This is a genomic window from Streptomyces sp. NPDC050418 (assembly GCF_044458745.1).
Taxonomy (GTDB): Bacteria; Actinomycetota; Actinomycetes; order Streptomycetales; family Streptomycetaceae; genus Streptomyces.
Genome location: NZ_JBITIG010000010.1, coordinates 1 through 57,671, shown reverse-complemented (window position 1 = coordinate 57,671; position 57,671 = coordinate 1). Strand labels below are relative to the sequence as shown.

The 57,671-nt window shown below is 69.6% G+C and carries 43 protein-coding genes (1 of these 43 running past the window's edge); 25 read left to right on the top strand and 18 right to left on the bottom strand.

The features are described 5' to 3' along the window. From ACIBI4_RS24365 to ACIBI4_RS24355, 3 genes are all read right to left on the bottom strand, one after another. A protein-coding gene (locus ACIBI4_RS24365; RefSeq protein WP_399206132.1) for a VanW family protein crosses the window boundary here: on the bottom strand, positions 1 to 445 show its 5' end (the start). The gene continues 1,355 nt to the left of window position 1, outside the view; only the first 445 of its 1,800 coding nucleotides appear in the window; its start codon is at positions 443 to 445; its stop codon lies off the left edge, out of view. A gap of 143 nt (positions 446 to 588) precedes the next feature. Further along, a complete protein-coding gene (locus tag ACIBI4_RS24360) occupies positions 589 to 4,482 on the bottom strand; it encodes a GH92 family glycosyl hydrolase (RefSeq protein WP_399206131.1) in 3,894 nt (1,297 codons plus the stop codon). A gap of 127 nt (positions 4,483 to 4,609) precedes the next feature. After that, positions 4,610 to 5,482, bottom strand: coding sequence for a MurR/RpiR family transcriptional regulator (locus ACIBI4_RS24355; protein WP_399206130.1), 873 nt, complete (start codon positions 5,480 to 5,482; stop codon positions 4,610 to 4,612). Positions 5,483 to 5,562: 80 nt separating this feature from the next. Here ACIBI4_RS24355 and ACIBI4_RS24350 point away from each other — a divergent pair, with 80 nt between their 5' ends. The 6 genes from ACIBI4_RS24350 to rfbB all read left to right on the top strand — a co-directional run bounded on the left by ACIBI4_RS24350 (position 5,563) and on the right by rfbB (position 12,167). After that, complete coding sequence (locus ACIBI4_RS24350) at positions 5,563 to 6,549, top strand: N-acetylglucosamine kinase (protein WP_399206129.1); 987 nt, start codon at positions 5,563 to 5,565, stop codon at positions 6,547 to 6,549. 74 nt (positions 6,550 to 6,623) lie between these two features. Beyond that, entirely contained in the window at positions 6,624 to 7,406 is a 783-nt protein-coding gene (locus ACIBI4_RS24345) for a sugar isomerase domain-containing protein (protein ID WP_399206128.1), read from the top strand. 362 nt (positions 7,407 to 7,768) lie between these two features. Next, positions 7,769 to 9,172: an N-acetylglucosamine/diacetylchitobiose ABC transporter substrate-binding protein gene (gene ngcE, locus ACIBI4_RS24340; protein WP_399206127.1), complete on the top strand. Its 1,404-nt coding sequence runs from the start codon at positions 7,769 to 7,771 to the stop codon at positions 9,170 to 9,172. Positions 9,173 to 9,179: 7 nt separating this feature from the next. Beyond that, positions 9,180 to 10,232, top strand: a complete 1,053-nt coding sequence (locus ACIBI4_RS24335) for a carbohydrate ABC transporter permease (RefSeq protein ID WP_399206126.1) — start codon at positions 9,180 to 9,182, stop codon at positions 10,230 to 10,232. Further along, positions 10,229 to 11,119, top strand: a complete 891-nt coding sequence (locus ACIBI4_RS24330; protein WP_399206125.1) for a carbohydrate ABC transporter permease — start codon at positions 10,229 to 10,231, stop codon at positions 11,117 to 11,119. The genes ACIBI4_RS24335 and ACIBI4_RS24330 overlap by 4 nt, the downstream gene beginning before the upstream one ends. An 88-nt stretch (positions 11,120 to 11,207) precedes the next feature. After that, entirely contained in the window at positions 11,208 to 12,167 is a 960-nt protein-coding gene (rfbB, locus tag ACIBI4_RS24325) for a dTDP-glucose 4,6-dehydratase (protein WP_399206124.1), read from the top strand. A gap of 27 nt (positions 12,168 to 12,194) precedes the next feature. Here the strand turns inward: rfbB and ACIBI4_RS24320 are convergent, their stop codons facing one another. Further along, positions 12,195 to 12,983: an alpha/beta fold hydrolase gene (locus ACIBI4_RS24320; RefSeq protein WP_399206123.1), complete on the bottom strand. Its 789-nt coding sequence runs from the start codon at positions 12,981 to 12,983 to the stop codon at positions 12,195 to 12,197. A gap of 316 nt (positions 12,984 to 13,299) precedes the next feature. On the opposite strand from ACIBI4_RS24320, the gene ACIBI4_RS24315 reads away from it, so the two are divergent. The 7 genes from ACIBI4_RS24315 to ACIBI4_RS24285 all read left to right on the top strand — a co-directional run bounded on the left by ACIBI4_RS24315 (position 13,300) and on the right by ACIBI4_RS24285 (position 23,618). Beyond that, positions 13,300 to 14,529 carry an ROK family protein gene (locus ACIBI4_RS24315; RefSeq protein ID WP_399206122.1) on the top strand — a complete coding sequence of 410 codons (1,230 nt, stop codon included), beginning with the start codon at positions 13,300 to 13,302 and terminating at the stop codon, positions 14,527 to 14,529. A gap of 133 nt (positions 14,530 to 14,662) precedes the next feature. Beyond that, a complete protein-coding gene (locus ACIBI4_RS24310) occupies positions 14,663 to 15,778 on the top strand; it encodes a sugar ABC transporter substrate-binding protein (protein ID WP_399206381.1) in 1,116 nt (371 codons plus the stop codon). A gap of 206 nt (positions 15,779 to 15,984) precedes the next feature. Next, a complete protein-coding gene (locus ACIBI4_RS24305; protein WP_399206121.1) occupies positions 15,985 to 16,776 on the top strand; it encodes an ATP-binding cassette domain-containing protein in 792 nt (263 codons plus the stop codon). After that, positions 16,773 to 18,059: a sugar ABC transporter permease gene (locus ACIBI4_RS24300; RefSeq protein ID WP_399206120.1), complete on the top strand. Its 1,287-nt coding sequence runs from the start codon at positions 16,773 to 16,775 to the stop codon at positions 18,057 to 18,059. Before ACIBI4_RS24305 ends, ACIBI4_RS24300 begins: the two co-directional genes overlap by 4 nt. 307 nt (positions 18,060 to 18,366) lie before the next feature. Beyond that, on the top strand, positions 18,367 to 20,292 hold the full coding sequence (gene dxs / locus ACIBI4_RS24295; RefSeq protein ID WP_399206119.1) for a 1-deoxy-D-xylulose-5-phosphate synthase: 1,926 nt from the start codon (positions 18,367 to 18,369) through the stop codon (positions 20,290 to 20,292). Positions 20,293 to 20,521: 229 nt separating this feature from the next. Next, positions 20,522 to 22,006: an amino acid permease gene (locus tag ACIBI4_RS24290; protein WP_399206380.1), complete on the top strand. Its 1,485-nt coding sequence runs from the start codon at positions 20,522 to 20,524 to the stop codon at positions 22,004 to 22,006. Positions 22,007 to 22,118: 112 nt separating this feature from the next. Beyond that, positions 22,119 to 23,618, top strand: coding sequence for an ArnT family glycosyltransferase (locus tag ACIBI4_RS24285; protein WP_399206118.1), 1,500 nt, complete (start codon positions 22,119 to 22,121; stop codon positions 23,616 to 23,618). 2 nt (positions 23,619 to 23,620) lie between these two features. On the opposite strand, the gene ACIBI4_RS24280 is transcribed toward ACIBI4_RS24285, so the two are convergent. Beyond that, positions 23,621 to 24,007 (bottom strand): NTP pyrophosphohydrolase, encoded by a 387-nt coding sequence (locus tag ACIBI4_RS24280; RefSeq protein WP_399206117.1) that lies wholly within the window; start codon positions 24,005 to 24,007, stop codon positions 23,621 to 23,623. Positions 24,008 to 24,075: 68 nt separating this feature from the next. Continuing rightward, complete coding sequence (locus ACIBI4_RS24275; protein ID WP_399206116.1) at positions 24,076 to 25,170, bottom strand: LCP family protein; 1,095 nt, start codon at positions 25,168 to 25,170, stop codon at positions 24,076 to 24,078. Between the two features lie 374 nt (positions 25,171 to 25,544). On the opposite strand from ACIBI4_RS24275, the gene ACIBI4_RS24270 reads away from it, so the two are divergent. The 7 genes from ACIBI4_RS24270 to ACIBI4_RS24240 all read left to right on the top strand — a co-directional run bounded on the left by ACIBI4_RS24270 (position 25,545) and on the right by ACIBI4_RS24240 (position 37,094). Beyond that, the gene (locus ACIBI4_RS24270; protein WP_399206115.1) at positions 25,545 to 26,657 is read left to right on the top strand and encodes a hypothetical protein; all 1,113 of its coding nucleotides are present in this window, start codon (positions 25,545 to 25,547) and stop codon (positions 26,655 to 26,657) included. Positions 26,658 to 26,718: 61 nt separating this feature from the next. Then, positions 26,719 to 28,290, top strand: a complete 1,572-nt coding sequence (locus ACIBI4_RS24265; RefSeq protein ID WP_399206114.1) for a hypothetical protein — start codon at positions 26,719 to 26,721, stop codon at positions 28,288 to 28,290. A 227-nt stretch (positions 28,291 to 28,517) separates the two neighbouring features. Continuing rightward, complete coding sequence (locus tag ACIBI4_RS24260) at positions 28,518 to 29,732, top strand: CDP-alcohol phosphatidyltransferase family protein (protein ID WP_399206113.1); 1,215 nt, start codon at positions 28,518 to 28,520, stop codon at positions 29,730 to 29,732. Continuing rightward, positions 29,729 to 34,243 carry a glycosyltransferase gene (locus tag ACIBI4_RS24255; protein ID WP_399206112.1) on the top strand — a complete coding sequence of 1,505 codons (4,515 nt, stop codon included), beginning with the start codon at positions 29,729 to 29,731 and terminating at the stop codon, positions 34,241 to 34,243. Before ACIBI4_RS24260 ends, ACIBI4_RS24255 begins: the two co-directional genes overlap by 4 nt. Next, entirely contained in the window at positions 34,233 to 35,039 is an 807-nt protein-coding gene (locus ACIBI4_RS24250; protein WP_399206111.1) for a rhamnogalacturonan acetylesterase, read from the top strand. The genes ACIBI4_RS24255 and ACIBI4_RS24250 overlap by 11 nt, the downstream gene beginning before the upstream one ends. After that, on the top strand, positions 35,036 to 35,797 hold the full coding sequence (locus ACIBI4_RS24245; protein ID WP_399206110.1) for an Ig-like domain-containing protein: 762 nt from the start codon (positions 35,036 to 35,038) through the stop codon (positions 35,795 to 35,797). The genes ACIBI4_RS24250 and ACIBI4_RS24245 overlap by 4 nt, the downstream gene beginning before the upstream one ends. A gap of 178 nt (positions 35,798 to 35,975) precedes the next feature. After that, complete coding sequence (locus ACIBI4_RS24240; RefSeq protein ID WP_399206109.1) at positions 35,976 to 37,094, top strand: phosphodiester glycosidase family protein; 1,119 nt, start codon at positions 35,976 to 35,978, stop codon at positions 37,092 to 37,094. 67 nt (positions 37,095 to 37,161) lie between these two features. Here the strand turns inward: ACIBI4_RS24240 and ACIBI4_RS24235 are convergent, their stop codons facing one another. From ACIBI4_RS24235 to ACIBI4_RS24220, 4 genes are all read right to left on the bottom strand, one after another. After that, on the bottom strand, positions 37,162 to 39,243 hold the full coding sequence (locus tag ACIBI4_RS24235) for a LamG-like jellyroll fold domain-containing protein (protein WP_399206108.1): 2,082 nt from the start codon (positions 39,241 to 39,243) through the stop codon (positions 37,162 to 37,164). 178 nt (positions 39,244 to 39,421) lie between these two features. Further along, entirely contained in the window at positions 39,422 to 41,551 is a 2,130-nt protein-coding gene (locus ACIBI4_RS24230; RefSeq protein ID WP_399206107.1) for a 3-hydroxyacyl-CoA dehydrogenase NAD-binding domain-containing protein, read from the bottom strand. Then, positions 41,548 to 42,762: a thiolase family protein gene (locus ACIBI4_RS24225; protein ID WP_399206106.1), complete on the bottom strand. Its 1,215-nt coding sequence runs from the start codon at positions 42,760 to 42,762 to the stop codon at positions 41,548 to 41,550. The genes ACIBI4_RS24230 and ACIBI4_RS24225 overlap by 4 nt, the downstream gene beginning before the upstream one ends. A 143-nt stretch (positions 42,763 to 42,905) precedes the next feature. Then, positions 42,906 to 43,481 (bottom strand): TetR/AcrR family transcriptional regulator, encoded by a 576-nt coding sequence (locus tag ACIBI4_RS24220; RefSeq protein ID WP_399206105.1) that lies wholly within the window; start codon positions 43,479 to 43,481, stop codon positions 42,906 to 42,908. A gap of 96 nt (positions 43,482 to 43,577) precedes the next feature. Between ACIBI4_RS24220 and ACIBI4_RS24215 the strand changes: the two genes are divergently transcribed. Continuing rightward, on the top strand, positions 43,578 to 43,991 hold the full coding sequence (locus ACIBI4_RS24215) for an organic hydroperoxide resistance protein (RefSeq protein WP_399206104.1): 414 nt from the start codon (positions 43,578 to 43,580) through the stop codon (positions 43,989 to 43,991). Positions 43,992 to 44,048: 57 nt separating this feature from the next. Here the strand turns inward: ACIBI4_RS24215 and ACIBI4_RS24210 are convergent, their stop codons facing one another. From ACIBI4_RS24210 to ACIBI4_RS24200, 3 genes are all read right to left on the bottom strand, one after another. After that, the gene (locus ACIBI4_RS24210; RefSeq protein WP_399206103.1) at positions 44,049 to 45,347 is read right to left on the bottom strand and encodes a ribonuclease D; all 1,299 of its coding nucleotides are present in this window, start codon (positions 45,345 to 45,347) and stop codon (positions 44,049 to 44,051) included. 81 nt (positions 45,348 to 45,428) lie between these two features. Next, the gene (locus tag ACIBI4_RS24205; RefSeq protein WP_052575743.1) at positions 45,429 to 46,091 is read right to left on the bottom strand and encodes a response regulator transcription factor; all 663 of its coding nucleotides are present in this window, start codon (positions 46,089 to 46,091) and stop codon (positions 45,429 to 45,431) included. A gap of 261 nt (positions 46,092 to 46,352) precedes the next feature. Further along, the gene (locus tag ACIBI4_RS24200) at positions 46,353 to 47,012 is read right to left on the bottom strand and encodes a DUF3000 domain-containing protein (protein WP_399206102.1); all 660 of its coding nucleotides are present in this window, start codon (positions 47,010 to 47,012) and stop codon (positions 46,353 to 46,355) included. A gap of 91 nt (positions 47,013 to 47,103) precedes the next feature. Here ACIBI4_RS24200 and hemE point away from each other — a divergent pair, with 91 nt between their 5' ends. Both hemE and ACIBI4_RS24190 read left to right on the top strand, forming a co-directional pair. Next, on the top strand, positions 47,104 to 48,168 hold the full coding sequence (gene hemE / locus ACIBI4_RS24195) for a uroporphyrinogen decarboxylase (RefSeq protein WP_399206101.1): 1,065 nt from the start codon (positions 47,104 to 47,106) through the stop codon (positions 48,166 to 48,168). A 40-nt stretch (positions 48,169 to 48,208) separates the two neighbouring features. Beyond that, entirely contained in the window at positions 48,209 to 49,750 is a 1,542-nt protein-coding gene (locus ACIBI4_RS24190) for a hypothetical protein (protein ID WP_399206100.1), read from the top strand. Positions 49,751 to 49,816: 66 nt separating this feature from the next. On the opposite strand, the gene ACIBI4_RS24185 is transcribed toward ACIBI4_RS24190, so the two are convergent. The 5 genes from ACIBI4_RS24185 to ACIBI4_RS24165 form a co-directional block, all read right to left on the bottom strand. Continuing rightward, positions 49,817 to 51,190 (bottom strand): FAD-dependent oxidoreductase, encoded by a 1,374-nt coding sequence (locus ACIBI4_RS24185; protein ID WP_399206099.1) that lies wholly within the window; start codon positions 51,188 to 51,190, stop codon positions 49,817 to 49,819. A 29-nt stretch (positions 51,191 to 51,219) separates the two neighbouring features. Next, positions 51,220 to 51,975 carry an N-acetylmuramoyl-L-alanine amidase gene (locus ACIBI4_RS24180; RefSeq protein ID WP_399206098.1) on the bottom strand — a complete coding sequence of 252 codons (756 nt, stop codon included), beginning with the start codon at positions 51,973 to 51,975 and terminating at the stop codon, positions 51,220 to 51,222. A 28-nt stretch (positions 51,976 to 52,003) separates the two neighbouring features. Beyond that, on the bottom strand, positions 52,004 to 52,657 hold the full coding sequence (locus ACIBI4_RS24175; RefSeq protein WP_399206097.1) for a peptidoglycan DD-metalloendopeptidase family protein: 654 nt from the start codon (positions 52,655 to 52,657) through the stop codon (positions 52,004 to 52,006). A 34-nt stretch (positions 52,658 to 52,691) separates the two neighbouring features. Next, the gene (locus tag ACIBI4_RS24170; RefSeq protein ID WP_399206096.1) at positions 52,692 to 53,987 is read right to left on the bottom strand and encodes a hypothetical protein; all 1,296 of its coding nucleotides are present in this window, start codon (positions 53,985 to 53,987) and stop codon (positions 52,692 to 52,694) included. Between the two features lie 102 nt (positions 53,988 to 54,089). Then, positions 54,090 to 55,133: a DUF4349 domain-containing protein gene (locus tag ACIBI4_RS24165; RefSeq protein ID WP_399206095.1), complete on the bottom strand. Its 1,044-nt coding sequence runs from the start codon at positions 55,131 to 55,133 to the stop codon at positions 54,090 to 54,092. 211 nt (positions 55,134 to 55,344) lie between these two features. Between ACIBI4_RS24165 and hemG the strand changes: the two genes are divergently transcribed. Together hemG and hemQ are read left to right on the top strand one after the other, a co-directional pair. Continuing rightward, positions 55,345 to 56,799 carry a protoporphyrinogen oxidase gene (gene hemG / locus ACIBI4_RS24160; RefSeq protein WP_399206094.1) on the top strand — a complete coding sequence of 485 codons (1,455 nt, stop codon included), beginning with the start codon at positions 55,345 to 55,347 and terminating at the stop codon, positions 56,797 to 56,799. 4 nt (positions 56,800 to 56,803) lie between these two features. After that, a complete protein-coding gene (hemQ, locus tag ACIBI4_RS24155; protein WP_399206093.1) occupies positions 56,804 to 57,520 on the top strand; it encodes a hydrogen peroxide-dependent heme synthase in 717 nt (238 codons plus the stop codon). Positions 57,521 to 57,671 lie beyond the last annotated feature (151 nt).

The following is a 57,671-nucleotide window of genomic DNA, read 5'->3' as shown; positions in this document are numbered from 1 at the left end:
TGGCCTCGTCGACCCGGACCACGGGGTCGATCGTGCGCTCATCGCTCCCGAAGAGCCCCGCGATCACGCTCACCGGATTGCGGTCGGTCTCACCTGCCTGCGCGACGGTCGCCGCGGCGTCCACGGAGAGTCCCGCCTCGGCCGGATCCACCTTTGCGGTCTCGTCCCCGATCCGTACGGCCTGCGGCCCCGACCAGTCCTTCCCGCGCTCCCGCTCCAGGCGCTCCTGCGCCTCCGCGGCGCTGAGCCCGCCCAGATCGACCCCCTGCACGGTGGTCCCATCGGGTATCCCCGACCCCTCGGACGCCAGCCCGGCGAGGTACAGCCCGCCGAGGACCACGACCGCGCCGCCCGCGGCGTAGAGGGCGGGGCGGCGTATTCGACGGCGTCCCTCGGCGGGGGAAGGGCCGGGCTCGGGGGCCGGGGGGAGGTCCTGGTCCGACAAGGCGGGCTCCTTGGGGCCGTGAGCTCACGCTCAAGCTCGGAATCGGAATATTCACCCTATAAGCCGCAGATCATGTGCGCGCGCCCGGTCGCGGTCACGTTCTGTGACCTCGACCGGGCGCGCGGACCGGGTGCGGGGGATCCCTAGGAGATCAGCTCAACCTCCGCCACGGTCGCCTCGCCGCCCGCGAAGACCAGCCGGTACTTCGCGTACGACCCCGGATCGGCCACCGAGAAGACCCGCGTCTGCCGGTCCCACGCGAAGGATTCATCCGAGCGCTTGTCGAGGTCGGTCCACTTCGAGCCGTCCGAAGAGCCCTGCAGGACCCAGCCCTTCGGCGCCTTCGCCTTGTCGGCGGAGGTCAGGGTGTACTGGACGGCCTTCGCGCCCTTCGCCGGCACCGGAAGCTCGACCGAGGCCGAAGCCGCCGCCGTCTTCGAGGAGTTGTCGAAGAGCTCGCCCGGACCGGACAGGACGTCGTCGCGCGGCGCCGGCACCTTGTCGTCGCCGGTGATGGAGACCGGCGCCGCGTCACGGCCCGTGCCCCACTTCGACGGCTTCGGGCCCATCGCGAACTCCAGGACCCCGCCCTTCGAGAGCAGCGAGTGGGGGAGCGCGGTCGACGACCACTTCTTCCCGTTCACCCGCAGGCCCTGCACGTAGATGTTGCTCCTGCTGTTCTCCGGAGCCTTGATGACCAGCGTGCGCCCGTTGTCCATGCGCACGGTCATCTTCTCGAACAGCGGTGAGCCGACCGCGTACTCGCCGCTGCCCATCACCAGCGGATAGAAGCCCATCGCGGAGAAGAGGTACCAGGCCGACTGCTCGCCGTTGTCCTCGTCGCCGTGGTAGCCCTGGCCGATCTCGCTGCCCACGTAGAGCCGGGAGAGGACCTCGCGGACCTTCTCCTGGGTCTTCCAGGGCTGCGAGGCCGCGTTGTACATGTACGTGGCATGGTGGGCGACCTGGTTCGAGTGGCCGTACATGCCCATCCGGACGTCACGCGCCTCCGTCATCTCGTGGATGACACCGCCGTACGACCCCTTGAACTCGGGCGACGCCGTCTCCGGGGTGGTGAAGTACGTGTCCAGCTTGTCGCCGAGGCCCTTGCGGCCGCCGTACAGGTTCGCGAGACCGCGGGAGTCCTGCGGGGCCGTGAACGCGTAGCCCCAGCCGTTGGTCTCCGTGTAGTCGTAGCCCCAGATGCGCGGGTCGTACTGGCCCGACGGGACGCGCCAGTCGCCCTTGAGGTCGCGGCCCTGGAAGAAGCCCTTGCTGTCGGTGTCGCCACCGCCCGCGTCCTTGTCGAAGAGCTTCACGTAGTTCTGCGCGCGGTTGAGGAAGTACTCGGACTCCTCCTTGTAGCGCTTCTTCCCGGTCTCGCGGTAGAGCTTCTTGCCCATCTGCGCGATGCCGTAGTCGTTGAGGTAGCCCTCCAGGGACCAGGACAGGCCCTCGTGGGTCTCGGTCGAGGCGTAGCCGAGGAAGGGCGAGGTCTCCATGCCCTTGCGGCCGACGCCCGACGACGGCGGTACGACGGTCGCGTTCTTCAGCGCGGCGTCGTACGCGTCCTTCGCGTCGAAGTCGACGCCCTTGACATAGGCGTCCGCGAAGGCCACGTCCGAGGACGTACCGGTCATCAGGTCCGCGTAGCCCGGCGAGGACCAGCGGGAGATCCAGCCGCCGTCCTTGTACTGCTGGACGAAGCCGTCCACCAGCTCGCCCGCCTTGTCCGGCGTCAGGAAGGAGTACGCGGGCCAGGTCGTGCGGTACGTGTCCCAGAAGCCGTTGTTGACGTACACCTTGCCCTCGACGATCTTCGCGCCGGTCTGCGTCGGGGTGTCGGGTCCCTCCGCGGGCGAGAACGGGCTGGCGTACTTGTACTTCGAACCGACCTTCTCGAAGCCCGAGTTGGGGTACAGGTACAGCCGGTACAGCGACGAGTAGAGCGTCACCAGCTGATCGTGGGTCGCGCCCTCGACCGTCACCCGGCCGAGAATGTTGTCCCACTGCTTCTGGGCCGCGGACTTCACCGCGGAGAACGAACGGCCCGCCGGGATCTCCGCGTCCAGGTTCGCCTTCGCCTGGTCCACCGAGAGCAGCGAGGTCGCGATCCGCATCGTCACCGTGCGGTCCTTGCCCGCGTCGAAGCGGAGGTGGCCCTTCACCCCGGAGGCGGCGCCGCCGGTGACGGGCTTGTCGAAGGTCCCGTACACGAAGAGCCGGGTCGCGCCCGTGGACAGACCGCTCTTCACGTCCGAGTACCCGGTCACGACACCCTTGTCGGTGTCGAGCGTCAGACCCGCCTTGTCCGAGACGTTGTCGAAGACGAGCGAGGCGTTGTCGTCCGGGTACGTGAAGCGCATCAGCGCAGCGTGGTCCGTCGGCGTGATCTCGGACTTGATGCCGTTCGTCGACTTCACCGCGTAGTAGTGCGGGCGCGCGGTCTCGTCCTCGTGCTTGAAGGGCAGCGCCCGCTTGGCACGGTCGAGTTCGGGCGTCCCCGCGTCCTTGGACGGCAGCACCTGGAATGTCTGCCGCTCACCCATCCACGGGCTCGGCTCATGGCTCGCGCTGAACGCCTGGATCGCGGGCAGGTTGTCCGCGTTGTTGCCGCGCGCGTAGTCGTAGAGCCAGCTGAGCGACCCGGCGTTGGTCACCGGAGTCCAGAAGTTGAAGCCGTGCGGAACGGCCGTCGCGGGGAAGTTGTTGCCGCGCGAGAAGCCGCCGCTCGAATTCGTGCCGCGGGTCGTCGAGGCGTAGTCCGAGAGGTGCGAGTACGACCTCTCGGGTGCCCGGGGCGCCAGGGATATGTCGTCGAGCCAGCCGCGGAACTTCGCCGGGCCCTTGGGCGCGTCGTACGCGACGAGGATCCGGTCGACCGTCTTTCCGCGCGCGACCCGGCCGAGGTCGGCGTCCACCTGGTTCCACTGGTTCACATAGAGCCGCTTGGCCTCGGCCTGCCCCTGCGGCGTCAGCTTCCCGCCGTGTTTGTCGACCGCGCCCAGTTCACTGAGGTACGTGCCGTCGGTGAAGGCGAGATCGACGCTGACGGAGGTCGCCGGATACTTGAGATCCGGCTCCTTCTCCGACATCTGCGGGAATATGCGATAGGAGAGCGCTGTATTGCGTTCTATCGCCACATCGACATCGAAGACCTTGTTATACGAATACGCCCTGCCGTCCGGCTTATGCGTACCGGCATAACGCAGCGCCCGTTTCCCGGTGAAGCCCGCGCCGGACTTCGCGGTCGGCGAGCCGCTCGGACCGCGGTCGACGAGGCTCTGCATGTCCTCGTCGACGGGCTGCTGCGTATCACCGTTGGAGAACTGCACATCGGCGAGCTGCAGAATGCCGTCCGCGCCGTTGTTCGCGGTGATGTCGAGGCGGTAGTGCGCGTACGCCGTCCCGTTCTCGAAGGAGTACGTCTTCGTCTGGAAGCGCTCGGCGAAGGTCTCGCCGGTGCGGGTGTCGAGGGTCGTCCACTCCTTGCCGTCCGTGGAGCCCTGGAGCTTCCAGTCCTTGGGGTCGCGCTCGGCGGCGTCGTTGGCCGAAGTCAGCGCGTACGTCACGACCTTGACCGGAGCGTCCAGATCGAACTCGGCCCAGCCGGTGGGGGTGAACGTCAGCCACTTCGAGGACGGTTCGAGGTCGACGAGGTTCTCCTTGACCTCGCCGGACCCCGCGTTCTCCCCGTTCGCCCGCACCTCGGTCACGCGGTCGGTGACATTGCCGGGGATGCCGCTGCTGAAGGCGCCGTCGACCCCGGACGCCTTCTTCTTGCCGTCGGGACCCGTCTCCGGGGTGCTGCGCCAGTCGATCGCCGGCTGGTCGTCCTCGAACGAGGAGCTGAACTCCCGGTCCGCGGCGGGCGCCTGCGGCGGCGCCGCGACCGCAGCGCCCTGACCGGCGACGACCAGCGCGAGGGCACAGGCCGTGCCGAGCAGGGCCAGGGCGCGGGGTGAGCCGGGGACGGTGATGCGGGACGGTCTGCGGTGGTGGGTTTGCGGTGATCTGCGGCCGGATGCCCCGGGCATCAGCATCACTCCCTGACTCTGGACAACGTTGTCAACGTGCGGGACATCGTCCAGTAGGTCGCCAAGTACCCGGTGGTGTCAAGGGTGTTGCAGAGGTGGGCGGGGAGAAAGAGACGGGATTGCGCGCTTACCGCCGACGCGGCCGCGCCGCGTGCTCGTCACGGATGTGGGACGTCAGGGCGATCGACGCGGTCGCGCGCTCGTACGAGAGCTGCGCGACCCGCGCGTACAGGCAGTCGATGATCAGCAGGACCGAGTGCCGGGTGCCGAACGCGCCGTGCCGGAAACTCGTCTCGCCCGAGGCCGACGTGAGGTGGATGTCCGCGGACTGGGCCGCGGGGGAGCGCGGATCGGACGTGATGGCGATCGTGGTCGCCCCGCGCTCGGCGGCGAGCCGCAGGGGGCCGAGCAGTTCGCGGGTACGGCCGGAGTGCGAGAGGCCGATGGCCACGTCCGCGGGGGTGAGCAGGGAGGCCGAGGTCTCCGCGGCGTGCACCTCGCCCCAGTCCCTGGCCTGGCAGCCGATCCCGAAGAGCCGCGCCTCGGCCTCGCGGGCGAGGATGCCGGACTGGCCCACGCCGTAGACGTCGATCCGGCGGGCCTTCGCGAGGGCGTGCGCGGCCCGGTCGAGCGCGGCGCGGTCCAGACGCTCGACCGTGGCGCGCAGGGCCTGCATGTCCGCGTGGGCGATCACGTCGATGACCTGGTCGACGGAGTCGTCGGGGCCGATGTCGGGACCGAGCGGACGGCCCCGCTCGGGCCGGCCGCGGTCGAAGCTCCCCTGTTCCTTGGCCAGTTCGAGCAGCAGCGCCTGATACGAATCGAGGCCGAGCGCCTGGCAGAAGCGGGTGACCGTGGCCTGGGAGGTCCCCGTGCGCCGGCCGAGGTCCGCCGCCGAGGTGTGGGCCAGCGCCGCCGGGTCGGCGAGCACCTGCTCGGCGACCTTGCGCAACGAGGCGGTCAGGCGCGGCAGTTCGGACTGGATCAGGGTGGTGATCACGGTGGGCGACTCGATTCCGTACAGGACCGCGACGGCGGGAGACTCTTGCCAGGGCCCAAATCTAGCAACCACAATGAACTGTGCTGAGTGAATCCATCAACCACGACCTGGCGGCTTCCCCCGACCGGTACGTGCTGCTCGGCCTCGACGTCGGAGGCACCCGGACCCGCGCCTACTGCGCGGATGCGACGGGCCGCCTGATCGGCACGGGCGAGGGCGGGCCCGGGAACCCGCTGTCGGTGAAGCCGGACGATCTCGTACGGCACCTGAGCGCGGCCATGACCGCCGCGGTACCGGCCGGTCTGCGGGGCAAAGTGGCCGCGGTGGCCGGCGGCTTCGCGGGCGGCGGCCCGGGACGCGGGCGCGTCGCGGCGGCCTCGTGCGTGGCGCGCGCCCTGGCGGAACTGGGCTCCGCGGGCGCCGAGATCGAGGTGTACGGCGACGCCGAGGTCGCCTTCGCCTCCGGCGCGGGCGCACCCGCGGACGGGCTCGTGCTCATCGCGGGCACCGGGGCGACCGCGGCGCGGATCGGCGGACGGCGCAGCGTCGATGTCGTGGACGGGCACGGCTGGCTGCTCGGCGACGAGGGAAGCGGCTTCTGGCTCGGGCGCGAAGCCGTGCGCGCCGCCTTGTGGGCGGTGGACGGGCGCGGCCCGGGCGGGCTGCTCGTGGACCGCGTCCTGGAGCGGATCGCCCCTGGCGGAGTGGGGTTCGACGCCTCGCCCGCCGAACGGCACCGGCTGCGCGACGTGATCGCGAACTGGGCGTACGCGCGGCCGCCGGCCGCCCTGGGGGCGCTGAGTCCGCTGGTGACCGAGGCGGCGGGCGACGGCGATCCGGCGGCTCTCGCGCTCCTCGACCACGCGGCCGACGAACTGGCCGACAAGCTCACCGCGTTGGATGCGCGGCCCGGTGAACTGCTCGTCGCGACCGGGGGATTGATCGGTCCCGGTGGGCCGCTGGCCGCCCGGCTCGCCGTGCGCGTGGAGTCGATGGGCCTTCGTATGGAGGCCGTTCGGGACGGCGGTGCGGGAGCGGTGGCGTTGGCGGGACTCTTGACGCACTGAGCAGGGCTGGTTCATCGTTTCAGTGATTTCAATGAACTCTGGTTCAGTCAACCGAACGATGAGAGTGGGAAACCGTGGCCGTCACCGACCATCAGGACGCCGGGCGGATCAGCGCGCGCCTCTTCGCGGACGAGGCGAGTGCCTCCCTCGACGCGGCGATCGACGCCAACCAGAACGCGGTGCGCGCGGCGGCCCGGCTCTTCGCGGACTGCGTGGCGGCCGACGGAGTCATCCACGCCTTCGGCACCGGCCACTCGCAGGCCACCGCCCTGGAGATCTCCGGGCGCGCGGGCGGCCTCGTCCCCACCAACCGCATCGGCCTCGCCCAGCTCGTGCTGCTCGGCGGCGAGGACCGCGCGGTCCTGGACGACCCGCTGCTCGAACGCCGGCCCGGGCTCGCCGCCAGGCTCTATGAGTTGAACACACCCCGCCCGCAGGACCTCTTCGTGATCATCTCCAACTCGGGGGTCAACAACTCCATCGTGGACCTGGCCCAGTTGGTGACCGAGAAGGGGCACCCCTTGGTCGCGATCACGTCGATGGCGCACACGAACTCGGTCCCTGCGCTGCACCCCAGCGGCAAGCGTCTCGCCGATCTGGCGGACGCGGTCCTCGACAACTGCGCCCCCTCCGGCGACGCGATCCTTCCCCTCCCGGGCGGTGGCGGACTGTGCGGCGTCTCCACGCTCACGTCCTCGACCCTGGCCCAGATGGTGGTCGCGGAAGCCGTCGCTCTCCTTCTTGCCGAAGGGCACGACGTCCCCGTCTACATCTCCGCGAACCTCCCGGGCGGCTTCGAACGCAACGCGAAGCTTGAGGCGCTTTATGAGGGGCGACTGCACCGGGGCGGGTTCTGACCCGCCGTTGAACGGTACGCGCTGGTGGGGCGTGGGGAACGACTCCGGAATGCTTCATTCCGCGGCTGGGCGCTCACTGCGCTCGATGTCAGTGAGGTCTCAACTCAGGAAAGACTGACATCCAATCTGCATTCGATCTTGCCCACTTGAAGGGAAGTGGACTATACCTGTCGGCGTCCGAGCATCCTGCGGAAGCGGGTGCGAGGCGGGGGGAGCGAAGGGCTGAAAAGTCCCAGCGTCAACAGTTCACCCCCCTCAATAAATGCAGCAGCACTTACAGCTTCAGCTGTTCGCGTACGCAGGTGGATTCCGCTGTTCCGGCTGAAACCACGAAGACCGAATCGATCAGTGAGGATGCAGAGATGACGACTCGTAAGGGGTCTCTTGACAGGCGCATGTTCCTGCGCGGCGCGATCGCGGCAGCGGCCACGGCGTCCATGGCGACGGCGTGCGGCTCTCCCTCCTCGGGCAACGACGAGAAGAAGCCGACGGGCAAGGCCTCGGCCAAGAACCCGTTCGGTGTCGCCAAGAACTCCAAGGTCGAGGCGGCCATCTTCGACGGCGGTTACGGTGTCGACTACGTCGAGTTCGCCAACACCGTCATCGGCAGCCAGATCGCCGGTGTCAAGGTCGACGTGAAGCCCGTCGTCGACATCGCCCCGCAGCTCCAGCCCCGCTTCGTCGGCGGCAACCCGCCGGACCTCATCGACAACTCCGGTGAGGACCAGATCGGCTTCCTGGGCATTCTCGACCAGCTCGAGGAGCTCGACGACGTCTTCGAGGCGAACACCTACGAGGGCAAGAAGATCGCCGACATCGTCTACCCCGGCGTCAAGGACCCCGGCACGTTCAAGGACAAGTTCGTCGCGCTCAACTACGTGATGACGGTCTACGCGGTCTGGTACTCCAAGACCCTGTTCGAGGCGAACGGCTGGACCCCGCCGAAGACGTGGGACGAGGCGTACGAGCTCGGCAAGAAGGCCAAGGAGAAGGGCAAGTACCTCTTCGTCCACGGCAAGGAGGCCGCGACCTACTACCGCACGCTCCTGATCGACTCGGCGATCAAGGAGGGCGGCGACGAGGTCCGGATCGCGCTGGGCAACCTGGAGAAGGACTGCTGGTCGCACCCGGCCGTCAAGGGCGTCGTCGACGTCATGGAGAAGATGGTCAAGGAGAAGATGTTCGTCCCCGGCGGCTCCGGAACCCAGTTCCAGAAGGCGCAGGCGATCTGGAGCAACGACCAGAAGGCGCTGCTCTACCCGTCCGGTGGCTGGATCGAGAACGAGATGAAGAAGGCCACCAAGGACGACTTCCAGATGACCGGCTTCCCGTCGATGACGCTCACCGACAAGCCGAAGATCGCCTACGAGGCGCTTCGTGCGGCCGCGGGCGAGCCCTACATCGTTCCCAAGCAGGGCAAGAACCCGGCCGGTGGCAAGGAGGTCCTGCGGGCGATGCTGTCCGAGAAGGCCGCCGCCAACTTCTCGAAGACGAAGCTCGCCCCGACGATCGTCAAGGGCACGGTGCCCGCCGACGGTTACGGCTCCACGGCCCTCGTCTCGCAGACGACGATGCTCGAGGCTGCCGGCGAGAACATCTTCAACTACACGTTCGTCGAGGCGTACGGCATGAACACGGACCAGCTGGTGCCGTGGAACTCCTTCCTCTCGGGCGACATCGACGGCAAGGGTCTGATCGCGGCTCTGCAGAAGATCTCGGACAAGATCCGCGAGGACGACTCCATCGAGAAGATCAAGGTCAGCTAGCAGCGCGATGAGTGACACGATCACCAAAACCGATGCCACGGGCGGCCGGCTCACGTCGGCCGCCCGCGGCGGGCGTCCTCGGCGCCGCAAGCTCACCTTCGACCGGGTGACGTTCTACCTCGCGTTCCTCGGCATACCCGTGGCGGTCTTCGCGACGTTCGTCCTGTATCCGTTCCTGCAGGCGATCTACTGGGCGATGACCGACTGGCGTGGCTACAGCCCCGACTACAACTTCGTCGGTCTCGACAACTTCACCAAGATGTTCGAGGACGACATCTTCCTGAAGGCGCTGCGCAACGTCGCGCTGCTGGCGGCCGTCGTACCGCTGGTGACGCTGACCCTCGCCCTCGGGGTCGCCGTGGCCGTCACGCTGGGCGGGCCCAGCAAGGGGCCGGTCCGGGGTATCCGGGGAGCCTCGTTCTACCGGATCATCTCGTTCTTCCCGTACGTCGTACCGGCGATCATCGTCGGTCTGATCTGGGCCCAGATGTTCGACCCGAACGCCGGCCTGCTCAACGGCATCCTCAACGGGCTCGGCCTCGACATGGAGGCGTTCGCCTGGCTCGGCGAGAAGTCGACGGCGATGCCTTCCCTGATGTTCGTGTTCGTCTGGGGCCTCGTCGGGTTCTACGCGGTGCTCTTCATCGCCGCGATCAAGGGAGTTCCCGCCGAGCTGTACGAGGCGGCCAGGATCGACGGCGCCGGCCGGTTCCGTATGACGATCTCGGTCACCCTGCCGTCGATCCGGGACAGCGTGCAGACGGCGTACATCTACCTCGGCATCGCCGCGCTGGACGCCTTCGTCTTCGTCCAGGCGATGCTGCCGAACGGCGGTCCGGACAACTCGACGCTCACGATCAGCCAGCACCTGTTCACCACCGCGTTCCGCAAGGGGCAGTTCGGCTACGCCACCGCGATGGGTGTCGTGTTGGCCGTCGTCACCCTGGTGTTCGCGGCGCTGGTGTTCGCCGTGAACCGCCTGACCGGTGGTGGCGAGGAAAAAAGCAACGCGCGTGGGTTCAAGGCTCGGCGTGCCGCAGTCAAGGGAGGTGCTCAGTGAGCGCCACAGCCGCCGACCGGAAACTCGTGGCCGACCGGAGGCTGGTGAGCAGGTCCAACAGCAGCGACCGCCGGTTCGCCGCGATCTCGCACACCATGCTCACGATCTGGTCCGTGGTCGTGATCGTGCCCATCCTGTGGGTGGTGGTGTCGTCGTTCAAGACGACCAAGGAGATCCTCGCGTCGCCGTTCTCGCTTCCCGAGACGTGGCGGTTCGAGAACTACGCGAACGCGTGGTCCGACGCCAGTATCGGGAAGTACTTCCTGAATTCGGTGATCGTCGTTGTCTCCGCCCTGGTCCTCGTCATGCTGCTTGGCGCGATGTGCGCGTACATCCTGGCCAGGTTCCAGTTCCCGGGACGCCGGCTGATCTATTACACGATGCTGGCCGGACTGACCTTCCCGGTCTTCCTCGCGATCGTGCCGCTGTTCTTCCAGCTGCAGAACCTCGGGCTGCTCAATACGCGTCTGGGGCTGATCCTCACCTATGTCGCGTTCGCGCTGCCGTTCACGATGTTCTTCCTCTATTCGTTCTTCCGGTCACTGCCGCATGACGTCTACGAGGCGGCACTGATCGACGGCGCCGGTGACTGGCGGGCGTTCTTCCAGGTGATGCTGCCGATGGCCAAGCCGGGCATGGCCGCGGTGGCGATCTTCAACTTCCTGGGTCTGTGGAACCAGTTCCTGCTGCCGGTGGCACTCAACACCGACCAGGACAACTGGGTGCTGACCCAGGGGATGGCCGCCTACGCGTCCTCGCAGGTCTACGGCATCGACTACGGGGCGTTGTTCGCGGCGATCGTGGTCACGGTCGTACCGGTACTGATCGTGTACATCATCTTCCAGCGCCGGATCGCCGGTTCGGTGTCGCAGGGCACCTTCCGCTGACGTCTCCTGCCGGACCGCCCGACCGCCCGACTGCCCGCCGAGGCCGACCTCGGCGGGCAGTCGTCGTTCCACGTGGCAGGCTGGCCCCGTGCGCATCCTCGTCACCGGCGGCGCCGGATTCATCGGTTCCCATTACGTCCGTACGCTCCTGGGGCCCGACTCACCGGCTCCCGGCGTCGAGCTCACGGTCCTCGACGCCCTCACCTACGCGGGCCGCCGGGCCAACCTCCCCGCCTCCGGGTTCACCTTCGTACGGGGCGACGTCTGCGACGCCCGCCTCCTCGACGAACTGGCCGCCGGTCACGACCACCTCGTCCACTTCGCGGCCGAGTCGCACGTCGACCGGTCGATCGAGGACGCGGCCGCGTTCATCCGTACGAACGTGCTCGGCACCCAGACCGTCCTCGACGCGGCCCTGCGCCACGGCCGGCGGGTCGTCCTGGTCTCCACCGACGAGGTGTACGGCTCGGTCGCCGCCGGAGCCTGCGCCGAGGACGCGCCACCGCGTCCCAGCTCGCCCTACAGCGCGAGCAAGGCCTCCGCCGAACTGCTCGCCCTGGCCCAGCACCGCACCCATGGCCTCGACGTGACGATCACACGCGGCACCAATACATACGGTCCGCATCAGTACCCGGAGAAGATCATCCCGCTCTTCACGGCCCGGCTGCTGCGCGGCGAACGCGTCCCCTTGTACGGCGACGGGCGGCAGGTCCGCGACTGGCTGCACGTCGACGACCACGTACGCGCCGTCGACCTGGTGCGCCGCGAGGGCCGGTCCGGTGCCGTCTACAACGTGGCCGGCGGGGTGGAACTGTCCAACCGCGAGCTGACCGGGCGGCTGCTCGCGCTGCTCGGCGCGGGCTGGGACCGCGTCGCGTACGTACGGGACCGGCCGGGGCACGATCTGCGGTACGCGGTCGATGACTCCAGGATCCGAACGGAGCTCGGCTTCCGCCCCGTGATCGACTTCACCGACGGCCTCAAGGAGACGGTCGAGTGGTACGCACGGCACCGCGACTGGTGGGAGACGGGGCCGGAGGGCGCCTGACGGGGCACGGCCGAGTGTGCCGCGGCTTCAGGAGTGCGCGCGGCAGAACCCGCGCACGGCCCGGTTGAACGCCTCGGGCCGTTCCAGACTGCTGACGTGCCCCGCACCAGGGATCACGACCAGCTCGGCCTGGGGGATCGCATCCCGGAACTGCCGCGCGACGGCCAGGGGCGAGCGCACGTCCTCCTCTCCCCAGACCAGCAGGGTGGGCACCGACACGGCGGGCAGGAGGTCCCGCTGGTCGGTCCCGGCCATGAGGGCGAGCTGGGTCCGCAGGGTTTCCGGGCGTACGGCGGCCGCCATCGCGTCCAGGAGCGGTACGTACGCGGCGGGCGGCTCACCGGCGAACAGCCCGGGCACGGCCGGATCGAACGCTCCGGGCGGCGCGGCGAGCGTACGGCGCGCGCCCTCGACCCGGGCCCGCACCTCTTCCGCCGGCAGGGACCCCTTCCAGCCCGCGTAGGTGTCGGCAAGGATCAGCGTCGTCGTGAGGTCCGCATACCGGCGGTAGAACTCCAGGGCCAGGGTCCCGCCCCAGGACAGGCCGGCGATGTGCGCCGGACCGAGCCGCAGCGACTCCACGACCGCGGCGAGGCAGGACGCGTAGTCCGCGAGGCCGAAGGACCCGGGGAGGTCGGATGAGCGGCCCGCGCCCGGCTCGTCCCAGGCCACGACCGTGAACTCGTCCGCGAGCGCCTCGCGTTGCGGCTGCCAGAGGCGGGCGTCGTCCCCCGCACCATGCAGGAACACCACGGGCGGTCCCTCGCCCACCCGGTCGTAGGCGATCTCCAGCCCGTTGACCTGCACGGTCGTCATGACGTCAGCCTAGGACCGCCCGCTTTCGCTGTCGCGACGCCGGGCACGGACCGGACGGCAGGGGCACGGACTGCAGGGTCCGTACGACGTCTCGATTGCGTATCGGATGAGCGGCCCCGCGCTCGTCCTTCACCACTTCACAGGCCCCCACAGGCGCATGCTCCGGCCCTCGTGGACGGTTCGTGACACCGCGGAGAGGCCCATGTCCCTTTCTTTCAAGGGGTTGACGGGGCTCACCCCATCAGGCTGAGCTTAGAGTTCAAGAGTTGGACAGAGTCGGGGTCTCAGTGAAGCGGCCCCGGCAAGGGAGGTCGTCGTGCAGACTCCGGGGTCGCAGTCGTCGCTGCACCGGGCCAATCTCGAGCGGGTCGTCAGGGCCGTGCGGATGGCAGGCTCACTCACCCAGGCCGAGATCGCCAGGACGACGGGCCTCTCGGCGGCCACGGTCTCGAACATCGTGCGTGAACTCAAGGACGGCGGAACCGTCGAGGTCACCCCCACATCGGCCGGTGGCCGCCGGGCCCGCAGCGTCTCGCTCAGCGGGGACGCGGGCCTGGTCGTCGGCGTCGACTTCGGGCATACGCATCTGCGGGTCGCGATCGGCAACCTCGCGCACCAGGTGCTCGCCGAGGAGTCCGAACCGCTCGACGTGGACGCGTCCTCGGCGCAGGGCTTCGACCGGGCGGAGGTCCTGGTCAGCCGGCTGATCGAGGCCACCGGGGTGGACCGTTCCAAGGTCGCGGGCGTGGGGCTCGGCGTGCCGGGCCCGATCGATGTGGAGTCCGGGACCCTCGGCTCCACCTCGATCCTGCCGGGCTGGCAGGGCATCAACCCCGCGCAGGAGCTCTCCGCGCGCCTCGGCGTCCCGGTCTCCGTGGACAACGACGCGAACCTGGGCGCGCTGGGCGAGCTGGTCTGGGGGAGCGGGCGCGGGGTCAAGGACCTCGCGTACATCAAGGTCGCCAGCGGGGTCGGGGCCGGTCTCGTGATCAACGGGGAGATCTACCGCGGGCCCGGCGGCACCGCCGGCGAGATCGGGCACATCACGCTCGACGAGTCGGGCCCGGTGTGCCGCTGCGGCAACCGCGGCTGTCTGGAGACCTTCGCCGCCGCGCGCTACGTCCTGCCGCTGCTGCAGTCCAGCCACGGCACCGACCTCACCATGGACAAGGTCGTCGCGCTGGCGCGCGAGGGGGACCCGGGCTGCCGCCGGGTGATCTCGGACGTGGGCCGGCACATCGGAAGCGGTGTGGCGAACCTGTGCAATCTGCTCAACCCGTCGCGGGTGGTGCTCGGCGGGGATCTCGCCGAGTCCGGAGAGCTGGTGCTGGCGCCGATCCGCGAGTCGGTGGGCCGCTACGCCATCCCCAGCGCCGCCCGTCAACTGTCCGTGCTTCCCGGGGCACTTGGCGGCCGCGCCGAGGTGCTCGGCGCCCTGGCGCTCGCGCTCAGCGAGATGGGTGATTCGACCCTGATCGACCAGGCGGCCGAGGCTTCGGGCGGTGGCGGCGAACTGCGTGAGGCACCCGCACCCGCCTTCACTTAGATAACGAATGGCACCGTTGTCATCTCGTTAAGTATTAACTCCTTGACGCTGGCAACAGGGCCGAGTTGACTCACTGCCACCTCGGCCGCAACGACGCGGCCTCGTCAGGGAGGTTTCCCCAGTGAATACGCGTATGCGTCGTGCCGCCATAGCCATCGCTTCCACCGCCATGGCCGTCTCTCTCGCCGCCTGCGGCAGTGCGGCCGAGTCCGGCGACAAGGCCGACGAGTCGAAGGGCAACAAGACCAAGGGTGACGACATCACCGTCGGTCTGCTGCTGCCCGAGAACCAGACGGCCCGCTACGAGAAGTTCGACAAGCCCATCATCGAGGAGCAGATCGGCAAGCTCACGAATGGCAAGGGCAAGGTCGAGTACCTGAACGCCAAGCAGGACGCGACCGTCCAGTCGCAGCAGATCGACACGATGATCACCAAGAAGGTCGACGTGCTGATCCTGGACGCGGTCGACTACAAGGCCGTCGCCAGCGGCGTGAAGAAGGCCAAGGAGGCCGGCATCCCGGTCGTGGCCTACGACCGCCTGGCCGAGGGCCCGATCTCCGCCTACACCTCGTTCGACAACACCGAGGTCGGCAAGACCCAGGGCGAGGCGCTGCTCAAGGCCCTTGGCGACAAGGCCAAGGACAGCACCATCGTCATGATGAACGGCTCCGTCACCGACCCGAACGCCAAGCAGTTCAAGGACGGCGCGCACTCCGTCCTCGACGGCAAGGTCAAGAAGATCGGGAAGGAGTACGACACCAAGGAGTGGAAGCCGGAGAACGCCAACGCCAACATGGAGGGCGCCATCTCGGCCCTCGGCAAGGACAACATCGCCGGCGTCTACTCCGCGAACGACGGCATGGCGGGCGGCATCATCACCGCCCTCAAGGGTGCCGGTCTCGACAAGCTCCCGCCGGTCACCGGTCAGGACGCCGAACTCGCCGGTGTGCAGCGCATCATCACCGGTGAGCAGTACATGAGCGTCTTCAAGTCCTACCCGCAGGAGGCCGAGACCGTCGCCAAGATGGCCGTCTCGATCGCCAAGACGGGCAAGCTGGACGAGGCCGGCCTCGACACCAGCACAGTCGACAGCGGCACCGACAAGGGCATCCCGTCCGTGATCGTCCCGGTGGTCTCCCTCACGCAGGAGAACATCAAGGAGACGGTCATCGACCAGAAGTACTACACGCTGGACGAGATCTGCACGGCCAAGTACAAGGCCGCCTGCGACAAGCTCGGCCTGAAGTAGTCGCTCCGGCGGGCCGCACGGGCCCGCCGGACAACTCCCCAGTTCCCTGCGGGACTTGCGCACCGCACCATGGCGCGCTCCCGTGGAAGCACGTCCGGCGCCCCGCCGCCGACAGCCCCGCAAGCTCAACGGCGGGGCGCCGGACGGAACACCCCTCACTCCTCTGTACAACCTCCCGCCGGGGTCAGGCTCGGGCGGCGAAGGAGATGGTTCACGTGTCCGCTACGCCCGTGCTGGCGTTGCGCGGGGTCTCCAAGCGATTCGGTGCCGTGCAGGCGCTCACCGAGGTAGAGCTTGAGGTCCACGCCGGCGAGGTGGTCGCCCTGGTCGGCGACAACGGTGCCGGAAAGTCCACCCTGGTCAAGACGATCGCCGGTGTGCACCCCATCGACGACGGTGTCATCGAGTGGGACGGCAGTCCGGTCAAGGTCAACAAGCCGCACGACGCCCAGGACCTGGGCATCGCGACCGTCTACCAGGACCTCGCGCTGTGCGACAACATCGACGTCGTCGGCAACCTGTTCCTGGGCCGTGAGATCCGCCGCCGCGGCGTGCTCGACGAGGTCGAGATGGAGCGCCGCTCGCGTGAACTCCTGCAGACCCTGTCGATCCGCATCCCCAGCGTCCGGATCCCCGTCGCCTCGCTCTCCGGCGGTCAGCGCCAGGTCGTGGCCATCGCCCGCTCCCTCCTCGGCGAGCCCAAGCTGGTCATCCTGGACGAGCCCACCGCGGCCCTCGGCGTCGAGCAGACCGCGCAGGTCCTCGACCTCGTCGAGCGGCTGCGCGAGCGCGGCCACGCGGTCATCCTCATCAGCCACAACATGGCCGATGTGAAGGCCGTCGCGGACAAGGTCGCCGTCCTGCGGCTCGGCCGCAACAACGGTGTGTTCGAGGTCGCCACGACCTCACAGGAAGAGATCATCTCCGCCATCACCGGCGCCACGGACAACGCCGTGACCCGCCGTGCGGCGCGCAGCAACGTGGAGGCTCAGAAGTGAGCATCGACAAGACGGACCAGGTGAAGACCCCCGTCGACGCCCCTGCCGCAGCCCCCGACGCCGTGGCCGCAGTCGACCCCCGTCTCCTCGTGCGCGAGCAGGGATTCGCGGGCTACATAGGCGAGTTCAAGCGCAAGGTGCGCGGCGGCGACCTGGGCGCCATGCCCGTCGTCGTGGGCCTGATCGTCATCTGTGCGATCTTCCAGAGCCTGAACTCGTCGTTCCTCGGCGTCGAGAACCTCGACAACATCTTCGTCGCCATGGTGGCCACCGGCATGATGTCGGTCGGCATCATCTTCGTGCTGCTGCTCGGCGAGATCGACCTGTCGATCGGCTCGGTCAGCGGCGTGTCCGGCGCGATCATGGCCGTGATGACCGTCTCGCACGGCATGAACGAGTGGCTCGCCGTCCTGACCTCGCTCGTCGGCGGTGCGCTCATCGGCGCGATCCACGGCTTCTTCTTCGCCCGCATCGGAGCGCCCGCCTTCGCCGTCACCCTGGCCGGACTGCTGTTCTGGAACGGCTTCATGCTCCAGCTCCTGGGCGCCAACGGCACGATCAACATCGACGGCGACGGCGTGGTCGGCAAGCTCACCACGTACTACTTCTCCGATGTCGCCGCCGCCTACGGCCTCGCGGTCCTCGCGGTCGCCGGCTACTTCCTCTCGGCCTTCTTCGGGGCCCGCCGCCGCGAGGCCGCGGGGATCCCCTCGCGCCCGCTCAGCGAGATCATCCTGCGGACGGCGCTGCTCGCGGTCGCCGTGTTCGGCGTCGCGGTCATCTTCAACCAGTACAAGGGCCTGCCCCTCGCGGTGCTGCTCTTCGCGATCGTCCTCGTCGGCACGGACTTCCTGCTCCGCCGCACCGGGTACGGCCGCAAGGTCCAGGCGCTGGGCGGCAGCGTCGAGGCCTCGCGCCGCGCGGGCATCAACGTCACGGCGATCCGGGTCTCCGTCTTCGCCATCGCGGGCTTCTTCGCGGCGGTCGGCGGTCTCTTCTGGGCCTCCAAGATCGCTGCGGCCAACCAGAGCGCCGGCGCCGGTGACCTCCTGATGAACGTCATCGCCGCGGCCGTCATCGGCGGCACCAGCCTCTTCGGCGGCCGGGGCCGCACCTGGAACGCCCTGCTCGGTGTCCTGGTGATCACCTCGATCCAGTACGGACTCGCGCTGGAGGGCATCGCGCCCGCGATCCAGCAGATGATCACCGGTGGTGTCCTCCTGGTCACCGTCGTGATCGACGCCGTCACCCGTAAGACCCAGAAGTCGGCGGGCCGCGCGTAACCCGTCTCACACCCGAGCCCGGCTCCCCTGGTGGGCGCCGGGCTTCGGTGCGCAGGTGCGCAGGTGCGCAGGTGCGCAGGTGCGCAGGTGCGCAGGCGCGCGGGTGGACGGTGCGAGCCGCGCAACCTTCACCCGCACGCCCGCGTCCCTCCCCATACGCACCGGCCCGCTTACCAGCCGTAACCGCACCCTCGTACCGCCGAACGCGTGACACACCCGACGGCGCCTTCCGGGAGCGGAACATTAGACTCGACAGACCCGGCACTGCTCGAACAGCTCGACCGAAACACAACGCTAGGAGGCACGGGTGGGTTTGCTGACCCGTATCAAGGGGCCGCGCGACCTGGACCGGCTCAGCCATGAGCAGCTGGACCAGCTGGCCGCTGAGATCCGGACCTTCCTCGTCGACGCGGTCTCCAAGACCGGCGGCCACCTCGGCCCGAACCTCGGAGTCGTCGAGCTCACCATCGCCCTGCACCGCGTGTTCGAGTCCCCGAGGGACAGGGTGCTGCTCGACACCGGCCACCAGAGCTATGTGCACAAGCTGCTCACGGGCCGCCAGGACTTCTCGAACCTGCGCGCCAAGGGCGGCCTGTCCGGCTACCCCTCGCGCGCCGAGTCCGAGCACGACGTCATCGAGAACAGCCACGCCTCCACGGTCCTCGGCTGGGCCGACGGTCTGGCCAAGGCGAACGAGGTCCTCGGCAAGGACGACCACGTCGTCGCCGTGATCGGCGACGGTGCGCTCACCGGCGGCATGGCCTGGGAGGCGCTGAACAACATCGCCGCCGCCAAGGACCGCCCGCTCGTGATCGTCGTCAACGACAACGAGCGCTCGTACGCCCCCACCATCGGCGGCCTCGCCAACCACCTCGCCACGCTGCGGACGACGGACGGCTACGAGCGCTTCCTGTCCCGTACCAAGGACCTCCTGGAGAAGACGCCCGTCGTCGGGCGGCCCCTCTACGAGACGCTGCACGGCGCCAAGAAGGGCCTCAAGGACTTCATCGCCCCGCAGGGCATGTTCGAGGACCTCGGCCTCAAGTACGTCGGCCCGATCGACGGCCACGACATCCAGGCTCTCGAGTCGGCGCTGCAGCGCGCCAAGCGCTTCGGCGGCCCGGTGATCGTGCACTGCCTCACCGAGAAGGGCCGCGGCTACCAGCCCGCCGTCCAGGACGAGGCCGACCGCTTCCACGCCGTCGGCGTCATCCACCCCGACACCGGTCTGCCGGTCGCCGCGTCCGGCGCCGACTGGACCAGCGTCTTCGGCGACGAGATGGTCGAGCTCGGCAAGGAGCGCAAGGACATCGTCGCCATCACGGCGGCCATGCTGCAGCCGGTCGGCCTGAAGAAGTTCGAGACCGCGTTCCCGGACCGGATCTTCGACGTCGGCATCGCCGAGCAGCACGGCGCGGTCTCCGCCGCCGGTCTGGCCACGGGCGGTCTGCACCCGGTCTTCGCGGTGTACGCGACCTTCCTCAACCGCGCCTTCGACCAGCTGCTCATGGACGTGGCCCTGCACAAGTGCGGTGTCACCTTCGTGCTCGACCGGGCCGGTGTCACCGGCACGGACGGCGCCTCGCACAACGGCATGTGGGACATGTCGATCCTGCAGTGCGTCCCGGGCCTGCGCCTGGCCGCACCGCGCGACGCCCAGCAGCTCCGCGCGCAGCTGCGCGAGGCCGTGCACGTCGACGACGCCCCGACCGTCGTGCGCTTCTCCAAGGGCCTGGTCGGCCCGGCGGTGCCCGAGGTGGGCAAGGTCGGCGGCATGGACCTGCTGCGCAAGGCCGGCACCGACCGGCCCGACGTCCTCCTGGTCTCCGTGGGCGCCCTCGCCCCGATGTGCCTGGAGATCGCCTCGCTCCTCGACAAGCAGGGCATCTCGACGACCGTGGTCGACCCCCGCTGGGTCAAGCCGGTCGACGAGGCGCTCGCCCCGCTCGCCGAGCAGCACCGCGTCGTCGTCACCGTCGAGGACAACGGGCGCGCGGGCGGCGTCGGCTCCGCCATCGCCCAGGCCCTGCGCGACGCGGGCGTGGACGTACCGCTGCGCGACTTCGGCATCCCGCCGCGCTTCCTCGACCACGCCTCCCGCAAGGAGGTCATGGCCGAGATCGGTCTGACGGCGCCGGACATCGCCCGCCAGGTCACCGGCCTCGTCTCGAAGCTCGACGGACGGTTCGAGAGCCCCGCACGCACCGACGCCGTGGAGCCCGCCCGCGACTAGGGCCCGTCCCAGGCATGATCCGCCGGACAGGCCCTAGCGTCCCGTCACCCCGCGTCACCCCGGCCCGGCCGGACCGCCCTTAACGGGTGGTCCGGCCGGGCCTTTCGTGTGACTTCGGGCCCGGCAGCCGTTACCCGCGGCCTCCGCCTCCCGATCATGTCCCTCGACACGAGCGCAGGGAGGCACACCGGTGACCACACCGCAGGACACACGTAACGCCGACGGCGGAATGTTCCGTACGAAATCCGTCGAGCAGTCCATCCGGGACACCGAGGAGCCGGAGCACGCACTCAAGAAATCACTCTCGGCCCTCGACCTGACGGTCTTCGGCGTCGGAGTCATCATCGGCACCGGCATCTTCGTCCTCACCGGCAAGGTCGCCAAGGAGAACGCGGGCCCGGCCGTCGCGCTCGCCTTCGTGGTGGCCGGTCTGGTCTGCGCCCTCGCCGCGCTCTGCTATGCGGAGTTCGCCTCGACCGTCCCCGTCGCCGGATCGGCGTACACCTTCTCGTACGCCTCCCTCGGCGAGCTGCCCGCCTGGATCATCGGCTGGGACCTGATCCTGGAGATGGCGCTCGGCTGCGCGGTGGTCGCCGTCGGCTGGTCGGGCTATGTGCGCTCACTGATGGACACCGCCGGGCTGCATCTGCCCGACGCCCTGACCGGCACCCATGACGGCAACTTCGGCTTCGACATCCTCGCCTGCGCGCTCGTGCTGCTCCTGACCGGGATCCTGATCGCCGGCATGAAGCTGTCCTCGCGGGTCACGGCCGTGGTCGTGGCCATCAAGGTCACCGTCGTCCTGATCGTGATCGTCGTCGGTGCCTTCTTCATCACGGGCTCCAACTACAAGCCCTTCATCCCGCCGTCGCAGCCGGTCGAAGCAGGCAGCGGGCTCGCCGCGCCCCTGATCCAGACGATCTTCGGCTGGGCGCCCACCAACTTCGGCGTGATGGGCATCTTCACCGCGGCCGCCGTCGTCTTCTTCGCGTTCATCGGCTTCGACATCGTCGCGACCGCCGCCGAGGAGACCAAGAACCCGCAGCGCGACGTCCCGCGCGGCATCCTCGGCTCGCTGCTCATCTGTACCGTGCTCTACGTCCTGGTCTCGATCGTCGTGACCGGTATGCAGAAGTACACCGAACTCTCCACGGACGCCCCGCTCGCGGACGCCTTCAAGGCCGTCGGCCACCCCTTCTGGGCGGGCCTGATCAGCTTCGGCGCCGCCGTCGGTCTGACGACGGTCTGCATGATCCTGCTCCTGGGCCAGACCCGCGTCTTCTTCGCGATGAGCCGCGACGGCCTGCTGCCCCGCCAGTTCTCCGTCGTCCACCCCCGCTTCCGCACCCCGTACCGCTCGACGATCCTGCTCGGCGTGATCGTCGCGATCGTCGCGGGCTTCACCTCGATCGACGTGCTCGCCGAACTCGTCAACATCGGCACGCTGTTCGCCTTCGTCGTGGTCGCCATCGGCGTCGTCATCCTGCGCAAGAAGCGCCCCGACCTGCCGCGCTCCTTCCGCACCCCGCTGGTCCCCGCGCTCCCGATCCTCTCGGTCGCCGCCTCGGTCTGGCTGATGCTCAACCTGACGGCCGAGACCTGGCTGCGGTTCGCCGTCTGGATGGTGCTCGGCGTGCTCATCTACTTCGTGTACGGGCGCCGGCACAGCCGCGTCGGCAAGCATCTGCCGCAGCGGGAGCCCAAGGCCGAGTGACGTGTGACGGGGTCGGGTAACTCCCCGTCACCACCGGCCGGTTTCCGAACTCTTCTCGCGGCCCCGTATGTCCCGCTTCGGCAGGGACTGCGGGGCCGTTAGCTTGGCCCGTATGCTCGCCGAGCCCACCGCGTCGTCACTTTCCGTACGGGGACGGTCAGTTCCCCGACCGCGAGGCGGCGCGGACCCCACCCCCCTGTCCGCCGCCCGCTACTGGCCGCGGCTGCTCGCGGTCCTCGCCGTGCTCGCCTGCGTGACCCGAATCCCCTCGTTCGTCCACCCGGTGTGGAATCCGGACGAGGGCTTCCTCGCCACCCAGGCCCGGATGCTCGCCGACGGCGGTCAGTTGTACGAGGACGTGGTCGACCGCAAACCACCCCTGCTGCCCTGGCTCTACCAGGGCGCGTTCGCGCTCTTCGGCGACGACTCCCTCGTCCCCCTCAAGATCCTCGCCATCGGCGCGGTCTTCACCACGGCGGTCCTGCTCGCCGCACTGGCCCGCCGCCGCTGGGGCGACAGCGCGGGCTGCACGGCGGGCATCCTGTCCGTCCTGCTCTCCATCGGCCTCAACCCCGAGGACACCCAGGCCGCCGGCTTCGAGGTGTTCATGCTGCCGTGCACCGCGGCCGCCATGTGGTGCGCGGACCGGCGGCGTTGGGGCGCGGCGGGGCTCGCCGTCGCGGCCGCGTTCCTCACGAAGCAGACCGGAGCGGCCGTTCTGCTGCCGGTCCTGTGGCTGCTGTGGCGCTCGGGCGCCCACCGCCGCGCGCTGGTGCGCCTGACGGCCGGCGCCCTGACCCCGGTGCTCGTGGCGGCCCTGGCCACCACCCCCACAGGCTTCCTCTTCTGGACGGTCACCGGCTCGGGCGCCTACGCCTCCTTCACCGGCTCCGAACTCCACGTCCTGTGGCGGGCGTTGATCAACACCGGCCTGCTGGCGGTGGCCTGCGCGGGCGTCCTGCAGCCGGTCGCGCGCGTGCTGCGCATCGCGCGCACGGGCGCCGCGGACCTCTGGCTCTGGCTCGGCTCATCGGCGGCGGCGGTCTGCCTCGGCTTCCACTTCTTCGGCCACTACTACCTCCAGCTCATCCCGCCCCTGGTCCTCCTGGCCACGGCGGCCCTCCAGATCCTGCCCCGCGACTGGCTGCCCACGGCCCTCCTGACGACGGCCTGCACCTGCGCGTTCTTCCTGCTCTGGGGCCTTGTCGCCCCCCGCCCCGAACTCGCCCACGCCGCCCGCCTCGCCACGGTCATCCAGACCCGCACCCACCCCGGCGACCGGGTCCTGGTGTGGGGCATACACCCGGAGACGTACTGGTTCGCGGACCGCACCCCGGCCAGCCGCTTCCTGACGGCGGGCCTGCTGACGAACTACAGCGGCGGGCGGAACGGACCGCAGGTGGGGGAGGAGTACGCGGTACGCGGCGGCTGGCCGACGTTCCGCAAGGAGATGACCACCCACCCGCCCCGCCTGGTCGTGGACGACTCCCGCGGCAAGCCGTACGGGGTCCGGCACGTCGAGGGGTTGCGGCGGGTGCTGGAGCTGGGTGGGTATCAGCGGGGTGGGGTGGTGGGTGGGGCGGTGGTTTATGTGCGGGTGGGGGTGGGGTGAGGTCAGTACACGGTCCGGGGCCCGACGCACCGGGCTCCCAGCGCGCCGACGCGGCGCCGCAGTTCGCGGTCGGCGGTGACGACCACGGCTGCCCGGCCCGCCGCGGCCACCAGCTCCACGATCCGGTCGTCACCGCTGCCGGGAGCCTCGTCCACCTGTACCTCCGGCAGGGACGGTACGCCGCGGGCCTTGCCCTCGACGACCAGCACGATGTCGAGGGGACCGGAGAGCTCGGCCGGCAGGCCGTCCGTGGCATAGGGGACAAGGGAGTCCCGCAGGCGCAGGGCCGCGCCCGCGCGGTCACGCCACCAGCCGTCGGGGCGTGACCCGACGACGTTGGCGGCATCGACGACGAGCAGGGTCCGCCCGGCCTCTTCGGCTTCAGTCATGTACCGATCCTCGCCCCTGCGCTGCCGTCCGGCAGCAGGACCTTCGGCCTCGGCGGACGCCGGGCCGGTCAACCGCCCGTGGCAGGAGACTTCTTGGCCGACTCCGGGATCGAACGGTCCTCGCGCAGTGCCTTCCACAGAGTGTCGGCCTGAGGCTGAGCGGCCACCACCCGGTTCGGGTCCGTCTTGTCGTAGGCCACGGGGAGCATGATCGTCTCCATGGTGGCGGGGTCGATCCCGTTCATGCTCTGACCGAAGTCGGCGAGCGAGCTGAGGGAGGCGAGTTCTTCGTCGGTGGTGAGCGAGGAAGTCAGCTGATCGGCGATCTTGTACGTCTTCGTCGGACTGCCGAGCAGATCCTGCTTCTTGATCTCGCTGAGCAGGGCGATCATGAACTGCTGCTGCAGGCCTATGCGGCCCAGGTCGCTGCCGTCACCGACTCCGTGACGTGTACGGACGAAGGCGAGGGACTGCGTGCCGTCCAGCTTCTGGGTTCCCGCCGCGAGGTCGAGACCACTCGACTTGTCCTTGATGGGTTCCTTGAGGGTGACGGTCACGCCACCGATGGCGTCGACCAACTCCTTGAAACCGGCGAAGTCGATCTCCATGAAGTGGTCCATGCGGACGCCGGACATCTTCTCGACGGTCTTGACCACGCATGCGGGACCGGCCATGGAGTACACGGAGTTGAACATCACGCGCTTCGCGGACGGCAGCGCGGAGCCGTCGTCCTTCTTGCACTCGGGGCGGGTGACCAAAGTGTCCCGGGGGATGCTGACGGCCGTCGCTTCCTTGCGGCCCTCGGGTATGTGCATCACCAGAGCAGTGTCCGAACGTGCGCCCGCGACCTTGCCGGTGCCAAGGTCCGCGTTGTCGCCGGCGCGCGAGTCGGAACCGAGCACCAGGATGTTCTGGCCGGAGGTGGGCAGCTTCTCGGGCCGGTCGGTGCCGAGCGCCTCTTCGAGGTCGACGCCCTTGATGTTGCCGTTGAGATCGCTGTAGACCCACCATGCGGCGCCGGCGGCGACGATTACCAGGACCACCAGGGTCAGCAGGATGTTGCGGCCGGTATGCCGGCGCCCGGCCGGCTTGGCCTTGCGGCGTCGCCTTCCGCCGCCGGACGGATCGGAACGGCGATGAGTGGGCGTCGAGACATGGCTCATCCTGCTGGAGTCCTTGCTGTCGTGCCCGTGCAGGGCATACCGATCGACGTGGGGACTCGGGCGGGGGGATGGAACCGGTCCGTTTGTCGCCTGATTTGTCCCGCACTATAGACAGCAATCGAGCAGTCATGTGCTTCAGGTAGCCAGTTCATGAAGCCGAAGCGAAGAAATAGTATGCGCTCGTGACATGGCTGATCGCTGGTGGAAGCGGCTCCGGCAAGCCGTGGACCTGCCGTCCCCGGTGATGCACGGCACTTCCACAGCACCGCGCAGCCGATGACCACGTCGCGTGCGGCGTGAATCCGGTCACTCCAGGCGCGGCGCTGCATCGCCGACGAATGCAACGGAACACAAGAGGGGAAAGGGGACTGGCCATGGGTGCCACTTCTGTTCGCGAGGGCGGACTGCGGCCGGCCTCCGCAGGCGTGGAGCGGGCGGGCGGGCCGGCCTCGGAACTCCGCTCGGGGCCGTGGCTGCTGACCGGGCATGACGGTCGGCTCCTCGTTTTCGCCTTGGTGGACGGCGCCGTCCTGCGCTGGACCGAGAGCCAGGTCGGAGGCCCGCACTTCACCGGGCCGGACGTCCTGCCCGTCAAGGGCCTCAGCCATCTCACCGTCGTCCAGGGGCGCAATCGCTATGCGCACCTTGTGGGGCGCAGGGTGCGACCGGGTGCCGACGCGGTGCTCGCTGTCGACCTGATGTACGCGATCCAGTACCAGGCCGGCCGCCCGCTCAGCGAGTGGCGTTCCTTGGGCAACCCCATGACGAAACGCGAGCGCACCGCACAGGCGGGTGAGCCCTCCGCGGTGGTGAACGCCGACGGGACACTGCATGTGTTCGTGCCGACGGCCGAAGGCCGGATCGCCTTGCGGCGCGAGGATACTCAGGGCCGCTGGGAGCCCTGGCGCGATCTGCAGGTCGCGGCCGCTCTCGACGCTCCGAGCGCCGCCTCCACCTCGACCGGATTCGTGGAAGTTCTCGCGCCGTCCCGTTCGGGCGGCCTGACCTGGTATCAGCAGGAACCCGGCGCGGATCTGCTGCGCGGACAGGACGTGGGAGTCGTGGAGCTTCCCGGGTCGGGCACCGCCCTCGAGACGTCTCCGGGGCGCATCACCTTCTATGTGACCGATGTCCGCAGCGGGGGAATGGTCGCGGTGCGCGCCGGGGAGTGGCCCATACCGCTGAACGTCACTCCTGGTGACGGCCGTCACGCCGCCGCACAGACCGTCATCGACGGCCGGCCGTGTACCGTCCTGGCGCACCGAGGCCCCGAGGGCCGAGTCAGCCTGGGCGTCTGCGGAGCGCAGAACGAGCGCGCCGGAGTGTGGTGGTCCGACACTGGGATGCCCACGCCGGGTGATCCGACGCTCGCCGTCGACGGTCTCGGGAGGGTCGCCGTCCTCGCGGTCGGTGCGGACGGCGCGTTGTGCATCGCTCGTCAGGAACACGGCGAAGGTCTGACGCTGGGCAACTGGAGCCGTATATGAAGTGGTCCGGAACGGGGCGGGGACCGGAGTCCGAAGGACACCGGCAGAAGGGCATGAGCGCATGACGCGCAGGACGGATCGCAGAGCCGCAGGTCAGGCCGGGGCGGACGCGTCGCCGTCGAGGGCGCAGACCGTGGCCGTCGTGGTCGCCGAACCCGGCGACGCGGTGGTGCTGGTGCAGCTTCAGGAACCGGGCACAGCGCTCGCGGTGGTCAGTCTGCAGTCCGGTGGCAAGGAGGGCCGCGAGGCGCTCGGTCATGCCCTTGCCCAGGCCGAGTCGCGCGGTTGTCGTGTGCTCTCCGGACCTGTCGTCCTCGGTGCTGACGGTCCGGCGGCCGGTGCTGCGCTGCTCGACTGCCTGATGCAGATCGACCCCGACCTCGTGCACACCCTCGATCCCGACCCCGCGCGGGCGTCCTTCGAGGAAGCTGCCGGGCGGCCGGTGCACGACGAACCGCCCCGGCTCGCCGAGGCGGCGGGTCTCGCGCTCGGTGCGGCGCGTGCCCTGCAGGAGGAGACCGGGCGGCCGGTCTTTGTGGACTGCCACCGTTCACAGGCCGACCCGCGCGGCGGAAGCCGGTCCTGCCGTCGCCACCCTCTCCCGGTCAACTGGCTGGTGGCGGGTACGGACGGTCGGCTGACAGCGTTTCAGCCCACGGCCGCCGGCGTGGTGCGCTGGCATCAGGACGCGCTGGACGGTGACCACTGGCACGGCCCCGAGCTGCTCGAAGGCCCCGGCCTGCTGCCCGGCCTCACGGTCATCCGGGACCCGTACGGCTTCCCTGTCCTGTTTGGTCTGCGCCGTACGGTGCGTCCGGATGGCGCCGTGGACGTCGAGGTCGTCCACGCCGCACAGTTCCGCACCGGCCGGCCTCTGACTCCGTGGCACGCACTGGGCGGCCCCAACGTCGCCGCGTGGCAGAAGGGCCGTGAAGTCGGCTTCCCGGCCGCCGCCTTCGACGCATCGGGCCGGCTGTTCGTCTTCGTACGGAACTTCGGGCACAGCATCAGCTACCGCTGCCAGGAGACCGACGGCAGCTGGCAGCCGTGGCAGCACCTGGGCGGCACACGCGTGGCCGACGACCTGGTCGCGGTTACCGGTGCCCACGGCGGCGTGGAGGTGTACGCGCGGGTGCGGGACAAGGACGCCGTGGTGCGGTGGTTCCTGCCCGAAGGCGGCGACTGGACCGAGGACCGTTCGCTTCCGTTCGCCGTCCGGCCGGGCAGCATGGCTCCCGCACCGGACGCCGGCGCGCTCCTCTTCCGCGACCTGTGGACGAACGAGGTTCAAGGCTGGCGGCCGGGTACGGGCGCGCCGTATCCGCTGGGAGCGAACGACGGCACGGGAGCAGTGGCGATCGAACGGGGCATAGCCCTGAACGGTTGGACGTACGCGCTCCTGGCCGGGGCGGGCCGCGACGGCGCCTGCTCAGTCGGTGTCCACCCGGAAGGACAGCCGGATGCCGGTGTGTGGTGGCAGGACCTCGGACTGCCCGGCATCGGTGCTCCTGCCGCCGCGATGGACCGCAAGGGCCGGCTGGCCGTCGCGACCCGCACCGCGGGAGGTATCGCGGTGACCCGCCGGCGAGGGCCGGTGTCCCGCCTGGACTTCGGCACCTGGAACATCGTCTGACTCTTGAAAACGGTCAGAGGTTGTACGTGATCGCCTGTGATTAAGGTCGCCAGTCGCAGCCCGTATGACAAGCCGAACTGCAAGTGGAATCGAGTTAAAGTTTCGAAAGCCTGTGTAAGGAACCTGTGAAGCCTCAGGTCACTCAGGCCCCTGGGTCCGATGTCGCGCCCAGGGCCCGTTGTCCCGCGCTCGCCCCGTGCGTTCGCATGTGACGTGACTGAGGAGTTATGACCAAGCTGTCCCTCCGAGCTGTCCAGAAGCTCACCTGCAAGAAGCGGGACGCTTGGTGGACGGTGCTGTTGGTCGACCCGGTGGCCACACGGATGCTCATCGTGATGGCCCGCTTCCGGTTCATCACACCCAACGGCGTCACGTGGGCGGCCCTGTTCATCGGCCTTGGCGCAGCGGCGTTCTTCCTCCGAGGCGACAGCACGTCGCTGATCATCGGCGCGGCGCTCTACCACCTGAGCTTCATCTTCGACTGCATCGACGGCAAACTCGCGCGGCTCAAGGGCAACGGCAGTGTCTTCGGCGGCTGGCTCGACTACGTCTTCGACCGGATCCGGGTGCTGTTCTGCGCGCTCGCTCTGATGGGCGGCCAGTACCTGCGGACCGACGACGTGCGGTTCCTCCTCGCCGCACTTGCCGTGGTCTTCCTGGACATGCTGCGCTACGTGGACGCGCTCCAGATCTACAAGATGCGCATGGCGATGCGTACCAAGATCGAGAAGCTCACGGCCGAGCGCGAGGCGGCGGAGCAGGTCGCCGAGCAGGCCGAGCAGGAGGACGGCAAGGCATCGGTCCTCTTCATGGAGGACCTCCTGCGCGACAACCCTGGAGCCGAGGCCGACGCCCTGCGCCAGGAGGCTGGAGCGAACGTCGTCGACCTGCATGAGCAGTTCCGCGACCAGTTCCCGTGGTACATCCGAGTCCGCCGCGCGATGCTGCGCACCCGTATCAGGCCCCACCTCTTCAGCGGCATCGAGTTCCAGATGTTCGTCTTCATCGTGGGCCCGCTGATCGGCCGGATCCTCTGGACCACAGTTGTTTCCGCCGTGCTGCTGGGGCTCTTCGAGCTCATCATCATGTACAAGTTCTGGCTCTCCACCCGCGACTACAACCGGGTCATGGCCGAGCTCAGCCCGGCGCCCGCCATGGCGGGAAGCATCGCCCCTCAGCTGCACCGCGGACGTCACCGCCGTGCCGGTCAGGACGGACCGTACGAGGACGGGGCCGGCCGGACCGGGCAGACAGGACCCGTCGCACCCGTGGCATCGCCGCATCGTCCTGCGGATGACGAGACCCAGCAGCTGGGCCTTTCGTTCATGCCGCAGCAGCGCGACGACAGCCGGCCGCAGCAGCCGCCCGGGCCGACCGGCGCCGGCATGCCGTACGCCGAGATGCGTCACGTTCCCCAGGAGGCCCGGGAGAGCCTCCGATGAGGGCAGTGCAGCATCACGACAACTTCTGGGTCACGGTGGTGATCCCGGCGTACAACGCGGCGACGACCATCGGCAAGGCGCTGCAGTCCGCGGTGAACCAGACCTACGAACAAGTCGAGGTCATCGTCGTCGACGACGCCTCGACCGACGGCACCCTCGAGGTGGTCACCAACTTCGCCGGGAACAACCCCCACGTGCGGGTGCTCCGCCGCCCGCACAACAGTGGTGGCGTGGGCGCTCCCCGTAACTGGGGCATCGCGCAGGCCGCAGGCCGCTGGGTGCTGTTTCTCGACGCGGACGACGAACTGCCGCCCCGGGCGTGCGAGCTTCTGGTGGCGGGTGCGCTGGAGACCGGCAGCGACATCACCGCTGGCAAGGCCCTGCGGATCAACCGGGAGAGCGGCGACGCCGAGCCTTGGGCGCCCGAGGTGTACGCGATGGCCCGCACCGTGGCGGGACTTGAGGACTTTCCGCTGCTGCTGTCCGACCCGATCGCGGCGGCGAAGCTCTACAGCGTCGAATTCCTGCGCACGAACCGAGTCTGGTTCCCCGAGGGTGTCTTCTACGAGGACACGTACTTCTCCGCGGTCGCCGGCACCCTGGCCCAGGGCATCACGATCATCACCGAACCGGTGTACCGGTGGATGTGGGAGTCGGAGGGCGCCTCCATCACCGGCCGTACCGGAGAGCTGCGAAGCATCCGCGACCGGATCGCCGTGCACCGTGCCACCGACCAGTTCCTGCTCGACCGGGGTCTGTGGTCCCTGAAGGTCCGCAAGGACTCCAAGTTCCTCACGCACGACCTGCGCCTGTACATGCGGGCGCTCGCCGAGGGCGACGACGCCTTCCAGCACGCCTTCGTCGAGATCGTCAGCTCCTATCTGTTCTCCATCGGCGACGAGGCCTTCACGTTGTGCGGCCCGGTGGACCGTGTGCGCGCCTTCTTCCTGATGTACCAGGACGTCGAGGCCGCGCTGACCACCCTCGACTACACCCAGCGCAAGAGCGTCTTCTCCTCCCATCTCGTGCAGGAGGACGACCGGGTCTACTGGTCTGCGGACCATCTCCACCTGCCCGATGCCCGGCGCATGCTCGATGTCACCGAGCTCGGTCTCGCCGGTGCTCCCGTGTCCCAGATTCCGCTCTTCGCCCAGCTCAACGGCTGGCGTGTGGAGCATGGAGAGTTCCTCTTCGACGGCGAACTCGTCAATCGCTTCGGGCAGATCGCTGCCGGGGACACCGTCCGGATCTCGCTCGCGGTGCGCAACCGGCAGAGCAAGACCGATGTCGTAGTGCCGGTGCCGCACGTCGAGGTCGGCGAACGGTTCGTCGGCTTCGAGGGCAGCGCCGACCTCGTCCACCTGCTCGGTACGGACTACGACGACAACACCGTCTGGAACGTCTCCCTCATCGTCGAGTGGAACCGCTCCCGCTCCCGGTCGTCGCTCAATGTCCGCGACCTGCCGCTGGACGACTTCGCGTTCACTGTCGACGGGGAGGCGTACGAGGGCTATCAGACCGTCTCCGGCAATCTCGCCCTGCGGTCGGCAGCGGCCGGAACCCGCACCTTCGAGTCGGACCAGAACGATCCGAACGCCCCCTGGATGTGGTGGCAGGGCCGGTTGCACCCGCCCATCCGGCAGGTGCAGCACCGCTTCGAACTCGCCGTCGTAGTGCCCTGCTACAACGTGGCCCAGTACCTCGACGCCTGCCTCGGATCCATCGCCGCCCAGCGCGGTTTCGCCGCCACCCAGGTGATCCTGGTCGACGACGGCGCCACCGACGAGACCCCGCACATCCTCGACCGCTTCGCCCACCAGTACGCCAACGTCACCGTCGTCCACCAGCGCAACGGCGGTCTGGGCAACGCGCGGAACAACGGACTCGCCCAGGTGGCGGCCCCGTACGTCACCTTCCTGGACTCCGACGACATCCTCGGTCCTGATGCCCTCGCCCTCATGCTGCGTGCGGCGCGGCGTGACGGCACCGAGGTCGTCATCGGCGACCTGGTGAACTTCCCCGACCGCCCGTACGGCCCGTGGAAGGCGTACTTCGGCGATGGCGACAAGGTCATCCACGACTTTGCCCAGACCCCCGACCTGATCTTCAGCGGCTCGGCCTGCAACAAGCTCTTCAGTACGGGACTGCTGCGCCGCCTGGGCGTCCGGTTCGGTGAAGGCGTCCACTTCGAGGACTCCTGGGTGACGCTGCCCGCCATGCTCCGCGCCCAGGGCATCAGCATCGTCGACGCCCCCGTCTACTACTACCGGGGACGCCCCGACGGTTCGTCCATCATGGACTCGCTGTGGAGCAAGCCCGCGAACTACCGCGACCACCTGCGGCTCAACCACTTCCTGCTGAATTACACGGCAGAGGAGCGCGACGAGATCCGGCACATGTTCCACCGGTACGTCGCCCGCACGTACAAGGGCTTCCTCTGCAACGCCCGCAACGTCATGAGCCGCAGCCAGTTGGCGGAGATGTTCGGGGACATCCACCGGCACTACGCGCAGATCCCGGACGACGTACTCAACGAGTTCGCCACCAACGCGACGCAGCAGCTCGACCATTACGCGGCCAAGAGCGGAAACTTCGAGCTGTTCTGCGATCCCAAACCGGCCCTGGACAGCGCACCGCTGCACCTGGAGATCGACGACGAGGGTTTCTATCGGACGTTCAGCGGCGGGGTACTCGAGACTGCCACGGCACGCGTCGCGGACCCGAACGTAGTCGTCGAGTCGGTACGTGCACGAGACGACGCGCTGGTCGTGGAGGGGTGCATGGCGTTCCCCGGGATGGACATCAGCGGACCGCTGCTCAACTCGCTGGAGTTCGTCTACCAGACGCGGGACCGAAAGATTGTGGTGCCGCTCCGGCAGATCTACCGCCGCGACCTGTGGAACGCCCGCAACAAGAAGGACCTGTACGCGGGGTTCTACGCGGAGATCCCCATGGCGCGGCTCGCCAAGAGCGGATTCAAGGTGGGCGACTTCCGCCTCCGTGTGCACCGTGTCGACGGCAGCCGCGAGCGCAACGTCGTCATGAAGGCGCGCCTCGCGCTGCACCGGCTCAAGGGCCACGGTCACATCGGCCGGCACCGGTACATGCTGACCATCGGCGCCCAGGACGCCCTGCATCTGCGGTTGGTGGACAAGGGGATCACGTCCCGCCTCAAGCACGCCATGTGGAGGACCGCCCGAGAAGTGCGCATCCTCAAGACGCGCAACCCCGGCTGGCGGATGCGCCTTGCCTATTGGCTCACGTTTCCCTTCCTCGACGGGAAGGACATCTGGCTGATCGGCGAGCGGTCGGACACGGCGCAGGACAACTCGTACCACTTCTTCAAGTGGGTGCGGACCCGTCACAAGCGCCGCAACATCTACTACGTCATCGACGCCTCGGCGGCCGATCACGACAAGGTCGCCAAGTACGGCCAGGTGATCAAGCTCGGCTCGTTCAAGCACCGGATGTACCTGCTGCACGCGACGAAGCTGATCGGCAGCTATGACTCCGAGTCGTATCTGCTGCCCGAGGGCTATCGGAAGGTGCTATTCCTGCACCGCTTCGGCGAGCTGATCAAGTACCAGCGGGTGTTCCTGCAGCACGGGATCATCTACAACGACGTCACCACCGGTGTCGACCAGCGCATCACGAGCTACGACATGATCGTCACCACCGGCCGCCAGGAGCGCGAGTTCCTCGGCGAGGAGGCCGGCTACGGCGACCGTGCGGTGCTCGCAGGTCTGCCCCGCTTCGATGCGCTGCAGCGGGAGCGGACTGCCCGTCCGAAGATCCTGCTGATGCCCACCTGGCGCCAGTGGATCGTCACCGCCTCGTACAAGAAGTCCGCAGGACCGGCGAAGACGGCGTTCACGCAGTCCGAGTACTTCCGCTTCTACCGTTCGCTGCTGGCCGACCCCCGACTGGCCTCGGCCCTGGAACGCGCCGGGGTGGATCTCGAGTTCTTCCCGCACTACGAGATCCGGCCCCACCTGCATCACTTCCGCACCGACTCGCCTGCGATCCACATCGCGGACCCGACGACACGCAATGTGCAGGAGGCCATGAAGGAGTGCTCCCTCATGGTCACGGACTATTCGTCGGTCTTCTTCGACGTCGCATACATGGGCATCCCGCTCGTGTACGTGCCCTTCGACGAAGAGGACTTCTACGGCCGCCACTACAAGCGCGGCTACTTCAACCTGACCGATGACGGCTTCGGACCCGTGTGCCGCACCGTCGACCACGCGGTCGAGGAGATCATCCGGGCGATCCAGCGCGGATTCACCGTGGAAAGCCCCTATCGGGAACGCGTCGCAGGCTTCTTCGGCCACCGCGACCGCGACAACTGCCGTCGGGTCTATGAAGGAATCAAGGCACTCGGCGACGCACCCGCCGCCGAACTCGCCCCGTACGAACCCGTCGCGCCGTTGGTGCCGCAACCGGATCCCACGTTCCGGGCCGTGCCGATGAGCGAGCCGCCCTCGAGGAGGTGGACCGGTGCTGCATGAGACCGCACACCACAGCGAGCACCCGCGGATCTTCCTCGCCGGTGACTCCAGCGTCTGCACGCGTGAGATCAGCCGCGCCCCCATGGCCGGCTGGGGCCAGGTACTACCCCTGTTCTTCACGCGGGACGTCGAGATCGTCAACTGTGCCCGTGCCGGTGCGAGCTCCCGCACCTTCGCGGAGCGCGGCCGCCTCGACTGGATCCTCGACCGGCTGCGCCCCGGCGACTATCTCGTGGTCTCCTTCGGACTGAGTGACCACAAGCAGGACGAGGAGGTGCGGACCGAACCGTTCCACGGCTACCGGGCCTACCTGCGCCTGTTCATCGACGGAGCGCGCGACCGCGGTGCCCATCCCGTGCTCGTCAGCCCCCACGAGCGCTGCACCTGGGACGAGCACGGCAACCTGCGCCAAGTGGTGCAGCCCTACCCGATGGCCATGAGTGAGCTGGCCGCCGAGACATCGACCCCGTTTGTCGACCTCTACGAGCAGAGCCTGCAGTGGTGGACACAGCTTGGGCCGCAGGGCACCCGTTCCCTGTTCATGTTCCTCGCGCCCGGACAGCATCCCAACTATCCGGACGGCATCGACGACACCACGCACCTTCTGCCCGAAGGCGCTGTCGCGTGCGCGCGGTACATCGCCCACACACTGGCGCAGCGGGAGATCGTTCCCGCGCAGTGGGTGACCCGTCTCGATCAGGAGCGCTTCCCGGACGAGGCCTACGGCTGGCTCGACGATGCCACCCATGCCTCGCTGACCCGGGCCCGTACGAAGGGGGAGGGCGACACGCTGTGACGCAACCCGACGACCGGACCAGCCCGTTGCCGCCCGAGCAGCACCTGCTGACAAGGGTCCATGTGGTGCAGCCCGAAGCGCCGCAGATCCGGCTCACCGTCGAACTGACCGCGAGCGCGGACCCGGCGTTCCCGATACGGCCCGGCCAGTCGGTCGAGTTCGCGCTGTCGCTCACTCCTGAAGGTCCGGGGCACCGCTACTACGGATACGTGATGGCGGCGCCGTTCTCACGGATCGCGAGCGTCGAGCAGCTCCGAGGCATGAGTCTGCTCCCCACCAATGACCGCTTCGCGACCTCCGTGGAGGCCGGCGCGACCCGTGTCGCCCGCTTCACCGCCATCATCGGGCACGACGTGGGCAGCGGTGCGTATCTGCTGCCGGAAGTGCGCGCGGGCATCATCGCGCAGGGCGGCTCCAGCCTCACCAGCAGCACCCACTCGGTTCGGCAGTCCGGCTATCGGGTCGCGTCCCTGACGCCGCCGGGCCGCGCCCTGCACGTGGCGCCTGGGTACCGGGGCATGCTGAAGAACCTGACCGAAGGGCTCGGCGAACAGACCCGCCTTGTCGGCGTCGGACCCGCACGCGCGGGAGCCACCGCTGTCGACCCCGACGGCACCGTCGTCTACTCACCGTTCCCGGGCCAGTTGGGCTATGACCGCTTCGCCTATGTTCTGGACGACGGCGAAGGACGCCTGGTCCGTGGCCAGGTCACCGTGTTCGTGGGGGACGTCTGGCCGCGCGGTGTCCTTGCCGGCTGAGTCACGCAGGCGACGCCGCCCTCGGCCCGCGGGTGTCCTCGCCCTTGTGCTGTGCTCGGTAGCCGCGTGCTCGCCCGTGGCTACCGAGCAGCGGTCCGATGCACCGCCCGCGCCTTCAGACGTCGTCGCGTCCCCTGCCGCGCCGCGTCTCCCGCGTGGTGTCACCTACGAGTCCTCGGTGCGCACGTGGAGCGACGGCCGCAAGACACGGATCCATCTGCTCACCATCGCCCGTGACGCGGCGGCACAAGTGGCTGGACTGCACGGGAAGCATCTTGCGACGGCCGAGACCGTACGGGCCATGGCCGACCGTGCCGGAGCCGTCGCAGCGGTGAACGGAACCTTCTTCGACATCGCCGACGGCCCCGATTTCGGCGGCTACGCGGGCGATCCGCTTGGCGTCTACGGCACAGGTGGAACGCTGCTCTCCGAGGCGTCCAACGGACGCACCGCGCTTGTCGTCGGGCCCGCAGGGAGCAGGCCTCGCATCACCGGAGTGCGAACCGAAGCGAGGCTGCGGGCTGCTTCAGGTGCGGAGCGGGAACTCGACGGCATCAACCGGACGCCCGGCAGAATCCTGGGCTGCGGAGGAGTGGGCGGAGACCGCACGAGCACCGGCAGGGGCTCCGGCGCACGGCCCCGGCACAATCAACTCTGCCTCGATCCAGATGAGATCGTGCGCTTCACCCCGGAGTGGGGCGCCAACTCCCCGCGGGGACAGCAGGGCAGCACGGAGGCAGTGCTGGACGGTGCGGGACGTGTCCTGACGTTGCGTACCCCGGCCGGCGGCCCCATACCAGCAGGCGGAAGTACGCTCAGCGCGGTCGGCGCCGGTGCCGGATGGCTCAACTCCCATGCCCGCCAAGGAAGCTTGATCACGCTCTCCTCGGATGCCACCGATCTTCGAGGAATCGAACTGATGGGCCCGGGCGTCTCGATGATCGGCGGCGGCTCGTCGCTGGTGGCCGACGGGCGCCCCGCCGTATCGCCTGCGGCGCACGGCAATCCCCCGAGTGCGCTCACCCACCGCGACCCGCGCACGCTCGCCGGTGTACGGGCGGACGGCACACTGCTCCTGGTCGTCGTGGACGGCCGGACCGCCGAAAACACCGGCGCGAGCCTGCAGGAGGCAGCCGCACTACTGGCCGACCTGGGCGCACAGTCGGCCATGAACCTGGACGGTGGCGGGTCCTCGGCGATGGTCATCGACGGCACCGTCGTGAACCGGCCCATGGACAAGGGCGGCAAGCGGCCGGCTGAGCGGCCTGTCGCAACGGCCATTGGAGTATTCGACTGAGAACCCGCCGACTCGGCGTGCCGGCAGCAGCACCGGAGCGTTCGAGCGGCCGCCCCGCCGCCGTTGCTCAGCCGACTGTGGCCCGAAAGTGGCACACGGCGGTGGTCGGCGACGTGGTCGAGCCGTCGGCAGCGCGGACGTACCAGCCGTACGAGTGGCCGTCGACAAGCTCGGGAACGGAAACGGAGACCGATCCGCCGCCCTTGACCTTCGCACTTGCCGACCCTGGTCCGCCCATGTGGATGGGCTGCGGACGGCTCGGGTCGGTGTTGTCCCAGATCGAGAACTCGGCCCAGACCTCTCTGGAAGGATCGGGATGGGTGACGCGCGCGGTGAGTTGCGGCTTCAGGCCGGACACAGTGCTGTAGCCGCCTGCCTGGTGGCAGCCCGGAGAGGTCGAGGCCGGTTGCGTGGTGGTGCCGGTCGGCGGAGTCAGCACGCGGGCGTGCGAGGCCACAGCGCTTGCGGTCATCGGGTAGTCGTAGGTCTCGACCTGCTGGATCGCGCCCTTCCAGAAGGCGTTCTCGGAACCGTTGACGAGGTCTCGCCCGACCACGAAGGGACCAGTTGCCTGCCAGGGGGTCGAGTGCGTCGCGCGGCCGGCTTCCACTCCGTCGACGTAGAGCACGACAGCGCCTGAGACCGCGTCGTACACGCCGGTGAGCCGTGTCCACACTCCGGTTTTTGCGGGCGACTGGGAGACGGCCTGGTCGACGCTCCAGCCGGTGCTGTCCGTTTTGGGCAGGGCGAACCGCCAAGTGGAGTCACCCTGGTTGTACCAGAGCATCACGCCACTGATCTTGCTGCCGTCCTGGGAGAGGACCACGGACGTCGGCGCGTCCGGGGCGACCTTGGCCCAGGCCGAGACGGTGAAGCTGCGGGAGGTGTCAAGTACCGGGCCGGACGACTCCACGGTTCCGGTGGAGCCGTCCAGGGCGATGGCGCCGCCGTGGTCCGAGGTCCAACTTGCCCCGCCGCTCAGGGTTCCCTGGTGACCACCTGATCCACCGGACGCGCTCCCGTCCAGGGACCAGGAGAGCTCCGGGCCGCCCCTGGTGTGCCCGTACAGGGGCGTGTGGTCGGAGATTCCTGTCGGAGTGCAGACCACCGGGTCGGCGACAGTGTTGCAGGAGGGCTGAGCTGCAGGTGTGTAGTCGGCCTGGTCGGCCTTCTGAGTCCATGAGTCGCAGCCGGTGAATCCTGCGGTGGAGAACAGGTAGTCGATCTTGGACGGGTAGTAGGAGGGATCGGTGATCGCTCCTTGGGCGTCTGCGCTGTCGACGGCGGGCGTGAAGTGGGTGGGTTCATTGCTCGCGTCAGCAGGGCCGTACGACTGCTGGTCACATTCCGCGAGTGCGCTGTACAGAGGCTGAAGCTTGTCCCTTACTTGCGTGTTGAAGTCGCCGCCCAATACGACGGAGGGGAACTCCGCGACCGTGGAGCGGACGGTCTCGATCTGGGCGGCGAAGAGAGAATTGGCCTCCGCCTGCGTCATCCGGCCCCGACGTGCGTCCTCGTCGAAGTTGGCGACATGTGCGGTGCAGATGTGGTTCTCCCAGCCGCTCGCTTCGACGCAGAGGACCTTGGTGCGGTTCTGCAAGGTGTCGATGGGGACGGGCATCACCTTGGCCTTGGTCCAGTTGATGTCCCCTTTGACGCCGATCGCGACACCGAGAGTCCCGGTGAGACCGCCACGGCAGTACGACGAACCGTCGGGGAAGGCTGCATTGGCAGGCCGCCAGACCTCGGTCCATTCGAACGACCACTCCGGCCCCAACGCGGCCGCGATCTGGTCGAGTTGACTCGGTGCGCGCGTTCCGCTGTTGAGGCCTTCAAGGAACGGACCCGAGCAGACTTCCTGCAACATGACGGTATTGAGACCGCGGGCCCGCACGACCTCGGCGACCCCTGCCGCCTTGGCCTCGGGATCGTTGCGGAACGGGCAGAAGCCACCGCTCGACGGCAGGGATCCACCGGCCTCACCGCACAGGTTCCAGGTCATCGACCGGACCGACTCGTGAGTGTAGGCGCGGTTCGCCTGATCACCCGGAACCGTGGTCAGCGCGATGGCCGGAGCCGGGGCCACCGCCACCAGCAGGACCGCCATCACCAACGCCCAACAGGCATACAGCCATACGCGTGCGCGCACCATCGCTCCCCCAAGAGTTCATACCGACCTGACCTGCTGATTCCGCCCCCGGTGCAGGCGCGCACTATTTGACCACGGGAAACCGAGGGCTGATCAAGGGGTAGGGCGAAACACGGACCTCAACGAGGAGGAGGGCACACCCCGTGGGGTGTGCCCTCCTCTCAACAGCTCGCGAAGGTTACGCCGGAACCGAAGCAACCCCAGGCGCCAGGAACTTCTTCCCGTTCACCCGCTCCGAGACCCCTTCACGGTCCAGGTACGGCGTCACGCCACCGAGGTGGAACGGCCACCCCGCCCCCGTGATCAGGCACAGGTCGATGTCCTGGGCCTCGGCGACGACGCCCTCGTCGAGCATGAGGCCGATCTCCTGCGCCACCGCGTCGAGCACGCGGGCCCGCACCTGCTCCTCGTCCAGGACGACGTCGCCCTGGACCAGCAGCGCCGCGACCTCGGGGTCGAGCTCGGGCTTGCCGCTGTCGTAGACGTAGAAGCCGCGCTTGCCGGCCTTGACGACCGCCGCGAGGTTCGGGGAGACCTTGAAGCGGTCCGGGAAGGAGCGGTTCAGGGTTTCCGAGACGTGCAGGCCGATGGCCGGGCCGACCAGCTCCAGGAGGACCAGCGGGGACATCGGGAGGCCGAGCGGCTCGACGGCCTTCTCGGCGACCGCGACCGGGGTGCCCTCGTCGATCACGTTCTGGATCTCGCCCATGAAGCGGGTGAGGATGCGGTTGACGACGAACGCCGGGGCGTCCTTCACCAGAACCGCGGTCTTCTTCAGCTTCTTGGCGACACCGAAGGCCGTGGCCAGGGAGGCGTCGTCGGTCTTCTCGCCGCGCACGATCTCCAGGAGCGGGAGAACGGCGACCGGGTTGAAGAAGTGGAAGCCGACCACACGCTCGGGGTGCTTGAGCTTCGAGGCCATCTCGGTGATCGACAGCGACGAGGTGTTGGTCGCGAGGATCGCGTGCGCCGGGGCGACAGCCTCGACCTCCGCGAACACCTGCTGCTTGACGCCCATCTCCTCGAAGACGGCCTCGATGATGAAGTCGGCGTCGGAGAATCCGGAAGCCTTGTCCAGGACACCGGTCACCAGGGCCTTGAGGCGGTTGGCCTTGTCCTGGTTGATACGGGACTTGAGGAGCAGCTTGTCGATCTCGCCGTGGACGTAACCCACGCCCTTGTCGATGCGCTCCTGGTCGATGTCGGTCAGCACGACCGGCACCTCGAGGCGGCGCAGGAAGAGCAGCGCGAGCTGCGAGGCCATCAGGCCCGCACCCACGACGCCGACCTTGGTGACCGGGCGGGCCAGGTCCTTGGACGGGGCGCCCGCGGGACGCTTGCCGCGCTTCTGGACCAGGTTGAACGCGTAGATGCCGGAGCGCAGTTCGCCGCCCATGATGAGGTCGGCCAGGGCCTGGTCCTCGGCGTCGAAGCCCGCCTGCAGGTCGCCGGACTTGGCGGCCTCGATGATCTCGAGGGCGCGGTACGCGGCCGGGGCCGCGCCGTGCACCTTGCTGTCCGCGATGAACCGGCCGTGCGCGACGGCCTGGTCCCAGGCCTCGCCGCGGTCGATCTCGGGACGCTCGACCGTGACGTCGCCCTTGAGGACGGAGGCCGTCCACAGCAGCGACTGCTCCAGGAAGTCCGCACCCTCGAAGATCGCGTCCGCGATGCCGAGTTCGAAGACCTGCTTGCCCTTGAGCTGGCGGTTCTGGTTGAGAGAGTTCTCGATGATGACCGAGACGGCCTTCTGGGCGCCGATCAGGTTCGGCAGCAGTGCGCAGCCGCCCCAGCCGGGGACCAGACCGAGGAAGACCTCGGGCAGCGAGAACGCCGGGATGGCCTTCGAGACGGTGCGGTAGGTGCAGTGCAGACCGACCTCGACACCGCCGCCCATCGCGGCACCGTTGTAGTACGCGAAGGTCGGCACGGCCAGCGCGGCCAGACGCTTGAAGACGTCGTGCCCGCCCTTGCCGATGGCCAGCGCGTCGGAGTGCTGCTTGAGCAGCTCGACGCCCTTGAGGTCGGCGCCGACGGCGAAGATGAACGGCTTGCCGGTCAGACCGACGGCGACGATCTCACCGGCGGCGGCCTCCTTCTCGACCTGGCTGATCGCCACGTCGAGGTTGGCAAGCGACTGCGGGCCGAAGGTGGTCGGCTTGGTGTGGTCCAGGCCGTTGTCCAGCGTGATCAGCGCGAAACGCCCGGCGCCGTACGGCAGGTCCAGGTGACGTACGTGCGCCTGCGTGACGACCTCGTCCGGGAAGAGCGCGGCAGCACCCTTCAGAAGCTCGGCGGTGGTGCTCACTTGCCCTCCCAGTGGGGGTTCTCCCAGATGACGGTCGCGCCCATGCCGAAGCCGACGCACATGGTGGTGAGGCCGTACCGCACCTGCGGCTGGTCCTCGAACTGCCGCGCCAGCTGCGTCATCAGACGCACACCGGAGGAGGCGAGCGGGTGGCCGTACGCGATGGCGCCGCCGTACTGGTTGACGCGCGCGTCGTCGTCGGCGATGCCGTAGTGCTCCAGGAACGCGAGCACCTGCACGGCGAAGGCCTCGTTGATCTCGAAGAGGCCGATGTCCTCGATGGACAGACCGGCCTGCGCGAGGGCCTTCTCGGTGGCCGGGATCGGGCCGTAGCCCATGACCTCCGGCTCGACACCGGCGAAGGCGTACGACACGAGGCGCATCTTGACCGGCAGGTTGTGCTCGCGAGCGAAGTCCTCGGACGCGATGAGCGAGGCGGTGGCGCCGTCGTTCAGACCGGCCGCGTTGCCGGCGGTGACCCGGCCGTGCGTACGGAACGGGGTCTTCAGACCGGCCAGGCTCTCCAGCGTGGTGCCCGGGCGCATCGGCTCGTCGGCGGTGGCCAGGCCCCAGCCCGTCTCGCCGCCCTCGGGCGAGGTACGGCGGATCGCGATCGGCACCAGGTCTTCCTGGATCTTGCCGTCGGCGTAGGCCTTGGCGGCCTTCTCCTGCGAGCGCACGGCGTACTCGTCGGAGCGCTGCTTGGTGATCGTCGGGTAGCGGTCGTGCAGGTTCTCGGCGGTCATGCCCATGAACAGGGCGGACTCGTCGACCAGCTTCTCGCTGACGAAGCGCGGGTTGGGGTCGACGCCCTCACCCATGGGGTGACGGCCCATGTGCTCGACACCACCGGCGATGGCGGCGTCGTACGCACCGAAGGCGACGCTGCCCGCGACCGAGGTCACGGCGGTCAGGGCGCCCGCGCACATGCGGTCGATCGAGTAACCGGGCACGGACTGCGGCAGACCCGCCAGGATGCCCGCGGTACGGCCGAGGGTCAGACCCTGGTCGCCGATCTGCGTGGTGGCGGCGATGGCCACCTCGTCGATCTTCGCCGGGTCCAGGTTCGGGTTGCGGCGCAGCAGCTCCCGGATGGCCTTCACGACGAGGTCGTCGGCGCGGGTCTCGTGGTAGATGCCCTTCGGGCCCGCCTTGCCGAACGGGGTGCGGACGCCGTCTACGAAGACGACTTCCTTGACGGTACGAGGCACGATGGCTCTCCTCCAGGGGGTGCGGGATCGCTGCGTACGCACACGCCTGAGCGCGCGCTCACCTCTGCATGCTACTTGCCGGTAACCAATGACGACAGTGCACCGGCCCGGAGCGGCGAAGGTCACACCCGCCGGGCCCCGGATCAGGCGGCGGCGGGCACCGCGTCGAGCACCCGCAGCACGGCGTCGCGCGCGAGCGAGCGGGGGGCGGCCGGGCCGTCCAGATCGCAGGCCACGGCGAGTCCGTCGCGGATCAGCATCAGCAGGTCGGCGGTCCGTCCGGCGTCCGGATCCCCGGCCTCGGCGAGCAGCTCCCGCATCAGCTCGCGGAACCAGGCCCGGTACTCCTCGACGGCCTGCCGCACCGGGTGCGCCGGGTCCGGGTACTCGGCCGCCGCGTTGATGAACGGGCAGCCACGGAAGTCGTCGAGCGCCCCCACCTGTCCCATCCGGTCGAACACGGCGAGCACCTTCTCGCGCGGCCCCTCGGCCGTCAGTTCGTCGACGGCCTCGCGCTGCTGCCGCGTCTGCTCGCGCACATAGGCCTGTACGAGGGCGTCCTTGGCCGGGAAGTGGTGGTAGAACGTCGCCTTCGCGACCCCGGCCTCCGCGATGATCCGGTCGATCCCGACCGAGTGCACCCCCTCCGCGTAGAAGAGGCGGGTCGCGGTGTCGAGGACTCGGGTCCGAGCGGGGCTCTTCGAAGATGTTCCGGCCATGACTTGACCGTACCAGACAGGTCTGTCTAGTCTGCTGAGCATGCGAACAGACAGACCTGTCTGTTCGGTGTGTGAACCGTATCCGGGAGGAACCCCATGAGCGCTCTGTACACCGCGGTGGCAACGGCATCCGGCCGGGAGGGCCGCGCGGTCACCTCCGACGGCAAGCTCGACCTCAAGCTGTCCCACCCCGTGGAGCTCGGCGGCGACGGCTCGGGCACCAACCCCGAGCAGCTCTTCGCGACCGGCTACGCGGCCTGTTTCGCCAGCGCGATGCAGCTCGTCGCCCGTCAGCAGAAGATCGACGTCTCGGACGTCTCGGTGACGGCCGAGGTCGGTCTGCTCAAGAACGACGCGGGCGGCTTCGGCCTGGAGGTCACCCTCCGCGTCGAGATGCCCGACACGATCGAGGCCGACCAGGGCCGCGCGCTGCTCGACGCCACGCACCAGGTCTGCCCGTACTCGAACGCGACCCGCGGCAACATCCCGGTGAACCTCGTCGTCGAGTAGGCACAAAAAAGCGGTGCCCCGCAGCCGGCCGGCTGCGGGGCACCGCTCACACCTGGGTCAGGAGGCCGCCGACAGCGCCGCCACCAGCACCGGAGTCACCTGCTCGACCTGCCAGGCACGCGCCCCGTGCGACGTGAGCACCGCGGAAACCGTGTCCGCGTCCACCGTCGCCGGCGGCTCCCAGCACAGGCGGCGCACCGTGTCCGGGGTGATCAGGTTCTCCTGCGGCATGTTCAGCCGCTCCGCGAGCTCGATCACCGCGGCGCGCGCCGCGGCCAGCCGGGCCGCGGCGACCGGGTCGCGGTCGGCCCAGGAGCGCGGCGGCGGGGGGCCGGCGTGCGGCTGGCCCGGCTGCGGCAGCTCCACGTCGGGCAGCGCCTTCGCGCGGTCGACGGCGGCCTGCCACTGCTCCAGCTGGCGCCGCCCCATCCGGTGCCCGAACCCGTTCAGCGCGCTCAGTGCGTGCACGTTCACCGGCAGCCCGAGCGCCGCCTCGACGATCGCGGTGTCGCTGAGCACCTTGCCGGGCGAGACGTCACGGCGCTGCGCGATCCGGTCCCGCGCGTTCCACAGCTCCCGTACGACAGCCATCTGCCGGCGCTTGCGCACCTTGTGCATCCCGGACGTGCGCCGCCACGGATCCTTGCGCGGCGCCGCGGGCGGCGCCGAGGCGATCGCGTCGAACTCCTGGTGCGCCCAGTCGAGCTTGCCCTGCCGGTCGAGCTCCTTCTCCAGCGCGTCGCGCAGATCCACCAGGAGTTCCACGTCGAGCGCCGCGTAGCGCAGCCACGGCTCGGGCAGCGGCCGGGTCGACCAGTCGACCGCCGAGTGCCCCTTCTCCAGGACGAAGCCGAGCACCGACTCGACCATCGCGCCGAGCCCGACGCGCGGGAAGCCCGCGAGGCGTCCGGCCAGCTCGGTGTCGAAGATGCGCGCGGGAACCATGCCTATCTCGCGCAGGCACGGCAGGTCCTGGGTGGCGGCGTGCAGCACCCACTCCGCGTCGCCGATCGCCTCGCCGAGCCCCGACAGATCGGGGCAGGCGACGGGGTCGATCAGGGCGGAGCCGGCGCCGGCGCGGCGCAGCTGGACGAGGTAGGCGCGCTGTCCGTAGCGATAGCCGGAGGCCCGCTCGGCGTCCACGGCGACGGGCCCGGTCCCGGCGGCGAAAGCGGAGACCACCTCGGCGAGCGAGGCGGCGTCGGCGATCACCGGCGGAATGCCGTCACGGGGTTCGAGCAGCGGGGTCGGCGGCGCTTCGTCAAGAGCGACGTCGTCCGGAGGGCCGCCCCCGGTGGTTCGCAGTGAGCTGTCGTGCAGTGAGCTGTCTTCTGCGGTCTCTTGAGCGTCGGTCACTTGGTAAGGGTATCCGTGGATGAACGGCGCCCGCCGACGGAACGTTCCGTCGGCGGGCGTATGAACCGGTGTGAAAAGGAATCAGTGGATGATTCCGGTCCGCAGGGCCACCGCGACCATGCCGGCCCGGTCGCCCGTGCCGAGCTTGCGGGCGATCCGTGCGAGGTGGCTCTTGACGGTCAGGGCGGACAGGCCCATCGAGACGCCGATCGCCTTGTTGGACTGGCCCTCCGCAACCAGCCGCAGCACCTCGACCTCACGTCCGGACAGTTCGCGGTAGCCGCCCGGGTGGCTCGGAGCGCCCGGCGGACGACGGTGCATCCGCGAGGCGGCCGCACCGATCTGGGCGGCTCCGTGCCGGGTGGGCAGACCGATGTTGGTACGGGTGCCGGTGACGACATAGCCCTTCACGCCGCCCGCGAGGGCATTGCGAACGGCGCCGATGTCATCGGCGGCCGACAGGGCGAGCCCGTTGGGCCAGCCCGCGGCGCGGGTTTCGGAGAGCAGGGTCAGGCCCGAACCATCGGGCAGGTGGACATCGGCGACGCAGATGTCGCGCGGGTTGCCGATGCGGGGACGGGCCTCGGCGATCGAGGACGCCTCGATGACGTCGCGGACTCCGAGCGCCCAGAGGTGACGGGTGACGGTGGACCGGACGCGCGGGTCCGCCACGACGACCATGGCGGTCGGCTTGTTCGGGCGGTAGGCGACCAGGCTTGCGGGCTGCTCGAGGAGAACGGACACCAGGCCTCCTGGGGTGGCGGGACGGGGGAGCCGGCTGTGGGGAAGAAGCCGGGCGAACCGTGCTTTCAGGGTCACGTTCGTCTTCGGCAGGGAGGCGGCCCGGCTTTAGCGAATGATCACGAATTAGTGAAACGAGGTTGTTTGGGACCCTGAAAACCGGGTCACATGCCCACACCGCACTCACGTCATGCGAACGCCGGGGCCGTCACACGCATCCGCGTGACGGCCCCGGCGTGGGTACGTGGGTTCGGAAACAGGCTCTCAGTGCGCCTGCGGCCCGCGGCGCTGCGGCAGCGAGACCACCGAGGCGTCCGGGGTCTGGGCGGGCGGCAGCCCCGCGATCTGGCACAGGAGGTCGCACCAGGCGGCCAGGTGGGAGGCCGTGTCCGGGACGCCGCCCATGCCCTCGCGGGGAGTCCACGAGGCGCGGATCTCGATCTGCGAGGCCGGTGGACGCTCGGACAGGCCGCCGAAGTAGTGGGAACCGGCCCGCGTGACGGTGCCGCTCGGCTCCCCGTACGTCAGCCCGCGGGCCTGCAGCGCACCCGTCAGCCAGGACCAGCAGACCTCCGGCAGCAGCGGATCCGCGGCCATCTCCGGTTCGAGCTCCGCGCGCACCAGCGTCACCAGACGGAACGTGCCCTGCCAGGCGTCGTGCCCCGCCGGGTCGTGCAGCAGAACGAGCCGGCCGTCCGCGAGGTCGTTGCCGTCGTCGACGACGGCGGCTTCCACGGCGTACGCGTACGGGGCCAGCTTCTTCGGCGCCGGTACCTGCTCGATCTCGATCTCCGGCCGCAGCCGCGCCCCGCGCAGTGCGTCCGTGGCCGCGCCGAACGGGAGCGGTACGGCATCCGCCGCGCTCGCCTCCGTACTGTCCATCCCCTCAGCACCTTCCGACAGTCGTCCCTGCGCCGCAGCCATGCGGGGAAGATTAAGGGGAACGGGGCGCTCGCGCAGTCACAGACACTCGGGCCGCGCCGGGCACTTCACGGCACATGGGAGACTTTCCGGTGTGAGTGCCATGGAGAGCCCCGAGGGCAAGCAGAGCAAGACGTACGATTCCGCCTTCATGAAGGCGTGCCGGCGCGAGGAAGTGCCGCACACGCCCGTGTGGTTCATGCGTCAGGCCGGCCGCTCGCTTCCCGAGTACCGCAAGGTGCGCGAGGGCACGGCGATGCTCGAGTCCTGCATGATGCCGGAGCTCGTCACCGAGATCACGCTGCAGCCCGTGCGGCGGCACAACGTGGACGCGGCGATCTACTTCAGCGACATCGTGGTCCCGCTCAAGGCCATCGGGATCGACCTCGACATCAAGCCCGGCATCGGTCCGGTCGTCGAGCAGCCGATCCGTACGCGCGCCGACCTGGCGCGGCTGCGGGACCTCACCCCCGAGGACGTCACGTACGTGACCGAGGCGATCGGGATGCTCACCGCCGAGCTCGGCGAGACGCCGCTGATCGGTTTCGCCGGTGCGCCGTTCACGCTCGCCAGCTATCTCGTCGAGGGCGGCCCGTCCCGCAATCACGAGAACACCAAGGCCATGATGTACGGCGACCCGCAGCTGTGGGCCGACCTGCTCGACCGCCTCGCCGACATCACCGGCGCCTTCCTCAAGGTGCAGATCGAGGCGGGCGCGAGCGCCGTGCAGCTCTTCGACTCGTGGGTCGGCGCCCTGTCGCCCGCCGACTACCGCGCGCAGGTCATGCCCGCGTCCTCGAAGGTCTTCGACGCGGTGGCCTCGTACGGGGTGCCGCGCATCCACTTCGGTGTCGGCACCGGTGAGCTGCTCGGGCTGCTCGGCGAGGCCGGCGCGGACGTGGTGGGCGTCGACTGGCGGGTGCCGCTGGACGAGGCGGCCCGCCGCGTCGGCCCCGGCAAGGCGCTGCAGGGCAACCTGGACCCGGCGGTCCTCTTCTCCACCACCGAGGCCGTAGAGGCGCGCACCCGTCAGGTGCTCGACGCAGCCGCGGGTCTCGAGGGCCACATCTTCAACCTCGGTCACGGCGTGCTGCCCTCCACCGACCCGGACGCGCTGACCCGTCTCGTGGAGTACGTGCACACGCAGACCGCGCGCTGACCGAGGAACCTCCGGCGCCACGCCGTACGTCGTACCGTGCATGATCGTTATTCCTGACGCGCGCACGGCCGCGCTGTACGAGCAGTGGCAGCCCGTGGGGGCGGCCACCGAGCGGTCGGTGGCCGAGCCGCTAGTCCTCGACTGCATCCGCCGTCTCACCGCCGAACCCGGGGGTGGGACGGCGCATGTGTGGGTGGCCGGGCTCGCCGAGATGACCCGGTACCTCGCGTGGAGCCCGGCGCCCGGCACGGCGCGTGCCGCGGTGGACGCGCTGCTCGCCGCGTCGGCCGCGCTGGACGAAGGTGCGTGCGGGCACGAAAGCCATGCGTATGAGCGGGAGTTGCCGGAGCTCGACGAGTACGACACCCCGTCCGGCTGGTACCTGATCGGCGAGAGCGAGGAGACGCCGCGCCAGGACGGCGACCTGTGTCCGCGGAACGTGGCGGGTGTCGCCCGGCTCGTGGCCGACGTGATCGCGCCGTACTCGGCGGGCCGGATATCCAGGGCGTCGGCTGACGACAGCGACGACGCCTACGAGGACTTCGAGGACTTCGAGGACGAGGACTACGAGTCCGAGGTCGGCTCGCTCCTCGACTTCCTCAACGACTACCCGACCATGGAGCCCGGCCCCACCATCGAGGCCAACGCCGGTGCTCCGGGGGAGGGCAGTACCAGGGGACTCGTCGCCGGGTACATCGTCACGCAGCATGTGTCGACGCCGTACGTCTACTACCGCATCATGGACCGCTCGGTGTACGACGCGATGATCGAGGGCCTGGAGCAGGCACTCGAACTGCTCGACGCGTACGGGATCACGTGCCCGCACGCGGAGGGCGAGCACCCGGATCTCGAGGAGATCTATTACGAGTCCGAGGCCGAGACCGCCGTCCTGTTGCGCACCCCGGCCGGCCGTCAGCACCTCGCCGGGCAGCTCGACGACGGCGAACCCGAGCTCTGGGTCTGCCCGGGCTTCCTGCGGGAGCTGGCCGAGGACGCGCTCGGGCAACTGCGGCCGAGACACGGTGAGTTGTTCGCCGCACGGGACCTCGAAGGTCTCGACGCCCGGTTCGTACACGCCGACGGACGGCTGGACATCGCCGCGCTGACCGAGGTGATCGCCGCGGCCGAGAGCCAGTACGCGTCCGGCACGGCGGGCGAGAACGCCGGTCTGTGGGCGGCCCGCCGCCACGCGGACACCGCCGAACCGCACGAGCGGCTCGTCCTGCTGCACCTGGCCCTGTGGACCGCCGAGCTGCTCGATCTGCCGTACGGCGTCGGGCGGGAGATCAGGGCGCTGCTGCGCACCGTCGACCAGGAGCCGCTCGACCACGCCTGCCCGCACGGCGACGCGCACCCGGATGCCGACCTGCGCCGCACCTTCCGGCGCGAGCGGATGAAGCCGCACCTCGACCACCTGTACGCGCCGGGGGAGTTCGCGGCGCCGCAGGGTGCGTTCGCCGCGGACGTCTGGGGCTGCCCGGCGCTCCTGGCCCGCTGGGCGCAGACGTCCATCGAGGAACTCGACGAGGCGTACGAGGAGATGGACGAGGAGGACGGGGACGAGGAGTCGATCCTGCGGTGACGTGAGGTGAGGCGGGTGCGGGCCGCGCGGGGTGCACTCCGCACGGCCCGCACCGCTCGGCCGGGGCTAGCCCGCGGCCCGTACCGCCGTGACCGCCTTGCGCGCCGCCACCAGGACCGGGTCCCAGACGGGGGAGAACGGCGGGGCGTACCCCAGGTCGAGGGCCGTCATCTGTTCCACCGTCATGCCTGCCGTCAGCGCGACCGCCGCGATGTCCACGCGCTTCGCGGCGCCCTCGCGGCCCACGATCTGCAGGCCGAGGAGGCGGCCCGTGCGGCGCTCGGCGAGCATCTTGACCGTCATCAGGGCCGCGCCCGGGTAGTAGCCGGCGCGGCTCGTCGACTCGATCGTCGTCGTCACGTACTGCAGTCCGGCCGCCTTCGCGTCCTTCTCACGCAGGCCCGTGCGGGCGATCTCCAGGTCGCAGACCTTGCTGACCGCCGTACCGACGACACCCGGGAACGTGGCATAGCCGCCGCCCGCGTTGGAGCCGATGATCTGGCCGTGCTTGTTGGCGTGCGTGCCGAGCGCGATGTGGCGTTCGCTGCCCGAGACGAGGTCGAGCACCTCGACGCAGTCGCCGCCCGCCCAGATGTCCGCGTGGCCGCGCACCCGCATCGCGCGGTCCGTGAGCAGACCGCCGTGCACGCCGACGGGCAGGCCCGCCGCGCGGGCGAGGCCGGTCTCGGGCCGTACGCCGATCCCCAGGATCACCACGTCGGCCGGGTACTCGGCGTCCTCCGTGGCGACCGCGCGCACCCGCCCGTCCTCGCCGGTCAGGACCTTGGTGACCTCCGCGTCGTTCACCATGCGGACGCCCATCCCGGCCATCGCCTCGCCGACCAGGCGGCCCATGTCCGGGTCGAGGGTGGCCATGGGCTGGGCGCCGCGGTTGACGACCGTGACCTCGTAGCCACGGTTGGTCATCGCCTCGGCCATCTCAACGCCGATGTAGCCCGCGCCGACCACCACGGCCTTGCGGCCCTCGGTGCGCCGCAGAGAGTCGAGCAGCGCCTGGCCGTCGTCGAGCGTCTGCACGCCGTGCACACCGGGGGCGTCGATGCCGGGAAGTTGCGGGCGGACCGGCCGGGCTCCGGTGGCGATCACGAGCTTGTCGTACGCGGTCGTGTACTCCTCGCCGCTCTCCAAGTCCCGTGCCACGACGCGCTGTCCGGCCACGTCGATCCGGACGACCTCCGTGCGCATCCGCAGATCGATGGCGCGCTCGCGGTGCTCCTCGGGGGTGCGGGCGATCAGCTCGTCGCGCTCGGCGACCTCGCCGCCCACCCAGTACGGGATCCCGCAGGCCGAGAACGACGTGAAGTGACCGCGCTCGAACGCCACGATCTCCAGCTCGTCCGGACCCTTCAGCCTGCGTGCCTGGGACGCGGCCGACATCCCCGCCGCGTCGCCGCCGATGACCACCAGTCGTTCGCTCATGTCCTCACGCTACGTCCCGGCACCGGCGGTCAGTTGGGGAGGTGCACGGTCTGGCCGACCGACAGCTTGTCCGGGTCCTTGATGCCGGGGTTGAGGCGCCGGAGTTCGTCCACGGAAGTGCCGTACGCCTCGGCGATCCAGCCGAGGGTGTCGCCCTCGCGGACCGTGTACGCGGGCGGCGCGTTCAGGCGCGCGGCGACAGACGTACGGAAGGAGTCCATCGAGATGCCCGGACCCCTGGGGTCGATCTTGCCGGGCTGCCACTCGGCGTGCCCGATCACCGAGGTGGCCCCGGTGGTGCCCCAGCCGTGCGCCTTGCACAGCGCCGCGCAGACCCGTACGACCGCGTCGACCTGTGCGGCCGGCCAGGGGTCCTTGCCGTCGCCGAGGTTCTCGCACTCGAAGCCGTAGAAGTGCCGGTTGCCGTCCTGGGAGGCCTCGCTGACCTTGGGCAGCGGGCCCTCGGCGATCACCGCGTCGAGGACGGCGGGGTCGCCGAGCCCCGCGTGGTTGGCGCGGCCGTAGCCGATCACATGGACCGTGCCGTCCTTGGCGATCACGCCGTGGCACAGCGGGCCCGGCAGATCGCCGTGCCCGTCCACGCACAGCTTCACGGTGGCCGCGGTGCCGCGGGTGACGGTGTGGTGGACCATCACACCGTTCACCGGGCCCCACTTGCCCTTGTGGTTGCGGTTGCGTTTGCGCCAGCCGTCGTACTCGACGACCTTGAGCCCCTCGCCCTTGAGCGCGGCGAGGAAGGCGTCGGCGCTGAGCGGATCGGCCACGGCAAGCTCCTCGTTCGGTGGGCCCGGTCTACTTCGGCGGCAGCTTCAGCTTCTGGCCGACGGTGATGTGGTCGGGGTTCGCGATGCCGTTGAGCCGGGCGATCTCCGGATAGCGGCCCGCGCTGCCCAGCTTGGACTGCGCGATGGCGCCGAGCGTGTCCCCGGACTTCACGGTGTACGGGGCCGCGCGCGGCGCCGCCTTCTTCGCCGGGGCCTTGCGCGCGGCCGTCTTCTTCGCGGCCGCCTTCTTGACCGTGGACTTCTTCGCGCCGCCGGCCTTCGCGACCCCGTGGCTCGCGAGATACGCCATCGGGTCCGTATGACCGTTGTAGTGGTTCGCGGTCCGGGCCTCGAAGTGCAGATGCGGCCCGGTCACATTGCCGGTCGCGCCCGAGAGCCCGAGCCGCTGCCCGGCCGCCACGCCCTGGCCGGTCTTCACATCGACCCGGCTGAGGTGCGCGTACAGCGTGAAGCGGCCGTCCGACATCTGCACGATCACACAGTTCCCGTACGCGCCCTGGTCGCCGGCGACGACGACCGTGCCCGGGCCGACCGAGCTCACCGGCGTGCCGGTCGGGCAGCCGAAGTCGACACCCGTGTGGAAGCCGGCCGCCCAGGAGCCGGGCTTCTTGTACCTGGCGGTGACCCGGCCTTTGGCGACGGGCATGGTCCAGGGGCTCATGTTCTGTGTCCTCTCGGGAGGTTGGGGCGTCGCCTCACAGCAGGAGGCCGAACACGGTCGCGGTCAGGAGCAGCACGGTGACGACGGGCCAGTACAGGAGGCGGGCTGCGGCGTTGCCGCGCCAGTCGACCAGGGGGAAGCGTTTCTTCGAGGTGTGTTCGATGACGTTCAGGGCGACCAGGCCGATCACCAGATAGAGGATGAAGTAGAAGTACTCGGCGTACACGACCCCGTCGGACGCCGTCTCCGAGCGCAGCGTGCCGTGCTGCACGGAGACCACGAGCATCATCGAGCCGCAGAAGCCGATGACGGCCCAGGTGCTGAAGCCGGACAGACTGCGCCGGTCGGAATCGGTGGTCACGACGAACAGCGACCCGAAGACCAGCAGGGTGATCACGATCAGCGGGATGAGACGGTTGAGCAGCGGGCTCACGTACTGCCGTCCGACCCCGACGGAGAAGGTCAGCTCGGCGTCCTGGCCGTCGATGGAGTGCGCCGGCCGGCCGTAGTTGGTGCGCTCGGTGCCCTCGGTCAGGCTGAACGTGCTGAACTGCGTGTTCCAGTCGCCGCCGACGAGACCGGGGTAGACACCGAACTTGTCGTCCGCGTTCCACGGCGGATACGCGGAGAAGTCGGGTACGAGCACCGTGCCCGCGGTGCGCGGCCACATGACGAGCCACACCGCCTGGTTGTCCAGCGGGTAGTGCGCGTAGTCGAAGGACTCGCGCAAGGTGGCCTTCAGTCGCCAGCCGACCACCTGGCCCTCGGGCGTCGGGTCCCGGTACACCTCGTCGCCCACCCCGCCGTCGATGGCGTCGGGGAACTCCAGGTTCGGCTTCACGTCCTCGCCGGCCGGCAGATGCTGCCAGATGAATCCGGTGAGCCGGACGTTGCTCGCGCCGGTGAACTCGAGGGTTTCGATCATGAGGCCCGTACGGACGGGCTTGCGCTTGCCGTAGCCGTGGGCCGCGAGGACTGCCTGCGTCTCGGCGGCGTTGTTCACGCGCACGCCCGGCGCCTTGTCCAGCGAGTGGCCCGTGCCCGCCGCGACCCAGATGGACCCGGTGGCGAGGAGGCACAGCACGCTCACCACCAGCGCCATCCAGCCGAGCCGGCGGGGGCGGGCGGGGGAGGGGCGCAGGAGCAGCGCGGCGATGACCGAGAGGCCGAGGACGGCGCAGACCACGGCCACGGCGGCGCGCGTCATGTACGGGCTGAAGTCGTGCAGCGGATTGCCGATGCCGCTCGCCGCCACGGCCGCGATCACCAGCAGCGCCACCGCCACGACGGCGAGGACCACGGTGCGGGTGCTGCGGCGGGCAGGCGGCATCGTCACCTCGCGGCCGGGAGAGGAACGGGACTCCTGCCAGCTTGGACGGCAGGAGTCCCGGGCTCACTCGGTGCGGGGCCGAACGGGTGATGCGCGCGGACCTCAGGCGTCCGGCTCCGAAGGGCGCTCCGGGGCGCCGGCGGGGCCGGGATCACTGGCGGATCCGGGATCACCGGCGGGGCCGGGATCGGGGGACGCGGACCGTTCCCCGGCCGCGTGCCAGGGGCGCGCGGGGCGCTGACCGCCCGTCCGGCGCGAGGTGCCCGCACCGCCGCCGAAGACGGCCGTTCGCGCGCGGCGCGGGAGCAGCCGCCACAGCACGTACAGGACCACGGCGGCCGCCGCCCACGGGGCGATGGCGGCGAGGACGATCAGGATCCACTTGACCACGTTCACCAAGGCGTTCCAGCCGCCCGACAGGGCGTCGAGGAATCCGGGGTCGCTGTCGTCCTTCTTCTCGGGCTTCTCACCGGTCTCGGTGAGATGCAGGGTGATCGTCGCCAGGCTCGTCCGGTCCTTCAGCGACGCCTGCTGGGCGAGGAGCGACTCCAGGTCGGCCTGGCGGGTGCTCAACTCGCCCTCCAGCGTGACCACGTCGCTGATCTTCGTCGCCCTGTCCATCAGCTCACGGATCCGCGCGACGCTCGCCTTCTGCGTCTTGATCCGGCTGTCGACGTCCACGACCTGCTCGGTGACGTCCTGGGCCTTCTCGGAGCGCTCCAGCTGCCTGCCCGTGCCCGCGAGGGCCTCCAGCACGTCGGCGTACTGCTCCTGCGGGACACGCAGCACGATCCGCGAGCGCTCATGTCCCTTGCCGTCACGGTCCGTTGTCTCGCTGCCGACGATCCCGCCGGCGTCGGCGGCCGCGGTCCGCACCTTGTCGAGCGCGGTCGGCACGCTCTCGACCCGGACGCGGAGGGTCGCGGTACGGATGATGTGCTGGGCGAGCTTGGGGTTCTGGGCCTTCTTGCCGCCCTCGGCCCGGCTCTCGTCGGTGACTCCGCTCGCGGCGTCGGAGCCGCCCTTGGCGACGCCTTCCTCCGCGTCCTGGGCCACGCCCTTCCCGCCCGCGTCGCTCTTCGCATCGCCACCGCCGGCGCCGCAGCCCGCCCCCGCGAGCATCACGCTCAGGAGCAGTGCGGCCACTGCCGTGCCCCGCCGTCCTCTTCCCCTGCAACCCGACATGGTGCGCATCGTGAGTAACCCCCCAAGGTCCCTTGGCTGTTGCACCTTCGACGCCAAGGGTCGGGGAAACGTTTGGTGCCGATCGATTCCGAGGCGGTCACGGTCCGGCGGCGGAACGGGCGCCTCCGGGGCTCCTGCCAGGGCGCCGTACGGGATCTGAGAGGGTGGAGCCATGCGCGAAACGGACACACGTACGGAACCTGGACACATCGTCGTGATCGGCGGCGGCATCGCGGGGCTCACCGCCGCCCACCGGCTGCTGCGCCACGGCGCCCGCGTCACGGTTCTGGAGGCCTCCGACCGGCTCGGCGGCAAGCTGCACGCCGGGGAGATCGAGGGCGTACGGGTGGACCTCGGTGCCGAGTCCATGCTCGCGCGCCGCCCCGAGGCGCTCGCGCTCGCGCGCGAGGTGGGCCTCGGCGAGCGGCTGCAGGCACCGGCCACGGCGAGCGCCTCGCTGTGGACGCGCGGTGCGCTGCGGCCGATGCCGAAGGGCCATGTGATGGGCGTCCCCTCCGACGCCGGGGTGCTCACCGGAGTGCTCTCCGCGGAGGGGCTCGCCCGGATCGAGCGCGACCGCGAGCTGCCGCCGACCGAGGTCGGCGAGGACATGGCGGTCGGCGAGTACGTCGCGGCCCGCGTCGGACGCGAGGTCGTGGACCGGCTCGTCGAGCCGCTGCTCGGCGGGGTGTACGCGGGGGACGCGTACAAGATCTCGTTGCGGATGGCGGTGCCGCAGCTGTACGAGGCGGCGCGCGGTCACGCGTCGCTGCTGGACGGGGTCCGTGCGCTGCAGGAGCGGGCCGCCGCGAGCGCGGCCGGCGGGCCGGTGTTCATGGGGATCTCCGGCGGTGTCGGCCAACTGCCGTTGGCGGTCGCGGAGTCCGTACGGTCACAGGGCGGGCGGATCGTCACGGGTGCGGTGGTCGGTGAGGTCCGGCGCGCGGGCGAAGGGCCGGCGTGGACCGTCGTCGTCGACGGCGAGCCGCTGCGCGCCGACGGCGTCGTCGTGGCCGTGCCCGCCGCGCAGGCCGCGCGGCTCCTCGGCGACGTGAGCCCCTCGGCCGCCGCCGAACTCCGCACGATCGAGTACGCCTCCATGGCGCTGACCGCGCTCGTGTACCGCCGCAAGGACATCGGCCTGCCCGAGGGCAGCGGCTTCCTCGTGCCCCCCGTCGACGGGCACCGCATCAAGGCCGCCACCTTCGCCTCGCAGAAGTGGCAGTGGATCGCCGACGAGGACCCGGATCTCGCCGTCGTGCGCACCTCCGTCGGCCGGTACGGCGAGACGGAGATCCTGCGCCGGGACGACGACGAGCTCGTCGCGATCTCCCGGGAGGACCTGGAGGCCGCCGTCGGTCTGGCCGCCGTCCCCGTGGCCACGCGGGTGATCCGCTGGAACGACGGACTGCCCCAGTACCCCGTCGGCCACCAGGCCAAGGTCGCCCGGATCCGCGGCCACCTCGCCCCGCTGGCGGGCCTGGCCGTCTGCGGAGCCGCGTACGACGGCGTCGGTATCCCCGCTGTGATCGCGAGCGCGACGACGGCAGCCGGGCAGGTCCTCGACGCCCGCCGTCTGCTCTACGTGAACCCGGGCGAAAGCATCTTCGGCGGGGCGGGAGAATAGAGCCATGAGTGACGCCCCTGAGAAGATCCCGAACGCCGGCAAGAAGGCCAAGGACCTCAACGAGGTCATCCGCTACACGCTGTGGTCCGTCTTCAAGCTGCGCGATGTGCTCCCCGAGGACCGGGCCGGTTACGCGGACGAGGTGCAGGAGCTGTTCGACCAGCTCGCCGCCAAGGACGTGACCATCCGCGGCACCTACGACGTCTCCGGGCTCCGTGCCGACGCCGACGTCATGATCTGGTGGCACGCCGAGACCGCCGACCAGCTGCAGGAGGCGTACAACCTCTTCCGCCGTACCAAGCTCGGCCGCGCCCTGGAGCCGGTCTGGTCGAACATGGCGCTGCACCGCCCGGCCGAGTTCAACAAGTCGCACATCCCGGCGTTCCTCGCCGACGAGACCCCGCGCAATTACGTGTCGGTCTACCCCTTCGTGCGCAGCTACGACTGGTACCTGCTGCCCGACGAGGACCGCCGTCGCATGCTCAAGGACCACGGCATGATGGCCCGCGGCTACCCGGACGTGCGCGCCAACACGGTCGCCTCGTTCTCCCTCGGCGACTACGAGTGGATCCTCGCCTTCGAGGCCGACGAGCTGTACCGCATCGTCGACCTCATGCGGCACCTGCGCGCCTCCGAGGCGCGGATGCACGTCCGCGAGGAGGTCCCGTTCTTCACGGGCCGCCGCAAGGACGTCGCCGATCTGGTGGCCGGGCTCGCGTGACCCGAGGCGGGGGGGGGGGGGGGGGGGGGGGGGGGGGGGGGGGGCGGGCCGGCGCCCCCCGCCCCCCCCCCCCGGGCCCCCCCCCCCCCACCCCCCCGCCGCCCCCCCCCCGGCGGGGGGCGGGGGGGGGAATGGTGGGTTGGCCCAAGAA

Coding starts and splice junctions, on each gene's coding strand:
- hemG (WP_399206094.1), top strand. CDS start 55,345: ATGCGCGAAACGGACACACGTACGGAACCTGGACACATCGTCGTGATC.
- ACIBI4_RS24175 (WP_399206097.1), bottom strand. CDS start 52,657: ATGAGCCCCTGGACCATGCCCGTCGCCAAAGGCCGGGTCACCGCCAGG.
- ACIBI4_RS24280 (WP_399206117.1), bottom strand. CDS start 24,007: ATGACTGAAGCCGAAGAGGCCGGGCGGACCCTGCTCGTCGTCGATGCC.
- ACIBI4_RS24270 (WP_399206115.1), top strand. CDS start 25,545: ATGGGTGCCACTTCTGTTCGCGAGGGCGGACTGCGGCCGGCCTCCGCA.
- ACIBI4_RS24255 (WP_399206112.1), top strand. CDS start 29,729: ATGAGGGCAGTGCAGCATCACGACAACTTCTGGGTCACGGTGGTGATC.
- ACIBI4_RS24290 (WP_399206380.1), top strand. CDS start 20,522: ATGTTCCGTACGAAATCCGTCGAGCAGTCCATCCGGGACACCGAGGAG.
- ACIBI4_RS24200 (WP_399206102.1), bottom strand. CDS start 47,012: ATGGCTGCGGCGCAGGGACGACTGTCGGAAGGTGCTGAGGGGATGGAC.
- ACIBI4_RS24170 (WP_399206096.1), bottom strand. CDS start 53,987: ATGCCGCCTGCCCGCCGCAGCACCCGCACCGTGGTCCTCGCCGTCGTG.
- ACIBI4_RS24305 (WP_399206121.1), top strand. CDS start 15,985: ATGGTTCACGTGTCCGCTACGCCCGTGCTGGCGTTGCGCGGGGTCTCC.
- ACIBI4_RS24285 (WP_399206118.1), top strand. CDS start 22,119: ATGCTCGCCGAGCCCACCGCGTCGTCACTTTCCGTACGGGGACGGTCA.
- ACIBI4_RS24320 (WP_399206123.1), bottom strand. CDS start 12,983: ATGACGACCGTGCAGGTCAACGGGCTGGAGATCGCCTACGACCGGGTG.
- ACIBI4_RS24360 (WP_399206131.1), bottom strand. CDS start 4,482: ATGCCCGGGGCATCCGGCCGCAGATCACCGCAAACCCACCACCGCAGA.
- ACIBI4_RS24185 (WP_399206099.1), bottom strand. CDS start 51,190: ATGAGCGAACGACTGGTGGTCATCGGCGGCGACGCGGCGGGGATGTCG.
- ACIBI4_RS24265 (WP_399206114.1), top strand. CDS start 26,719: ATGACGCGCAGGACGGATCGCAGAGCCGCAGGTCAGGCCGGGGCGGAC.
- ACIBI4_RS24275 (WP_399206116.1), bottom strand. CDS start 25,170: ATGAGCCATGTCTCGACGCCCACTCATCGCCGTTCCGATCCGTCCGGC.
- ACIBI4_RS24335 (WP_399206126.1), top strand. CDS start 9,180: ATGAGTGACACGATCACCAAAACCGATGCCACGGGCGGCCGGCTCACG.
- ngcE (WP_399206127.1), top strand. CDS start 7,769: ATGACGACTCGTAAGGGGTCTCTTGACAGGCGCATGTTCCTGCGCGGC.
- ACIBI4_RS24310 (WP_399206381.1), top strand. CDS start 14,663: ATGCGTCGTGCCGCCATAGCCATCGCTTCCACCGCCATGGCCGTCTCT.
- ACIBI4_RS24220 (WP_399206105.1), bottom strand. CDS start 43,481: ATGGCCGGAACATCTTCGAAGAGCCCCGCTCGGACCCGAGTCCTCGAC.
- hemQ (WP_399206093.1), top strand. CDS start 56,804: ATGAGTGACGCCCCTGAGAAGATCCCGAACGCCGGCAAGAAGGCCAAG.
- ACIBI4_RS24260 (WP_399206113.1), top strand. CDS start 28,518: ATGACCAAGCTGTCCCTCCGAGCTGTCCAGAAGCTCACCTGCAAGAAG.
- ACIBI4_RS24190 (WP_399206100.1), top strand. CDS start 48,209: ATGATCGTTATTCCTGACGCGCGCACGGCCGCGCTGTACGAGCAGTGG.
- ACIBI4_RS24215 (WP_399206104.1), top strand. CDS start 43,578: ATGAGCGCTCTGTACACCGCGGTGGCAACGGCATCCGGCCGGGAGGGC.